Source organism: Psychrobacter sp. LFX-11D (assembly GCF_904846475.1).
GTDB lineage: Bacteria > Pseudomonadota > Gammaproteobacteria > Pseudomonadales > Moraxellaceae > Psychrobacter > Psychrobacter cryohalolentis.
Genome location: NZ_CAJHAV010000018.1, coordinates 1 through 57,671 on the forward strand (window position 1 = coordinate 1; position 57,671 = coordinate 57,671).

At 42.7% G+C, this 57,671-nt stretch carries 46 protein-coding genes, 2 pseudogenes and 2 riboswitches (1 of these 50 running past the window's edge); of the genes and pseudogenes, 26 read left to right on the forward strand and 22 right to left on the reverse strand.

Annotation, left to right across the window (positions count from 1 at the left end):
- Positions 1 to 161: 161 nt before the first annotated feature.
- From JMX75_RS11535 to JMX75_RS11545, 3 genes are all read right to left on the reverse strand, one after another.
- A complete protein-coding gene (locus tag JMX75_RS11535; RefSeq protein WP_201532420.1) occupies positions 162 to 1,604 on the reverse strand; it encodes an APC family permease in 1,443 nt (480 codons plus the stop codon).
- Positions 1,605 to 1,888: 284 nt separating this feature from the next.
- On the reverse strand, positions 1,889 to 3,148 hold the full coding sequence (gabT, locus tag JMX75_RS11540; protein WP_201532421.1) for a 4-aminobutyrate--2-oxoglutarate transaminase: 1,260 nt from the start codon (positions 3,146 to 3,148) through the stop codon (positions 1,889 to 1,891).
- A gap of 155 nt (positions 3,149 to 3,303) precedes the next feature.
- A complete protein-coding gene (locus JMX75_RS11545; protein WP_201532422.1) occupies positions 3,304 to 4,770 on the reverse strand; it encodes an NAD-dependent succinate-semialdehyde dehydrogenase in 1,467 nt (488 codons plus the stop codon).
- A gap of 285 nt (positions 4,771 to 5,055) precedes the next feature.
- Here JMX75_RS11545 and JMX75_RS11550 point away from each other — a divergent pair, with 285 nt between their 5' ends.
- Complete coding sequence (locus tag JMX75_RS11550; RefSeq protein WP_201532423.1) at positions 5,056 to 5,814, forward strand: IclR family transcriptional regulator; 759 nt, start codon at positions 5,056 to 5,058, stop codon at positions 5,812 to 5,814.
- A gap of 184 nt (positions 5,815 to 5,998) precedes the next feature.
- Here JMX75_RS11550 and JMX75_RS11555 read toward each other — a convergent pair whose 3' ends face one another.
- Positions 5,999 to 7,270 carry a CaiB/BaiF CoA transferase family protein gene (locus JMX75_RS11555; protein WP_201532424.1) on the reverse strand — a complete coding sequence of 424 codons (1,272 nt, stop codon included), beginning with the start codon at positions 7,268 to 7,270 and terminating at the stop codon, positions 5,999 to 6,001.
- Positions 7,271 to 7,493: 223 nt separating this feature from the next.
- Positions 7,494 to 8,678 carry an acyl-CoA dehydrogenase gene (locus JMX75_RS11560; protein WP_020443096.1) on the reverse strand — a complete coding sequence of 395 codons (1,185 nt, stop codon included), beginning with the start codon at positions 8,676 to 8,678 and terminating at the stop codon, positions 7,494 to 7,496.
- 175 nt (positions 8,679 to 8,853) lie between these two features.
- Here JMX75_RS11560 and JMX75_RS11565 point away from each other — a divergent pair, with 175 nt between their 5' ends.
- From JMX75_RS11565 to JMX75_RS12950, 5 genes and pseudogenes are all read left to right on the forward strand, one after another.
- Positions 8,854 to 9,681 (forward strand): IclR family transcriptional regulator, encoded by an 828-nt coding sequence (locus JMX75_RS11565; protein WP_201532425.1) that lies wholly within the window; start codon positions 8,854 to 8,856, stop codon positions 9,679 to 9,681.
- An 844-nt stretch (positions 9,682 to 10,525) separates the two neighbouring features.
- The gene (locus JMX75_RS11570) at positions 10,526 to 12,328 is read left to right on the forward strand and encodes an FMN-binding glutamate synthase family protein (protein WP_133105324.1); all 1,803 of its coding nucleotides are present in this window, start codon (positions 10,526 to 10,528) and stop codon (positions 12,326 to 12,328) included.
- 64 nt (positions 12,329 to 12,392) lie between these two features.
- On the forward strand, positions 12,393 to 13,223 hold the full coding sequence (locus JMX75_RS11575) for a phosphodiester glycosidase family protein (RefSeq protein WP_201532426.1): 831 nt from the start codon (positions 12,393 to 12,395) through the stop codon (positions 13,221 to 13,223).
- 590 nt (positions 13,224 to 13,813) lie between these two features.
- A pseudogene (locus JMX75_RS13130) lies at positions 13,814 to 14,293 on the forward strand (hypothetical protein); the annotation flags it as partial.
- Between the two features lie 81 nt (positions 14,294 to 14,374).
- Positions 14,375 to 14,554: pseudogene (locus JMX75_RS12950) on the forward strand (glycine zipper domain-containing protein); the annotation flags it as partial.
- A 789-nt stretch (positions 14,555 to 15,343) separates the two neighbouring features.
- Here the strand turns inward: JMX75_RS12950 and JMX75_RS11585 are convergent.
- The 4 genes from JMX75_RS11585 to JMX75_RS11600 all read right to left on the reverse strand — a co-directional run bounded on the left by JMX75_RS11585 (position 15,344) and on the right by JMX75_RS11600 (position 19,008).
- On the reverse strand, positions 15,344 to 16,567 hold the full coding sequence (locus JMX75_RS11585) for a vWA domain-containing protein (protein WP_201532428.1): 1,224 nt from the start codon (positions 16,565 to 16,567) through the stop codon (positions 15,344 to 15,346).
- 138 nt (positions 16,568 to 16,705) lie between these two features.
- Complete coding sequence (locus tag JMX75_RS11590) at positions 16,706 to 17,560, reverse strand: AAA family ATPase (protein ID WP_201532429.1); 855 nt, start codon at positions 17,558 to 17,560, stop codon at positions 16,706 to 16,708.
- 314 nt (positions 17,561 to 17,874) lie between these two features.
- A complete protein-coding gene (locus tag JMX75_RS11595) occupies positions 17,875 to 18,462 on the reverse strand; it encodes a hypothetical protein (protein WP_201532430.1) in 588 nt (195 codons plus the stop codon).
- 222 nt (positions 18,463 to 18,684) lie between these two features.
- Complete coding sequence (locus JMX75_RS11600) at positions 18,685 to 19,008, reverse strand: YcgL domain-containing protein (protein WP_020443088.1); 324 nt, start codon at positions 19,006 to 19,008, stop codon at positions 18,685 to 18,687.
- A gap of 383 nt (positions 19,009 to 19,391) precedes the next feature.
- Positions 19,392 to 19,529, forward strand: a riboswitch (glycine riboswitch).
- Between the two features lie 55 nt (positions 19,530 to 19,584).
- A riboswitch (glycine riboswitch) is annotated at positions 19,585 to 19,723 on the forward strand.
- Between the two features lie 169 nt (positions 19,724 to 19,892).
- Between JMX75_RS11600 and gcvT the strand changes: the two genes are divergently transcribed.
- The 5 genes from gcvT to JMX75_RS11625 all read left to right on the forward strand — a co-directional run bounded on the left by gcvT (position 19,893) and on the right by JMX75_RS11625 (position 26,434).
- Entirely contained in the window at positions 19,893 to 21,065 is a 1,173-nt protein-coding gene (gcvT, locus tag JMX75_RS11605) for a glycine cleavage system aminomethyltransferase GcvT (protein WP_201532431.1), read from the forward strand.
- Positions 21,066 to 21,131: 66 nt separating this feature from the next.
- A complete protein-coding gene (gene gcvH / locus JMX75_RS11610; RefSeq protein WP_011280078.1) occupies positions 21,132 to 21,512 on the forward strand; it encodes a glycine cleavage system protein GcvH in 381 nt (126 codons plus the stop codon).
- 348 nt (positions 21,513 to 21,860) lie between these two features.
- Positions 21,861 to 22,619 (forward strand): nitroreductase family protein, encoded by a 759-nt coding sequence (locus tag JMX75_RS11615; RefSeq protein ID WP_020443086.1) that lies wholly within the window; start codon positions 21,861 to 21,863, stop codon positions 22,617 to 22,619.
- A gap of 63 nt (positions 22,620 to 22,682) precedes the next feature.
- The gene (gcvP, locus tag JMX75_RS11620; protein WP_201532433.1) at positions 22,683 to 25,580 is read left to right on the forward strand and encodes an aminomethyl-transferring glycine dehydrogenase; all 2,898 of its coding nucleotides are present in this window, start codon (positions 22,683 to 22,685) and stop codon (positions 25,578 to 25,580) included.
- Positions 25,581 to 25,741: 161 nt separating this feature from the next.
- The gene (locus JMX75_RS11625; protein ID WP_201532434.1) at positions 25,742 to 26,434 is read left to right on the forward strand and encodes an esterase/lipase family protein; all 693 of its coding nucleotides are present in this window, start codon (positions 25,742 to 25,744) and stop codon (positions 26,432 to 26,434) included.
- Positions 26,435 to 26,451: 17 nt separating this feature from the next.
- Here the strand turns inward: JMX75_RS11625 and JMX75_RS11630 are convergent, their stop codons facing one another.
- The 4 genes from JMX75_RS11630 to JMX75_RS11645 all read right to left on the reverse strand — a co-directional run bounded on the left by JMX75_RS11630 (position 26,452) and on the right by JMX75_RS11645 (position 30,288).
- Positions 26,452 to 27,753 carry a ribonuclease D gene (locus tag JMX75_RS11630; protein WP_201532435.1) on the reverse strand — a complete coding sequence of 434 codons (1,302 nt, stop codon included), beginning with the start codon at positions 27,751 to 27,753 and terminating at the stop codon, positions 26,452 to 26,454.
- A 148-nt stretch (positions 27,754 to 27,901) separates the two neighbouring features.
- The gene (recR, locus tag JMX75_RS11635) at positions 27,902 to 28,495 is read right to left on the reverse strand and encodes a recombination mediator RecR (RefSeq protein WP_020443082.1); all 594 of its coding nucleotides are present in this window, start codon (positions 28,493 to 28,495) and stop codon (positions 27,902 to 27,904) included.
- 110 nt (positions 28,496 to 28,605) lie between these two features.
- On the reverse strand, positions 28,606 to 28,935 hold the full coding sequence (locus tag JMX75_RS11640; RefSeq protein ID WP_011513146.1) for a YbaB/EbfC family nucleoid-associated protein: 330 nt from the start codon (positions 28,933 to 28,935) through the stop codon (positions 28,606 to 28,608).
- Positions 28,936 to 29,019: 84 nt separating this feature from the next.
- Positions 29,020 to 30,288 carry an O-succinylhomoserine sulfhydrylase gene (locus JMX75_RS11645; RefSeq protein ID WP_133105314.1) on the reverse strand — a complete coding sequence of 423 codons (1,269 nt, stop codon included), beginning with the start codon at positions 30,286 to 30,288 and terminating at the stop codon, positions 29,020 to 29,022.
- 424 nt (positions 30,289 to 30,712) lie between these two features.
- On the opposite strand from JMX75_RS11645, the gene JMX75_RS11650 reads away from it, so the two are divergent.
- The 3 genes from JMX75_RS11650 to dusA all read left to right on the forward strand — a co-directional run bounded on the left by JMX75_RS11650 (position 30,713) and on the right by dusA (position 35,030).
- Entirely contained in the window at positions 30,713 to 32,413 is a 1,701-nt protein-coding gene (locus JMX75_RS11650; protein WP_201532436.1) for a phospholipase D family protein, read from the forward strand.
- A 193-nt stretch (positions 32,414 to 32,606) separates the two neighbouring features.
- On the forward strand, positions 32,607 to 33,908 hold the full coding sequence (locus JMX75_RS11655) for an MFS transporter (RefSeq protein ID WP_133105312.1): 1,302 nt from the start codon (positions 32,607 to 32,609) through the stop codon (positions 33,906 to 33,908).
- Between the two features lie 150 nt (positions 33,909 to 34,058).
- Positions 34,059 to 35,030, forward strand: a complete 972-nt coding sequence (gene dusA, locus JMX75_RS11660; protein WP_201532437.1) for a tRNA dihydrouridine(20/20a) synthase DusA — start codon at positions 34,059 to 34,061, stop codon at positions 35,028 to 35,030.
- Positions 35,031 to 35,126: 96 nt separating this feature from the next.
- Here dusA and JMX75_RS11665 read toward each other — a convergent pair whose 3' ends face one another.
- From JMX75_RS11665 to JMX75_RS11680, 4 genes are all read right to left on the reverse strand, one after another.
- On the reverse strand, positions 35,127 to 35,912 hold the full coding sequence (locus tag JMX75_RS11665; protein WP_265089567.1) for a CPBP family intramembrane glutamic endopeptidase: 786 nt from the start codon (positions 35,910 to 35,912) through the stop codon (positions 35,127 to 35,129).
- 111 nt (positions 35,913 to 36,023) lie between these two features.
- Positions 36,024 to 36,914 (reverse strand): alpha/beta fold hydrolase, encoded by an 891-nt coding sequence (locus tag JMX75_RS11670; protein WP_201532439.1) that lies wholly within the window; start codon positions 36,912 to 36,914, stop codon positions 36,024 to 36,026.
- 142 nt (positions 36,915 to 37,056) lie between these two features.
- The gene (gene sppA, locus JMX75_RS11675; RefSeq protein ID WP_133105308.1) at positions 37,057 to 38,112 is read right to left on the reverse strand and encodes a signal peptide peptidase SppA; all 1,056 of its coding nucleotides are present in this window, start codon (positions 38,110 to 38,112) and stop codon (positions 37,057 to 37,059) included.
- Positions 38,113 to 38,368: 256 nt separating this feature from the next.
- Positions 38,369 to 41,356, reverse strand: a complete 2,988-nt coding sequence (locus JMX75_RS11680; RefSeq protein ID WP_227673181.1) for a ComEC/Rec2 family competence protein — start codon at positions 41,354 to 41,356, stop codon at positions 38,369 to 38,371.
- Positions 41,357 to 41,618: 262 nt separating this feature from the next.
- Between JMX75_RS11680 and JMX75_RS11685 the strand changes: the two genes are divergently transcribed.
- Positions 41,619 to 42,212, forward strand: coding sequence for a DUF2062 domain-containing protein (locus tag JMX75_RS11685; RefSeq protein WP_011513137.1), 594 nt, complete (start codon positions 41,619 to 41,621; stop codon positions 42,210 to 42,212).
- A 9-nt stretch (positions 42,213 to 42,221) separates the two neighbouring features.
- Here the strand turns inward: JMX75_RS11685 and JMX75_RS11690 are convergent, their stop codons facing one another.
- The 3 genes from JMX75_RS11690 to JMX75_RS11700 are packed head-to-tail and all read right to left on the reverse strand — an operon-like array spanning position 42,222 to position 44,549.
- Positions 42,222 to 42,530: a hypothetical protein gene (locus tag JMX75_RS11690; protein ID WP_181210347.1), complete on the reverse strand. Its 309-nt coding sequence runs from the start codon at positions 42,528 to 42,530 to the stop codon at positions 42,222 to 42,224.
- A 58-nt stretch (positions 42,531 to 42,588) separates the two neighbouring features.
- Positions 42,589 to 43,269, reverse strand: coding sequence for a lipoprotein-releasing ABC transporter ATP-binding protein LolD (gene lolD, locus JMX75_RS11695; protein ID WP_011513135.1), 681 nt, complete (start codon positions 43,267 to 43,269; stop codon positions 42,589 to 42,591).
- Between the two features lie 44 nt (positions 43,270 to 43,313).
- Positions 43,314 to 44,549 carry a lipoprotein-releasing ABC transporter permease subunit gene (locus JMX75_RS11700; RefSeq protein WP_201532441.1) on the reverse strand — a complete coding sequence of 412 codons (1,236 nt, stop codon included), beginning with the start codon at positions 44,547 to 44,549 and terminating at the stop codon, positions 43,314 to 43,316.
- Between the two features lie 449 nt (positions 44,550 to 44,998).
- Between JMX75_RS11700 and JMX75_RS11705 the strand changes: the two genes are divergently transcribed.
- Complete coding sequence (locus tag JMX75_RS11705) at positions 44,999 to 45,967, forward strand: hypothetical protein (protein WP_201532442.1); 969 nt, start codon at positions 44,999 to 45,001, stop codon at positions 45,965 to 45,967.
- Positions 45,968 to 46,058: 91 nt separating this feature from the next.
- Here the strand turns inward: JMX75_RS11705 and JMX75_RS11710 are convergent, their stop codons facing one another.
- A complete protein-coding gene (locus JMX75_RS11710) occupies positions 46,059 to 46,448 on the reverse strand; it encodes a hypothetical protein (RefSeq protein WP_011513132.1) in 390 nt (129 codons plus the stop codon).
- Positions 46,449 to 47,320: 872 nt separating this feature from the next.
- Between JMX75_RS11710 and ccoN the strand changes: the two genes are divergently transcribed.
- The 6 genes from ccoN (at position 47,321) to JMX75_RS11740 (ending at position 53,354) form a co-directional block, all read left to right on the forward strand.
- Positions 47,321 to 48,802 carry a cytochrome-c oxidase, cbb3-type subunit I gene (gene ccoN, locus JMX75_RS11715; RefSeq protein WP_201532443.1) on the forward strand — a complete coding sequence of 494 codons (1,482 nt, stop codon included), beginning with the start codon at positions 47,321 to 47,323 and terminating at the stop codon, positions 48,800 to 48,802.
- 9 nt (positions 48,803 to 48,811) lie between these two features.
- Positions 48,812 to 49,450, forward strand: coding sequence for a cytochrome-c oxidase, cbb3-type subunit II (gene ccoO / locus JMX75_RS11720; RefSeq protein ID WP_011513130.1), 639 nt, complete (start codon positions 48,812 to 48,814; stop codon positions 49,448 to 49,450).
- Positions 49,450 to 49,629: a CcoQ/FixQ family Cbb3-type cytochrome c oxidase assembly chaperone gene (locus tag JMX75_RS11725; protein ID WP_011513129.1), complete on the forward strand. Its 180-nt coding sequence runs from the start codon at positions 49,450 to 49,452 to the stop codon at positions 49,627 to 49,629. Before ccoO ends, JMX75_RS11725 begins: the two co-directional genes overlap by 1 nt.
- Positions 49,629 to 50,777 carry a cytochrome-c oxidase, cbb3-type subunit III gene (ccoP, locus tag JMX75_RS11730; protein ID WP_201532444.1) on the forward strand — a complete coding sequence of 383 codons (1,149 nt, stop codon included), beginning with the start codon at positions 49,629 to 49,631 and terminating at the stop codon, positions 50,775 to 50,777. The genes JMX75_RS11725 and ccoP overlap by 1 nt, the downstream gene beginning before the upstream one ends.
- Positions 50,778 to 51,216: 439 nt before the next feature.
- Complete coding sequence (gene ccoG, locus JMX75_RS11735) at positions 51,217 to 52,626, forward strand: cytochrome c oxidase accessory protein CcoG (RefSeq protein ID WP_201532445.1); 1,410 nt, start codon at positions 51,217 to 51,219, stop codon at positions 52,624 to 52,626.
- A 146-nt stretch (positions 52,627 to 52,772) separates the two neighbouring features.
- Positions 52,773 to 53,354 carry a FixH family protein gene (locus tag JMX75_RS11740; protein WP_011513126.1) on the forward strand — a complete coding sequence of 194 codons (582 nt, stop codon included), beginning with the start codon at positions 52,773 to 52,775 and terminating at the stop codon, positions 53,352 to 53,354.
- 108 nt (positions 53,355 to 53,462) lie between these two features.
- Here JMX75_RS11740 and ttcA read toward each other — a convergent pair whose 3' ends face one another.
- On the reverse strand, positions 53,463 to 54,608 hold the full coding sequence (gene ttcA / locus JMX75_RS11745; protein WP_201532446.1) for a tRNA 2-thiocytidine(32) synthetase TtcA: 1,146 nt from the start codon (positions 54,606 to 54,608) through the stop codon (positions 53,463 to 53,465).
- A gap of 354 nt (positions 54,609 to 54,962) precedes the next feature.
- Here ttcA and queC point away from each other — a divergent pair, with 354 nt between their 5' ends.
- From queC to JMX75_RS11765, 4 genes are all read left to right on the forward strand, one after another.
- Positions 54,963 to 55,739 carry a 7-cyano-7-deazaguanine synthase QueC gene (queC, locus tag JMX75_RS11750; protein WP_227673182.1) on the forward strand — a complete coding sequence of 259 codons (777 nt, stop codon included), beginning with the start codon at positions 54,963 to 54,965 and terminating at the stop codon, positions 55,737 to 55,739.
- Between the two features lie 274 nt (positions 55,740 to 56,013).
- Complete coding sequence (locus JMX75_RS11755) at positions 56,014 to 56,343, forward strand: hypothetical protein (RefSeq protein WP_201532447.1); 330 nt, start codon at positions 56,014 to 56,016, stop codon at positions 56,341 to 56,343.
- Positions 56,344 to 56,504: 161 nt separating this feature from the next.
- Positions 56,505 to 57,002 carry a peroxiredoxin gene (locus JMX75_RS11760; protein ID WP_201532448.1) on the forward strand — a complete coding sequence of 166 codons (498 nt, stop codon included), beginning with the start codon at positions 56,505 to 56,507 and terminating at the stop codon, positions 57,000 to 57,002.
- 53 nt (positions 57,003 to 57,055) lie between these two features.
- Positions 57,056 to 57,671 carry the beginning of a dihydrolipoyl dehydrogenase gene (locus tag JMX75_RS11765; RefSeq protein ID WP_201532449.1) on the forward strand. Its footprint extends 920 nt past the window's final position, so 616 of the gene's 1,536 nt are visible here — the first part of the coding sequence; the start codon lies at positions 57,056 to 57,058; its stop codon lies beyond the right edge, outside the window.

Below are 57,671 nucleotides of genomic sequence, written 5' to 3' on the forward strand. Positions count from 1 at the left end.
TAAGTTTAAATATGAGAACACCTGCTGAGGTACATGACGGTTATTCATGTCCTGCTTAATACAAAAAAGCCAGATACTCAGGGTATCTGGCTTAGCAAAAACTATCAATCTATTTTAGGACGAGACAGACAATTTTATTAAAAAATAACCCATCGAAAAAACTATTGCTTAGGTGGATTATCTTTTAACCATAATTGATTGACGATTTTTAATTCACGTAGCTCTTCTGCCATAATCGATTCACTAATACCTGGATATTTAATCCTTGCATAGCTATATAACACAATACCTAAGACGGTCCAGCCAAAGAAAATCCACCACTCAACAGCAGTCAGTGCTGATGGCATACCTGGCATATATAGCATCAATAAACCAAAGCTAAGCGCAATCGTTATCATACCGACAAGCTTACCTGCTGGTATCTTAAAGGGACGTACCATATCAGGCTCGCGGTAGCGTAGTACCAAGAATGAAATAGCAACACAGGTATAGGCAATGACGATACCAAAACCACCAGCATCAACGATCCAAACCAACATCTTGCGACCAAATAAAGGTGCTAGCGTTGCTAAACCACCAATGAGGAGAATCGCATTCGAAGGTGTATTGTATTTTGGATGTAACTTACCTAAAAAAGCTGGCAACATGCGCGCTTTTGACATCGCATAAAGTAGACGACTACCACCAATTAAGAACGCATTCCAGCTTGATAAAATACCCAGTACACCGCCGATAACCAGTAAAATACCTGCCCATTTGCCTTGCCAAGCATTGGTCATGGCATCAGCTGTGGCTAAGGTTGAGCTTTCTGCTTGTACCAGTGGCAACGTCGTACCCACGCTCCAAGCGATACCCACATACCACATCACCGCAACGACGATAGAGAGAATCAAAAACTTACCGATATTAGGACGAGTTAAATCAATCTCTTCTGCCGCTTGTGGAATAACGTCAAAACCCACAAACATAAAGGGCACCATGACAATGACGGCCATCATGCCACCGACACCACCAATGAAGGCTGGCGATTGTATTGCTGTAGAGGTTTCAGGATTATAAAGCACTGCACCAATAAATAGTAAGGTTCCGACGAATAAAATACCTAGTACTGCAGTTTTTTGGAACCATGCACTGACTTCCATACCGCGTATATTTAGCCACGTTACAATGACGGAGCCCAGCATCCCAACCCCTACCCATGTGGCATAAACATCCCAGCCAGCAATGGTCCAGAGATAACCTTGATTATAATTAGGAATAAAATATTCTACAACTGTAGGCAAAGCGACCGCCTCAAACGCGACCACAGAGAAATAACCAAATAGGATACTCCATGAACAGATAAAGGAGACATTTACTCCCAGCGCGCGATGGGTATAAGTATGCTCACCACCAGTGATGGGCATCGATGCCGCAAGCTCAGCATAAGTCACACCAATCAGTATCACTGCCAGCCCACCTATAAAGAATGCCAACATAGCACCCCAAGTACCAGCAGATAAAATCCAACCGCCCGCCAAGACGACCCAGCCCCAACCGACCATTGCACCAAATGCTAAGGCGATAACATCTAGCGTCCCTAACGATTTTTTTAATTCAGACATAACTTGCTCCTTGTCCGTGCTTCATCCGTGTGAATCTTTTTTCATTACACTTAGAGTGACACTGTATTTTATATAACAGGGTTTTATTTAACAGGGCATTGCCCCTCATGTTTATCTTTCCATACTTCTCAGCCGAGAAGCTCGATAGTATTTTTAATATCTCGATAGCGGAGACAACAACGGCGTCTTGACTTGCAAGGCGCCGTTGTACCAACACTGCTTAGGATTTGACTATAAACACAGCCCAACCTTTAGCACTTGTTATCCTTTAAGCTATCAAATACTTAGGCAGTCAAAATACCTTTGATGATATCAAGACCTTCTTGTAGCACTTCATCTTCAACCGTCAATGGCACCATCACACGAATGGCATTGCCATGCATACCGCAAGATGCTAGTAATAAACCTTGCTCAAATGATTTCGCTTTTAGGTTAGTCGTCGCTTCAACGTCAGGCTTACCATCACTATCGATTAATTCAAACGCGAGCATGGCGCCTTTATGGCGAATATGTCCGATACTACTTAAGTTTAAGCCCTTTAAAAATGACTCAATTTTTTCGCCAATCTCAATACTACGCTCAAGTAGGTTTTCCTCTTCGATGACTTCGATGACTGCTAAAGCGGCTACACAAGCAAGTGGGTTACCAGCATAAGTACCACCCAAGCCACCTACTTGCGGGGCATCCATAATATCAGCACGACCAATAACGGCAGAAATAGGATAACCACCTGCCAAGCTCTTAGCACTAGTCATAAGATCTGGCTCAACGCCCAATTGTTCACAGGCAAACAACGTACCCGTACGCGCAAAACCACACTGTACTTCATCAAAGATTAGGACAATGCCGTGCTCATCACAGATATCGCGTAAAGACTTAGCAAATGATGGCGTGACTTGATGGAAGCCACCCTCACCTTGTACTGGCTCGATAATCATCGCCGCCACTTCACTAGGATCGATATCCGCTTGGAAAATCATCTCAAGGCTATGCAATGCTTGTTCTTCAGTAACATTCAGCTCATCGCATGGGAATAGTGCATGGAATACAGGCCCTGGCATCGGACCAAAGTTCTTTTTGTATGGCAATACTTTACCAGTCAAGCTCATGCACATAAGCGTGCGACCATGCCAACCGCCAACGAAAGAAATCACACCTGGACGACGGGTTTTTGCACGAGCAATTTTGATACAGTTTTCAACCGCTTCTGCACCAGTGGTCAAGAAGAATGCCTTTGTGTCGCCACTGATAGGCGCTTTTTCGCAAAGTTTTTCGGCAAGATCGACATAGCATTCATAGTTAATCATTTGCGCAGCAGTATGGGTGAATTTGTCTAGCTGCTCGTGCACACGCTGCGTGATTTTTGGATGACTATGACCGGTATTTAGTACTGAGATGCCGCCAACGAAATCGATATAACGATTGCCTTCAATATCCCAAACTTCTGAGTTTTTTGCTTTTTCGGCAAAGATAGGAAAAGCCACACCCAGTCCGGTTGGCAATACCGCTTTACGGCGTGCAAGTAATGATTGATTGGTAGTCATAAGAATGTCCTTTTCTTTCTTTTTACGTAGATGCCAGTGAAGTGATGGCGGTTTATAGAGTATATTACAGTTGGGATTCGTGGCACTGAACCCCGTTTCGTGCTATGTGACAATTAAATATGTGACCATTAAAATAGAATATAAAACTGAAAAGCTTAGCTGACGTCAGAACACCAGTATTTGGTCACGACATATTCTTCGATGCCGTATTTTGAACCTTCACGACCAAAACCAGATTGTTTGACACCGCCAAATGGTGCTACTTCTGTTGAGAGCATGCCCGTATTATGTCCAACCATGCCATATTCAAGACCTTCGGTCACACGCCAAGCACGCGCATAGTCGCTGCTATAAAAATAAGCTGCTAGACCGTAGATAGTGTCGTTGGCTGCGCGAATAACCTCTTCTTCAGATGAGAAAGTAAAGACTGGCGCGATAGGACCAAATATCTCTTCGCTGGCAATATCCATATCAGCGCTGATATCGGTGATAACAGTGGGGTTGTAAGCAAGGGCTGACGCATTATTCGTACTGCCACCAGCAATCAGGGTTGCACCTTTGTCTAGCGCATCTTTTAGTAGCGCTTGTACCTTTTGTAAGGCTTTTTCATTAATCAAAGGACCAACGTTGACCCCTTCTTCCATGCCATTACCGACTTTTAGCTCAGCGACTTTTTTGATAAAGATATCTAAGAATTCATCTTTAATGCTGTCTTGAACATAAACGCGGTTGGCACAGACACAGGTTTGACCGGCGTTACGGTATTTAGAAGCGATTAGACCTTCAGCAGCTTTTTCAAGATCGGCATCATCAAAAACGATAAACGGTGCATTGCCGCCAAGCTCTAATGACAGCTTTTTAATCGTTGGAGCACACTGTGCCATTAAGGTGCGACCGACTTCGGTAGAACCCGTGAATGATAGTTTGTGAATGCGAGCATCGCCGGTAAGAATATCGCCGATAACAGATGATTTACCGGTCACAACTTGGATAACGCCTGCAGGAATACCTGCTTGCTCAGCCAATGCACCGAGTGCTAAGGCAGAAAATGGCGTTTCAGTCGCAGGTTTGATAATGATAGTACAGCCTGCTGCTAGTGCAGGAGCTGCTTTACGCGTGATCATCGCCGCTGGAAAGTTCCAAGGCGTGATGGCAGCACAAACGCCAACCGGCTGTTTTAATACCACATAGCGTAATTGCGAGTTGGTTGCAGGAATGACATCACCATAAACACGCTTGCCTTCTTCTGCAAACCAGCGGATAAAGCTATTGGCATAACCAATCTCGCCGCGTGATTCAGCCAAAGGCTTGCCCTGCTCGGCGGTCATGATAATGGCCAAATCTTCTTTGTTGGCATCGATAAGATCTGCCCATTTTTGCAGCAGCTGCGCGCGTTCATGTGGGGTTTTGGCGGCCCAAGTGATTTGAGCTTCGTGAGAATAAGTAACAGCATCATTGACATCAGCGGTCGTCAAGCTTGGCACCGTACCGATAACATCGCCGTTGAATGGATTGCTCACTTCAATAGTGGCATCATCATTGGCAGCGTGCCATCCGTCTTTGATAAGACACTGCTGTTTGATCAAATCTGGGTTTGAGAGATTTAGGGTAGTCTTTAGCATCGTAACACTCCATGTTTGTCGCTATTACTTATTTATTATCTATAAAGCTATCTAACGTTGGCATAAGCTTGTCTTTTTAAACAGCTATTAAACCAATGAAAAATTGACGTAAGCAGTCAGTAATAATGATTGATAATATATGCACTGTTCAATATACTGAACAGATATTCCATATATGAGACATCATTATAAGAACGATGCGATACTCTTTGCAACCGTTATTTTGATAGTTCTCGAACATATTTTTTATTTTTACTTTTTAACTGACATTTTAATAGGCAACTTATGAGTACCAGCGCCGTTCCTGCTCTAGACAAAACGTTTCAAATTCTGGATTTAATCACGGCAAGCCAGCAGCCCTTAACGGCAGCTTATATTGCAAAAGAGTTAAAGCTACCACGTAGCTCAACGCATAATATTTTGCAAAGCTTACTTACCAAGCATGTCATCTATAAGGATAGCGAAGGACGCTTTCACTTAGGTTCTTACTTGCTATATTGGGCGGGTAAATACGAGCAACAGCAAGGGGTGGTGCAGTTATTTAAAGACCTTATCATGCAATATCCTATCCTGTTACAGCACACCGTCACCTTGTCCAAAATGGATTTGGGCGAAGTGGTTTTTTTAGCATGTCATGAAGCACCAGCTCCGCTTGGTTTTACTTTCCGTGCTGGTGTGCGCGTACCAGCAGTATTTTCTGCCACGGGCAAAGCTATGCTTTCAACCTTGCCCATGCATAATATCAAATCACTTTATGAAGGTATCTTTCCAGAGCCAATGACACCTAACGGAGTTAGCAACTTTGAAACTTTAGCGGATGAAATTTTTGTCATACAGCAGAGCCGTATTTCACTGGATGATGGGCAATTACGTGATGGTATGTATTGCTTAGGGACTTACATACGCAATGCGTCGGGCAATGCGGTTGCGGGTATGGCAGTCAGCTTTTTACAAGCAGAATATGAGTCCAAGCGTGCTGAGGTCAGTGCTGTACTGATTGAATTGGCGAAGCAAATTGAACAGCGTTTAGGTTTCATTGATTAGCAATAAAAACTAAACGCTGCTATTTCCTTGTTTAAAGAAAGAAAAATTTATACCAGTAGCACTTTATAATATTTGTACTTATTTTATTTAGGGCTGACGATAAGCCCTGATAAAAACGCCTGCAAATTGTCATTGAGCTTTTGCAGGTAATAACTGCCTTCGACCAAGACAATCAGGGGTTTGATCAAACAATCCCGTCAGCTTTCAATTTGGCGATCATATCGCTGTCATAGCCCAAATTACTAAGCGTGCTGTCAGTATGCTCGCTCAAACGCGGTGGCGGTGTACGATAAGTGACAGGCGAGCCTGAGAGTTTAATGGGGCTACCAAGTGCTCTTACCGGACTGCCTTGCGCGGCAAAATTAACAATCATCCCTCGTGCCAGCGCTTGCGGCATAGCCAAAGCTTCTGCAACATTATGAATAGGACCGCAAGGAATACCCGCCTCATGCAAGCGCGTAAGCCAATATGCACGTGGATGCTCGGCAAATGCGTTTATGAGCCACTCACAAATCAGCTCACGATGGGCAACGCGTTGAGGGTTGGTCGCAAAACGACTGTCAGTATGCCACTCTACGGATAACATCTGGCATAGTCTGGCAAATTGACTGTCATTACCGCAGGCTAAAATGAAATGCTCCTCCCCTGCACCGGCAAACACTTGATAAGGAACGATGTTAGGGTGACCATTGCCCAGTCTCGGCGGTATCTCACCAGATGCCAAATGATTCATACCAACATTGGCGAGCATTGCCAGCGCACTGTCTAGTAACGCGACATCGACATGTTGACCCATTCCAGTATGCTGGCGCGCTATTAACGCCGCTTGAATACCAATCGTCAGCTGCAAACCTGCAAACAAATCTACCACTGCCACGCCAACTTTATGCGGTTCGCCATCAGTAGGTCCAGTGATGCTCATTAGCCCTGACAAACCTTGAATAATATAGTCATAGCCCGGCAGCTCAGCATCGGGACCTGTTTGCCCAAAGCCCGTTAATGAGGCATAAATCAGACGTGGATTGCTTTGCTTTAAACTCTCATAGTCCAAACCGTATTTTTTCAGACCGCCAACTTTAAAGTTTTCTACCACGATATCGCTTGTTTCAGCGAGCTGCTTAATGATGTTTTGTCCAGCAGGCGTGGTGATATCGACCGTGAGGGATTTTTTATTGCGATTAATGGTGGCGTAATAAGCGGATGTATCATCGCTGAATTTTGGCGGCGCCCAATGACGGGTTTCATCACCAATATGTGGACGCTCAACCTTGATCACATCGGCACCAAGGTCGGCGAGCACTTGAGTGCAAGAAGGACCTGCCAATACCCGCGACAAATCAAGCACCTTGATACCATATAATGCGCCTTTTGATACCGCATCAGTCGCAATATCAGCGGTAGCATTATTAGTAAATTTGGCTTGTTCAGGCTGTTGTGTCGTTGTAGTGACAGTCATAATAATCCCTTATTGATAACGTATTTTTTATAATGATAAAAATGATAAGACAGTACCTAGTCCTCATTTATCTAATTCTTTAAAACTACTGCTAAACCAGATATAAATGAGGACTAATAACTAAAAAACGCACGCTACTGCTTATCAAGTGCTTCGTAAGAAGTACAACAGTAACGTACGTTAATGGTCGGGAAATTAGCCAATACTTATTAGCTAACAACGCTTAATAAAATGCCTGAATCCCAGTCTGCGCGCGACCTAAGATGAGCGCATGAATATCATGGGTACCTTCATAAGTATTGACCGCTTCTAAATTCATCACATGACGAATAATATGAAACTCATCAGAGATACCATTGCCGCCATGCATATCACGGGCAATACGGGCAATCTCTAGCGCTTTGCCGCAATTATTACGCTTAATCAGTGAAATCATTTCAGGAGCAGCATTGTCCTCATCCATCAAACGACCAACACGCAATGCTGCTTGCAGACCTAGTGTGATTTCCGTTTGCATATTGGCAAGTTTTAGCTGTACCAACTGTGTCGCTGCTAGCGGACGACCAAATTGTTTACGGTCAAGGGTATACTGGCGAGCCGCTTTCCAGCAGAATTCAGCAGCGCCCATTGAACCCCAAGCGATACCGTAACGGGCTTTATTTAGGCAACCAAACGGACCTTTTAGACCACGAATATCTGGGAAAGCATTGGCTTCAGGGACAAACACTTTGTCCATAACAATCTCACCCGTGACAGACGCACGCAATGAGAACTTGCCTTCGATTTTCGGTGCGGACAGCCCTTTCATACCTTTATCTAAGATAAAACCACGAATGTCACCAGCATCATCTTTTGCCCAAACGACAAATACATCAGAAATCGGGCTATTGGTAATCCACATTTTATTACCAGTCAGCTCATAACCGCCTGCCACTGCGCGCGCGCGCGTTGACATTGATGAAGGATCTGAACCCGAATCCGGCTCTGTCAGACCAAAGCAGCCGACATATTCCCCAGTTGCCAGTTTTGGCAGATATTTTTCTTTCTGCTCTTCTGTACCATAGGCATGTATCGGATGCATGACCAAGCTTGACTGCACGCTCATCGCTGAACGATAGCCCGAATCCACCGCTTCCACTTCTTTCGCAATCAAACCATAAGCCACGCTTGACATGCCAGCACAACCATAACCGTCGATCGTCACACCAAGAAGACCCATCTCGCCCATCTGACGCATGATATCGCGGTCAAAATGTTCATTACGATTGGCCTGAATGATACCCGGCATCAGCTCTTTTTGAAAAAACTGACGCGCACTGTCCGTTACCATGCGCTCTTCATCTGTAAGCTGGTCACGTAATAAAAATGGATCTTCCCAATCAAAACGTGGGCTGCTAGAAGTTGCCATGTGGTGCTCCTTGTTGTCAGTCATCCTGACCGACGATTAATGGTGAATATGATGCTTTGGCTAAATTTACTATTGACTTCAAAATTCCGCTGTGCGAAACTTAGTTTCATAATATAAACTATTTAAGCAAAATTTTAGCGTCCTGTAAACCCTTATTCATTCAGATGGTTATAAAATGAGAAAAAATATGCTGGTAGCTGCACCATTACTGGATCGATTAAATAGCTCCCTTACCCAAGGTAAAGAAGACAACGATAGGCAATTTGTCACTGCCCTTGGACGTGGCTTAATGATATTGGCAGCTTTTGAGCATGAAGAGACGCTTAGCCATCAGCAATTATGCCAGATGACAAAATTGCCAAAAGCGACGATTACTCGTCTGATTCATACCTTGATGACGCTTGGATTTTTGCGCGTGACGCTACATGGACAGTATAAATTGGGTAGTAGTGCGGTGCGATTAAGTGCAACAGCGTGGAGTCGTCATGATTTAGTGGCAGCAGCTGAACCGTTATTGCGGCAGTTTGCCAGTCAAAACGAGGTGTCGGTGAATTTGGCAACCGAAGTCGAAGGGGAGATGCGCTATCACGCTTGCTGTCGTAGCCCTGCCCGCCTATCGGTCAATTTGCAAGTTGGCTCAGCCGTTCCCGTCGCCCGAACCGCTATTGGACGTGCTTTTTATGCGGCTAGTTCGCAAATACGACAGGCTGTTATTCGTAGTAATTTACAAGAGCAGCTATCAGCAGAAGATTATAACCATGCGCAGGCTGCTTTATCTGACGCCGCAGACCATTATAAAATGCATGGTTATACCGTATCGGATGGTGAGTTCTCTACGGACATATTAGCAGTGGCCGTTGGTGTCTTTGATGTTGCGACTGGGCAATATGCGTATTCACTCAATGCCAGTGTCCCAAGTGCCAATTGGGAAAGCGAAGACTATGCGGCGATGATAGTACCTAAGTTGCAAGCGTTGGCTGAAAGGATTGGCAGCGGGGTTTAAACTAATTGAGTTGCCAGGTAAGTTTTAACTTAGTTTACCAATGATACTAAAGCCTTTCGATGCAATCAAAAAGTGATTTGGTCTAAGTGCTATACACTTTGTAGCAAGTAGTTTGTGCTGAAGCGTAAGAGACGTTAAAATTTTATGTAAATACCAATAATAAAAGTAATGTGCCATAAGCCATTGATTGAAGCGATTGATATAACTGGCAAATTGACCTTGTTGAATAATTGCTTTTAAACTATTAATGTCCGAATTTTCTATATGCTTTATATAAACGTATAGACTCCCCCTTTGCAACCGATTGGGCGAGTTTCAGGCCCTGCACTCTCGCAGCAGCGGGTTGAAAACATACTGCAGCGGCTACTGTGCATTGCGGATAAACGCTTTTTTAACCTTTATGCATCGTCCTCGTCACAGCCTACAAGATGCTTTTTAGACATTACCACCAGACACTGACAGTCGGTTTCAATTTTATTTTTAATATTTTCTGCCATTGATTATAGGTAACTTAATCATAGCTACGCGACAAACCGTCATTAAAACATGAGCTTAAGGTTTTTTTTGGAATTATTAAAGCCTGAGAGTAGTAATTGCAAGGTCTTTATTGGTCTGCCGTTACTTAATTGATATGGAGCCGTGATATTATAGGCGTATGATACACACCACAAATTTGAGCCCCTAAGGGCGTTTGGCCTGCTTTTAACATGTTGGCTTTTAGCGCTTTCGCTCATTTTAAAACTCTTATTTAATCTTTCTATATTGAATCATGAATAGCGGCAAAGTTACCAAATAACTTACTGCCGCATTTTTTAATTCCTATTTTTTATAGTTGAGCCTTGTTATGCCCGATTCCAGAACCAATTTGAACCCTGAGCCTGAACACAACTCCCCTTACCTAACCGGTGTTTTGCTACGCTACAGCACCTTTGGCGCCGCAATCTTGCTGTTTTTAGCAGGATTACTCCTCGTCAACTGGGTACTCATTATCATCGGTGGACTCGCCGTTGGGCTAGGTATTTATGACTTATTGCAATCTAAGCACTCTATCTTAAGCAACTATCCTATCGCCGGTCACATCCGCTATGTGTTAGAGGATTTCCGTCCTGAGATTCGCCAGTATTTGCTCGAAGACGACAAAGAGCAAGTGCCGTTCTCACGTCAGCAGCGGGCCTTGGTCTATCAGCGCGCCAAAAACGTCAGCGATACCAATGCTTTTGGCACTTTGGACAATTTATATGCTCATGGTAAAGAATGGTTTTTGCAATCTGCTGTCAGTGAGCCGATTAAGAATAAAGACTTCCGCATCATTGTGGGCGGTGAGCGGTGTAAGCAGCCGCATGATATGTCAGTGTTTAATATCTCAGCGATGAGCTTTGGCAGTTTGTCTGCTAATGCCATTATGGCGCTCAATCAAGGCGCAAAAATGGGCGGCTTCACTCATGATAGTGGTGAAGGTGCTATCAGTCCTTATCATCGTAAATTCGGTGGTGATTTGATTTGGGAGCTGGGTACAGGTTACTTCGGTTGCCGCGATGACAATGGCAACTTTGACCCACTGTCATTTGCCGAAAAAGCTGTTGATCCGCAAGTCAAAATGATTGAAATCAAACTGTCACAAGGTGCTAAGCCCGGTCAGGGCGGCGTGTTGCCAGCAGAAAAAATCACCCCAGAAATCGCTGAAACCCGTCAAGTGCCGATGGGTCAAGACTGCGTATCACCTGCGTCGCATTCTGCTTTTAGTACGCCTCGTGAATTGGTTGTGTTTTTACAGCAGCTACGGGATTTATCAGAAGGCAAGCCAGTTGGCTTTAAGCTATGTATTGGGCAGCCTTGGCAGTTTATGGCGATTGTCAAAGCCATGATAGAAGCCGATAACTACCCTGATTTTATCGTTATTGATGGTGCTGAAGGCGGCACGGGTGCTGCACCTGTTGAGTTTATGGATAGCGTCGGTATGCCATTGATCGATGGTTTTTTATTCGTCCATAATACCTTGGTTGGGGCAGGCATTCGCAACCAAATCAAACTTGGCGTGAGTGGCAAAATCGTCTCAGGTTTTGATATCGCTCGCTTACTTGCATTGGGCGCTGATTGGTGTAACTCTGCACGTGGCTTTATGTTTGCTGTCGGCTGTATCCAATCACGCTCTTGCCATACCAATACCTGCCCGACAGGTGTGGCAACCCAAGACCCTTATCGTCAAAAAGCACTTGATGTACCAAGTAAGGCTGAACGCGTTGCCAGTTATCATAAAAATACCCTAAAATCGCTTGCCAGTATCGTTGGCGCAGTCGGCTTACAGCACCCAAGTCAATTGCAGCCTTATCACATTGCACGCCGTTTGGATGATGGACAAATTAAGCTATTGTCGAAGTTCTTTTATTTCACCGATAAAGGCGCCTTACTTGATCATAATGCGCGATCAGAGGTCTTTAATCAGATGTGGGTAATGGCAGATTCGTCGAGCTTTTTAGCCAATAATGATGCGCTGATTGCTTATAATAAAGACTCGCGCGATATCGGTAAAGAAACCGGTGCGCCAACAGAAAAAACGGTTGGAGAGGTAGACGTCAATATTGATGGTGGTAAAATGATTGGCAATGTCAATAATACCGTCCGCGATTTTATACCGCCAACTGTTTAACCATTTAACAGTGTTTGGCTGTGACAATCACGCAATTTATTTCCTTATAAAAGATAGATGATTGATGCCAAACACTGTTTTCAAAAAACTTCTTCATGTACTGCCAATGATGCTTATGGCGCTTATGACTGTTGGTATAAGTGCTTGCCAACCAACTGATAGCAATCAGACGGACACTGCTTCTACTGATTGGTCATGTCAATCACACAACACACCGTTTGCTTATAGCACCTGTCATATTCAGTCTGATTTATTGACAGATAAGCGCTATTCATTAGCATTATTTTGGCAACAATCTGACAGTCGTCAACCGCTACTGACTTTCGATAATCTCTTGAGCAGCCTGCCCCCATCGCAATCTTTGAAGTTTGCCATGAATGCGGGCATGTACAATGAAAATTATGCACCTATTGGCTATACCGTCATCAAATCTGAAGAGATACGTGCATTAAACCTGAAAGAAGGCGGCGGCAATTTTCACCTCTTACCCAATGGCGTACTGTGGTGGGATAAGTCTGGCAAGGTACAAATTACTGAAAGTAATGCCTTAGCCGAGCAGCTAAAAAACGGCACTGCGCAGCCATTGTATGCTACCCAATCTGGTCCTATGCTGGTCATTAATGATGCTATCCATCCGCAGTTTGACCCTGATGGCACCTCAGCTAAAATTCGCAACGGTATAGGCGTGTGTAGCGATGGCAGTCTACAATTTGTCAATAGCGAAGCACCCGTGACCTTTTATCAGTTTGCCGCACTATTTAAAAACGAATTGAAGTGTCCAAATGCTTTATTTTTAGATGGCGGTATTGCATCCGCTTTATACGCACCCACGATAGATAAGCATGACAAAAAAGAGATGGGTGTGATGATTGGACTGGTTGAGTCAGCACAATAGACCATAGTATGGTTACTTACACTCCATCAATTCATCATAAGTAACACCATACCTAATGAGACTGCATCTTTTTAGACTCACTGAGCCACATTAAGTATTTATTAATAAAAATGAAGGCACTATTATTCTTAATAATAGTGCCTTTTTTGTGCTTACTTAATCCTTTTCATAACATCAGTAACTGGGAAATAGCGATTCCAATAAGCTCGACTTACATCTTATTTACTTTTGTGCACTTTGATAATCATTGGTTAACAATAATGCTCATTATAGAAGTATCGTTTACATAGATGCTATACAGGTAGCAGCTATGTGCTACAGACTACTCCAGCACCCTTAGGCTATATTACTTAGCAAGCAAGGCTTACTAGATTTCTTAAAGATAATGCCAATGCTAAGGATTAAAATAAGTATTAGAAATTTGAACAGCTATATAGTGATTGCTAGCAAGTCTCAATAGCAATCACTGATTTAGAGGACAAGCTAAGATTGGATGTCAAAAATGACCTTTATTTTAATGTCATTTAGATTGCAGGCTACTTATATCATTCTTCATAACTTAACAATAATAGTAAAAAGGATAATAGCTCATGGATAATATCAATCGTACAGTAGTAGTCAATGACAACGCTGACCCCATTACAGGTGAGCCAGGCTCACATCCAATAGGTACAGCTCTTGGTGGTACAGGCGGTGCAGCAGCAGGCGCAGCTATTGGTGCTATTGGTGGTCCATTAGGCATGCTGATTGGTGGTGCTATTGGTGCTATCGTCGGCGGTGTCGCAGGTAGCTCGGTCGGTGAGATGCTAGACCCAACAGTAGAATACGAATACTGGCAAGAAACTCATACCACGCGCCCTTATTATCATGAAGATTATGATTATGATACCGATTATCATCCAGCCTATGCAGTAGGTTATGCCACCCGTGCGCATTATCCAAATGCGACGCGTTTCGAAGAAGTTGAAGCTGAGCTTGAACAGCGCTGGTATGAGGTAAAAGGCGACTCACGCATGACCTGGCTACAAGCAAAAGACATGGTACGTGATGGTTGGGATAAGACCCATGCCCGTATGAATGGTGAAAACTATGAGCCAAAAGAGTACGTCCATTATGCAGGTCATAGAGAGCCTATTGAGCCCATTCATCATGGTGAAGATAAGCCGCATCCAGTAGCGACTGGTACTGGCGCGCTTAGTGGCGCAGCAGCAGGTGCAGCCGTAGGCACAGCAGTTGGAGGTCCAGTTGGCACCTTAGTAGGCGGTGCTGTTGGAGCAATCGCAGGTAGCAAAGTTGGACATGAAGCAGGCGAGATGGTCAATCCTACCGATAGCTTAGAAGCTCATGAGAAGCCGCATCCTATTGCTAGTGGTACTGGTGCACTGGGCGGTGCAGCAGCAGGCGCTGCTGTAGGTACAGCAGTTGGTGGTCCAGTCGGTACGGTAATCGGCGGCTTAGCAGGCGCAGTTGCTGGTGGTGCTGGTGGCCAAGAAGTTGGTGAAGCCGTTAATCCTACTGATCAAAATGAAGTACAACGAGAAGCCAATCCTGTTAGTAGTGGTACAGGTATGGTCGGCGGTGCAGCAGCAGGCGCAGCTATCGGTGCAGTAGGTGGTCCAGTAGGTTCAGTCGTAGGCGGTGCCGTTGGTGCAGTCGTCGGTGCAACAGCTGGTAACGCCGTTGCCAATGCCTTTGAAGGCAATATGGAAGAAGACACTTACTGGCGTACTCAGCATGCGACGACTGACTACTATAACCCGCAATATGACTACGATACTGATTATCGTAATGCCTATGGTTATGGTTATGCGCAGCGCAAGCAGTATGGTAACGATCAAACGTTTGAGCTGGTAGAGCAAGACTTGCAGAGAGATTGGTTGAATTCACGTGGCAACTCACGCTTAGAATGGTCAGATGCTAGATTTGCCGTACGTGATGCGTGGAATCGTCCTATTATTTAATTATTAATGATGAGGCAATAATTGCTTATCGTAAACAATTAAAATGTTATAAAAAAACAGCTTCTATTAAATAATAGAAGCTGTTTCTTTATTCTGATTTATATCATCTAAAAACTGACTGCAAAGCTAACATTCAATTACTCTAAAGCTGATATAATATTACCGCGCCATATAATTGGTCATATCTTCCACGCCATGTAACGTCATCGGATACATCTTATTATCAAACAGTTTTTTAATCTCAACGATGGTTTGGGTATATTGCCAATAGGTTGGATTCTCAGGGTTTAGCCAAGCGACTTTATCAAAGTGCGCGAGCACCCTCTTTAACCAGACGATGCCTGCTTCATTATTCATATATTCAACGCTACCGCCTACCGTCATGAGCTCATAGGGTGACATCGACGCATCACCAACGAAGATGACCCGATACTCTCGGCCATACTTATTAAGCAATTCAAACGTTGGCATCGGTGCGCTATGACGACGGTTATTATCCTTCCAGACATAATCATATAGGCAGTTATGAAAGTAAAAAAACTCTAAGGTTTTAAATTCATTTTTCGCCGCAGAAAACAGTTTTTCGAGCGCTTCGACATGGATATCCATACTGCCGCCCACATCAAACAACATTAGCACTTTGACACGGTTACGGCGCTCTGCTTGCATATGTATATCGAGTACACCCTTTTTTGCCGTGCGCTTAATTGTCTCATGAATATCGAGCTCATCAGCACTACCGGTCCGTGCAAACTGGCGCAGATTGCGTAGCGCCATCTGAATTTGACGAGTACCGAGCTGACTGTCATCATCAAGATTGCGATATTTGCGCTGCTCCCAAACTTTGGCAGCGCTACGTTTGCGTGACTCACCGCCGACACGCACGCCCTCAGGATGGTCACCATAAGCGCCAAACGGTGAGGTGCCACCCGTCCCTACCCATTTACTACCACCTTGATGACGCTCTTTTTGCTCTTTTAACCGCTCCTCTAACGCCTTCATCAGCTCTTCAAGTGAACCGTACTTTTTTAGCAGACGTCTCTGCTCATCGGTCAGGTTCTTTGGATCAAGCTTTAAATCGAGCCATTCTTTGGGCACGTCCGTTAGCTTGGCCAACAGCTCATCCATGTCTAGACTATCGACGCCTTCGAAATAATCCGCCATGGCACGATCAAACTTATCAAAATGGCGCTCGTCTTTGACCATGCACAATCGAATCAGACGATACATGTCTTCACGACTGGCAAAAGTAGTCAATGCTGGATCTTCAGGGTGCGGCTGCATCATCAGCCCTTGCTCTAACGCAGCATTTAAATCGAGCAGCTCGCGCGTACTGACTGGCACGCCATAAGTACGCAAGGTGTAAAATAGTTTGATAAACATAAGAGTCGTATCACTTATTGGCTGATATTATTATCTGGTGATATTGCTGATATCATTAATTGATACAGTCATAGGCTAAGCGCTGGCATTGACTTTGACTTTGATATCTGATGTTAAAATCAATGCAAGCTACAAATATTAACGACGCATCATATTAGCAAAACGCTGCAACAAATTCACATCGGCTTCGTTTTTCAGTAACGCACCATATAGTGGCGGAATAGACTTTTCACCGCGCAAGTTTTCTTCTAACTCTGCTTGTGCCATATCATCCGCCAATAATAGCGTCAACCAATCGACCAACTCAGACGTTGATGGCGGCTTTTTGAGTCCTTGAACGTTACGTAATTTATAAAAGATATCAAGCGCATCATTGACCAGTTTTTCTTGAATATTAGGAAAATGCACCTCAACAATTTGGCGCATGGTTTCTTCTTCAGGGAAATCAATATAGTGGAAGAAGCAACGACGCAAAAACGCATCTGGTAACTCTTTTTCATTGTTTGAGGTGATAATAACCACGGGACGCTGCGCTGCTGTGATGGTTTCGCCCGTCTCATAAACATAAAAAGACATCTTATCAAGCTCATGCAACAAGTCATTTGGGAACTCAATATCTGCTTTATCAATTTCATCAATCAATAATACACTACGCTCTTTGCTGGTAAAGGCATCCCACAATTTACCCGGCTTGATATAATTGCCAATCTCATAGACTTTATCGTCACCCATTTGCGAATCACGCAGACGCGATACCGCATCATACTCGTACAAACCCTGCTCTGCCTTAGTCGTCGACTTGATATGCCACGTAATCAGTGGCATACCTAAACTTTCAGCAACCTCTTCTGCTAGTAAAGTCTTGCCTGTACCCGGCTCACCTTTGATAAGTAGCGGTTTTTGTAGCGTCATTGCCGCATTGACTGCCAATTGCAAATCATCAGTAGCGATATAGCTTTTCGTACCCGTAAATTTGGTTTTTTTATCGGTCATAATACAATCTCATTTATTGTTATCGTTAAAAGGTTTTAAGAGCGTTAATAAATTGTCATTTAGATTAGCACAGCCTTATTGATTGCCAAAATACTCATGCGTTCGCAGATATTTATCATATAAAAAAAGACACGCATGGTGTCTTTTATAATCATTAGAAAAAATGCATGAATCAGGAATCAGGAATCAGGAATCAGGAATCAGGAATCAGGAATCAGGAATCAGGAATCAGGAATCAGGAATCAGGAATCAACACTGTCAACTAGAAAGGAAATACTTTAAAAGGTTATAGCGTTAAAGCAATCGCATTCAGACTAATCATTATTTTTAGATACAGGCGTATCCTTTTTTAGATTAATTGCTGGATCAATATCTTTAACTGCCACCACTTCATCAGATTCTGTCGCCAAATAATTGCCAGAAGCTAGCTGCATATTTGCTTGCTTGTCCTGTGCGGTACGACTGCGAGCTTTATCTAAGCTTGATTCAAAGGCGCCGCGAATCAGCTGCCAAACAAAACCAACAAATAAACCAACAAATAATACCACCATGATGGGCAGCATATTGGCAATCGCACCAGTCGTGTCTTTCATCATAATCGCATAGACCACGCTGATACTGGCAGGTGCAATCACACTTGGGTCACCCAGTGCTGTACCTGGTGCTAATAATACAGCAAACAGTATCATCCAACTCATGCCGCCTAATGGACGTGGTAATATGCGCGCGACCAGTAGCCAAAGTACTAACACGATAATGACGCCACCAAGATAAGCATACATTGGTAAATCTGCTACCGGTACGTCTTTTACCAGCTGCCCCCACCAAATAGCAATCTCACCAAGAATATCGCTGATCGCTTCTAGTGGTAAGCTGTGTAAGATATTTTTTAACCAGTCCATGCGTGTTTTATTACCTGCGTTCGTAAATATTGCGGGATAGTGATTATATTAATAAACTGCTAGTTTATCATGACTATTCATCAAAATGCATGACACTATATATTTCGATATTTCATCTGTATCTATCCACTCTGTTCAAAAAAGCCAGCTAAAAAATTAGACTTGATAAAACGAGCTGCAAAATATCGACGTAAACCTTGTTAAAATGTACTTTTATAACTATTACGTATTATAAATACTGTCTTGAGATTCGCGGGCACGCAATTCTGCTTGGCGGCGCATGACATCTTGTGGTGGTAATTGTACAAAATACCCTTGCGACGCTAGCTTTTCTAGCACTTCTTCTTTGTCCACTCTAGCAAGTGTAGGCGTTGTAGCCAAATCCAGATGCATGACAAACTTGCTACGACCTAAGCCTGCACGAAAGTCTTTGGGTAACACACCCAGCCAATCTTTGATTTCATCCGTATCATTCGGATAATCAGGACGGGCAATATAGATATACATATCATCATGTTTAAGGAATTTATAAATATCGCAATGCATAAAAACAACCTATCAGAAACTATCGTCATAGATTAGCATATTTCAAGCCATTATCAGTAGTGACTTTACGTTCAGATAAGGTAAAGCATCCCAAATACTATCGCAACTTAGCTTAAGAGAAAGTAAGGAATATCTTCATATGAGCACCCTGCACGCCTTGTACCGTCAAGCATAACGCTCATAGATAAATTTTATACTTTTAAATTTTTATAACAAATGCTTCAGCTTTATTTTTTATTGGCACTATGTAATTTTACAGAAACACATGTACTCTATTTTGCTGTCGTTCGATGTATTGTCCGTATAAAAAAGCATGTTTGCTAAAATTATTCACTATAATTTATATGATGGGTTGTAAAAAAGCTGTGAACCTTTCATAATAAAAGCGTTTTTCAGGAGAGAGTCTTTAGCCTAAAGTTAGTAATGCTCGTATCAATGAGCTTGTACTGACAGCCGCTATACGACCACCGAAGGCGCATCCACCCTGCCAATCGCTCAGGTAAAAGGACTGAAAACACATGTCACAACGGTTTATTTGTATCGCGCTGATTGGCGGATTGCCCTTTAAACCTTAGGCATAACAAATCTGGAGAGCGGTAAGGACGGACGACGCCTTACCCACCGAAGGGGAGAAAACGCGACATCATTGCTCTGTTAAAGACTTACGATGATGGATCGTGTTGAAAATCTCAGGTCACAGGACAGATAGGGCTTCCCTCTAAACTGACGTTAAGCGTTTGTTTGGCGGACAGTTTTATCTTTTTTCTGTACTACCCTTGGTTGCAATGCTTGTACCCTGCAATATTGCTTCTCGCTACTATGATCATGTACATCAGCCCTAATACTTTTACTAAGTATAGCTAATGTCCACATAAGGATTTGTTATGACCGATATTCAAAATACTGACACCCAAGCCCCTAAGCGCACTCCCCTTTATCAGTCTCATGTCGAGAGTGATGGCAAACTGGTAGATTTTTCTGGTTGGGAGCTACCTATTCATTATGGCTCACAAATCGAAGAGCATGAAGCGGTACGCACTGACGCCGGTATGTTTGACGTCTCTCATATGGTTATTGTCGATATCAAAGGCACGGATGCCAAAGCATGGCTACAGAAGCTATTGGCTAACGATGTCGATAAACTAAAAACAGCTGGTAAAGCCCTTTATTCTCCAATGCTGAATGAAGAAGGCGGCATCATCGACGATTTAATCGTTTATCTATCAAATTCTGATGAAACTGAATACCGTATCGTCTCAAATGCTGGAACGCGAGATAAAGATATGGCACAGTTTGAAAAAGTAGCCAAAAACTTTGATGTTGTCTTAACTGAGCGCACAGAACTTGCGATGCTTGCCGTTCAAGGACCTAATGCAGTTGAAAAATTAGCAAAGATTAAACCCAGTTGGGCTGATACATTAGCTGCGCTTAAACCTTTTGTTGGTGCTGATTTAACAGACATCGAAGGCACGGATTGGTTTGTCGCTCGTACAGGCTACACCGGTGAAGATGGCGTCGAAGTAATTATGCATGGCGATGATGCGCCGGCATTCTTTGAGCAGTTGCAAGCCAATGGCATAAAGCCTGCCGGTCTTGGCGCTCGCGATACCTTACGTATGGAAGCTGGCATGAACCTCTATGGTCATGACATGGATGAAAGTATTAGCCCTTATGAATGCAACATGGGCTGGACACTGGCGCTAAAAGACGAGCGTGACTTTATTGGTCGCAATGCTATGGTCAGCAAACGCAAACAGTCAAAAGATGACAATACTGCTATGAAGCAAGTGGGCTTATTAATGACTAGCCGTGGCGTATTACGTGAAGGTATGGAAGTGACCATTAATCAAGGCACTGATAAAGAGCAAAAAGGTATCATTACTAGTGGTACTTTCTCTCCTAGCCTCAAAAATTCTATCGCTATCGCCCGTGTTCCTGCTACCCTAGCAGAAGATGACAATGTGCAAATTGATCTGCGCGGTAAAGGTAAGTTCGTCGATGTACGCGTGCTTAAACTACCGTTTGTCCGTAATGGCAAGCAGCAGTTTGACTCGTAGGCAACAGAAAATTTATTATTAGCTTTCTTTTTTATTAATTAACCTCTATCACCTAGGAGAGAAACCATGAGTAATATCCCAGCAGAACTAAAATACATCGCCAGCCACGAGTGGTTACGCTTAGAAGACGACGGTACTATCACGGTTGGTATCACTGATCATGCTCAAGACCTATTGGGTGACGTAGTATTTGTTGAATTGCCAGACGTGGGTGACATCATCGCTGTTGATGACGAAATCTCTGTTGTTGAATCAGTAAAAGCCGCTTCTGACGTTTATGCGCCTATTTCAGGTGAAGTGGTTGCTATCAATGAAGCCTTAGAAGATGATCCAGAAATCATCAACTCTGACCCATATGGCGAAGGTTGGTTCTTCAGAATGAAGCCTGACAATATCGCTGACTATGAAGCGCTGCTAACGGCTGATGAGTACGAAAACGAGCTGTAATATCAGTCTTACACTCTCTTAAAGGCAGCATTTAACTTTAGTATTGCTGCTTTTAATATTTTTATTGATAAGACAGTCTTGATAAGATTGTCATTTATAAAATGTTTACTGATGAAAAGAAGCAACTCGACAGATACTGGCAAGCGCTGGTATCTGTGTGCTTTACTTTTAAGCCAATAATGGCAAGACCGTGTTTTCAATGCAGTATTTTCAAGACAATCAGCACTCAATTTATGACGCCCAACTGCTATCTGATTTATTCATATTAATCACTCGTCAGACACTATTGAAGATATGCAATCGATAATGCCTGAAGCTGATTACTCATTCCTCAGCATGGATCCTACTATGAATTCTAATACTGGCAATAAAGACAGTCTTGCGACGCCTAGTCACACCCCGCAGCTGCAAGCATTTTGTGAGGTGGTAGAGTCGCGCCGTTCGGTACGCCGATTTACAGATGCGCCGATACCTGACGATGTATTAGCAGACTGCCTGCGTTTGGCAATGCTTGCCCCAAACTCAAGCAATCTTCAGCCATGGGAATTTTATGTTATTGATGATGCTGGTAAGCGCAAGCGCGCAGTCAAAAACTGCATGAATCAAAACGCAGCAAAAACCTCAGCACGTTTAATTGCGGTCGTTGCTCGTACTGATGTTTGGCATGACCATGCAAAGCAAATATTGCGTGAATACCCTGATATGCCGGTGCCAAAAAAAGTCAAAGACTACTACAACAAAGTCGTTGCCTTAGATTTTTTACGTGGACCTGCTAACGTGGTATCAGTAGCCAAATGGAGCGCCATTCAAGTAGTCAGACGTATAAAGGGTCCTATAAAATCGCCTTATTATACCTTTGAAGATACCAAAAATTGGGCAACCAATAACACCGCATTAGCGGCTGGAAATCTAATGCTTGCCTTACGCGCGCATGGATTTGATAGCTGCCCGATGGGCGGTTTCGATGAGCCTGCTATGAAGCGCTTATTAAAGCTGAGTGATAATCATCATATCGTTATGATGATTGGTGCTGGGGAGCGTGCTGATAATGGCGTTTACAATACCCAGTTCCGCTTTGAGCAAGACCAATTTGTACATTACGTATAACCTGCTACTACCCTATTTTTATTATAGCCATCTCCTTTATTCCTATATTTACCAAGGATCACCATGACTATCTCTCAAAACCCAACGCTTGATACGTTTGAAGGCTTGTTCAATGAAGCCGAATTTGTTTATCGTCATCTTGGCTCTAATGATGCCAAACAAGCTGACCTGCTCAGCGCTGTTGGTTATAGCGACATGGCAAGCTTTATCAATGATACCGTGCCTGAACCAGTACGTCTGCATAAAGAATTAGATTTGCCAGTGGCGATGAGTGAGCACGCAGCGCTTGCCAAATTGCGTACCATGGCAGATGACATCACTGTTAATAAGAGCTATATCGGTCAAGGTTACTCGCCTGTGCGTATGCCAGCAGTTATTCAGCGCAACGTCCTTGAAAATCCAGGTTGGTATACCGCTTACACGCCTTATCAGGCGGAAATCGCTCAAGGTCGCCTAGAAGCCTTGCTTAACTTCCAACAAGTTTGTATCGACCTGACTGGTCTTGAGCTTGCTGGCGCCTCACTGCTTGATGAAGCAACGGCTGCTGCTGAAGCGATGGCAATGTCAAAACGTGTCAGCAAAAGTAAGTCTATGCAGTTTTTCGTTGATGACCGCGTGTATCCGCAAACGCTAGATGTGATTAATACTCGTGCCAAATATTTTGGTTGGGAAGTGGTGGTTGGTGATTTTGAACTGGCTAAATCAGGCGACTATTTCGGTGCATTATTCCAATATGTCGGTGTTGAAGGCGATGTTAAAGATTTAACAGACGTCATTGCTGCTGTGAAGAAAAACAAAACTTATGTGAGTGTCGTCAGTGACATCATGAGTTTGGTGTTACTAAAATCACCAGCTGACATGGGCGCAGACGTGGCATTGGGTAGCACGCAGCGTTTTGGTATTCCAATGGGCTTTGGTGGTCCACATGCTGCCTACTTTGCGTTCTCTGATAAAGCCAAGCGCTCAGCACCTGGTCGTATTATCGGAGTTTCAAAAGACTCACAAGGCAATACTGCCCTACGTATGGCGCTACAGACTCGTGAGCAGCATATCCGCCGTGAAAAAGCCAACTCAAACATCTGTACCTCACAAGTACTATTGGCAAACCTAGCTGGTATGTATGCGGTTTATCATGGTCCAGGTGGTGTAAAGCGTATCGCTACTCGTATCCATGCATTTGCGACTGCCTTCGCTGACGTCATCAAAAACGGCAACGATAGTAATTTAAATGTGGTCCATGATCAATTCTTTGATAGCGTTGTGGTTGATTGTGGCTCAGAAAAACTTGCTAGCCAAATCTTTCAAAATGCTGACAATGTTGGTTATAACTTATGGCGTCTTGGTGAGACCAAATTAAGCGTTGCGTTCAGTGAAACCAGCGATCAGAAAGACTTTAATGTCCTAACTCAGCTTTTCGTTACTAAAGCACATGACTTACCAGAAGACGCTCGTGTCTCTCTTGATAGTGCTCATTTGCGTACTGATGCCATCTTATCGCATCCAGTATTCAACTCGCATCATACCGAGCATGAAATGCTGCGTTATTTAAAATCGCTTGAAGATAAAGATTTGGCGATGAACCGCAGTATGATTTCACTTGGTAGCTGTACCATGAAATTGAATGCCACCAGTGAGATGCTACCGATCACTTGGCCTGAATTTGCCAATGTGCATCCTTTTGCACCGCGTGACCAAGTCACAGGCTACGTTGCCATGATTGATAGCTTGCAAGAGCAATTAAAAGCCATTACCGGCTTTGATGATGTCTCTATGCAGCCAAACTCTGGCGCTTCAGGTGAATATGCAGGCTTGCTAGCGATTCGTCGTTATCATGAATCACTTGGTGAGACTGATCGTGATGTTTGCTTGATCCCTATGTCAGCGCATGGCACTAACCCTGCGACTGCTATGATGATGGGCATGAAAGTGGTCGTGGTCAAAACCGATGACAATGGCAACGTTGATATCGACGACCTAACTGCCAAATCTGAAGAACATAGCGCGCGTCTAGGTGCATTGATGATCACTTACCCATCAACGCATGGTGTGTTTGAAGAAGGTATCCGTAAAATCTGTGATCTTATCCATAAACATGGCGGTCAAGTTTATATGGATGGCGCCAATATGAATGCGCAGGTTGGCATGATGCAGCCAGCTGACGTTGGTGCTGATGTACTGCACATGAACTTGCATAAAACCTTCTGTATCCCACATGGCGGCGGCGGTCCAGGTATGGGCCCTATCGGTATGAAGGCGCATCTGGCGCCATTTATGGCCAACCATACATTGAGCCCTGTACATAATGCGCAAAAAGACTGCTCAGCAGTATCAGCAGCTCCTTATGGTTCAGCAAGCATCTTACCTATTTCATGGATGTACATTGCCATGATGGGTCGTGATGGTTTATTAAAAGCGACCGAGCTTGCGCTACTGAATGCTAACTATGTTGCCGCTGAATTAAAAGACCATTATCCTGTGCTATATACGGGTAAAAACGGTCGCGTTGCTCACGAATGTATCATCGATATTCGTCCTTTAAAAGAAGAGACGGGCATCAGTGAAAGCGATATCGCGAAACGCTTGATGGATTATGGTTTCCACTCACCAACCATGAGTTTCCCAGTAGCGGGCACCTTGATGATTGAGCCGACAGAATCAGAGTCAAAAGAAGAGCTTGATCGCTTTATCAGTGCTCTAAAATCTATTAAAGCGGAAGCGCTGAAAGCCAAAGCGGGCGAAGACAACTGGACGTTAGAGAACAATCCATTGGTCAATGCCCCGCATACAGCTGCTATGGTAATTGACGGCGAATGGACCTATCCATACAGCCGTGAGACAGCAGCATTCCCACTGCCTTATATCCGCACCAATAAGTTCTGGCCAAGTGTGGCACGTGTCGATGACGCCTATGGTGACAAAAACCTCATGTGTTCTTGCCCAAGTATCGAAAACTATATGTAATCCCAGTTTTATATAGTCTTAGTTTTGATACTTTATAAAAGATAAAAATAAACCTCCAAGTCAGCAGCTGATTTGGAGGTTTTTATTTTACTACTAACATTTAGCGCTATAATAAAATGGCTATTAATCTATTCATATCATTCACTTGGTTAGAATCACATATGCAGAAAAACAATCTTGTCATTCTTATTCATGGTCTGCACCAAACGGCTTGGATTATGCGACCACTTGCCAAACGCTTACAAATAGCAGGATTTAAAACTCATCAATTTGGCTATCGTAGTATGCGCGATGGTATTCAAACCAATAGTCAGCGACTTAATAAGTGGCTTGAAGAAAATCATCATCCTGATGAGCCGATACATTTGGTCGGTCATAGCTTGGGCGGTTTGATTATTCGTGATTTTGTTACTCAGTATCCTAAGTGGCAAATTGGTCGCTGCGTGACCCTTGGGACACCGCATATGGGCAGTATTTGTGCGGATTATATTTGGCGGCTGAGCCCTGCTATCGTTGGGCAATCCTATATCGATGCATTAGATGGTACCGTTGGGCCATTACCTGAGCATATCACCCTTGGCGTGATTGCTGGGAGTCGTCCATACGGTTTGGGTCAGATATTTCTGCAATATCATAATCGCAAACTGCGTCGGGCAGACAACCTGCCATCAGTAGAACATCTACTACACGATGGCACAGTATATATAGAAGAAACCAAAATAGAGGCAGCCACTGATCATATCGTATTGCCAGTCTCGCATACTGGAATGCTAGTCGATAAAACAGTGGCCGCACAAACCAAGTATTTTTTACAACATGGACAGTTCGACCATAGCGAGCTTAAATACTTATAAACGCTACTCTTTATCGCTTAGCGAACATTGATACCCATACCCTGCTGCAACTCGGTTTTATGCTCCTTAATCACTGGAATAAAGGTGTGCATTACCCAATCATGACGCCAGCCTTTCAACCCTTGCGGCAACTCGCTGATATCTTTATCATAAGCAATCACTTCATATAATTGCCCAAGCCATTTTTTACGCATTAAGACATTGGCAGGTACGCCGGTAGCTTTTGCTTGATCATCTATCGTTTTTTGTACCGCTTTTGAGAGTACTTTATTCTTTGAGCGATACGGCGGCAATAGAGAATCTGGATATTCTGCAGGATGCAGATTTTTTGCTTCCTTTATCACTTTGAGTAATTCTTCACCATACAGTCGCAACATACTGCGATGTATCGTTGTCTTATGCGCAAGCTCACGCATCGTGTTTGGTTTTTCAGTGATAATCTCACGCACCGCTTGTTTTTTTATGACAAAAGTACGTGGCTGATTGGTTGAGCGCGCCAGCTCTTCACGCCATGTAGCTACCGCCTGCAATATGGCCATTTGCTCAGAGGTATAGCGATAATCTGCCATGGTTAGATACATCTGCTCGTCTGCAACATTTTGGGCATCATATAAGTCGTTGGCGTAAAGCTGACAGTCTTCCCAGACATACTCATAGAGACCTTGAGATTTTAGGGCGTATTCAAGACTCAAATATAATGCAGGTAAAAAGCGCACGTCATCAATCGCATATTGCTCTTGCTCATCTGATAATGGTCGCTGTAACCAATCTGACTGGCTTTGTTCCTTATCAATATGCATATCGAGCTGCTCATCAAGCGCCTGCTGATAACCCATCTGTAATTGACCTGTTAAGTAGGACAAGGCAATTTGCGTATCAAAAATATTGGTCAGTGGCGGGCAGCCGGACAATAGATAAAATATACCTAAATCTTCACCACAAGCATGCCAGATAGCCACATCAACTTTCATAAGTGCTTGCCATAGCTCACTCAGTTGTAACTGTGGCGCATCTAATAAATATACATGATTGCCAGTATTCAGCTGTATCAGTGCTAAGCGTGGATAATAGGTATCGCGCTTGATAAACTCGGTATCTAATGCCACACGCCCGCAAGTGGCCAATGCCTCAATCACTTCATCCAATTGGCTTTGCTTACGTACCCAAGTGACGGCAACCTCATCAGCAATATCTAATAATGCGTCAATATCCGGCTCTACTGGCAGGTCTACTAATTTGGCTGGATTGACTGAATGGTGTACTTCGTCAGCCGAAAATGTATTTTGAAGGTTTGATTCGGTTGGAGCAGTGTTAGACACGGGCAGATACCTGCATTGATAAGAGAGAATAAAACGCTAAAGCACGTCTTAATAAAATTAAAAGAGAAAGCGATAAAATAATATAAGCAATTATAACCACATCATTGAATAAAATGCGCAAGATTTTAATCTGATAAAGATAAGAAGGCTATAAAAAGGAGCGATTTTGCATCGCTTGTCCAAGGGTCATGCTGTCAAGATATTCAAGCTCGCCGCCCATAGGTACGCCTTGCGCCAGACGCGTAACTTTATTGACATGACGACTGACTGCCTCACTGATAAAGTGCGCGGTCGTTTGCCCTTCGACCGTCGTACCGGTCGCCAATATCAGCTCTTCAACAGGCTCTTGCTTGACGCGCCAGACCAGTTGCTCAATATTTAAATCATCAGCGCTAATGCCATCAATCGGTGATAAGTGACCACCTAAGACAAAGTAGCGCCCACGATAGCCTGCCGTCTGCTCTATCGCCATCACGTCAGCTGCAGTCTCAACCACGCATAGCAATGCATCATCACGCCTAGGATCTTGGCATAATGGGCAAACAGCCTCATCGCTAAAGCTATGGCAGCGCTGACATTCGACGATATCACGCATCGCTTCATCAAGCGCTTGAGCAAGTGCCATGCCTTGTGGGCGTTTTTTGGTGAGCAGATGCAGCGCCATACGTTGAGCGCTTTTTTGACCAACGCCCGGCAAGATACGCAACTGTTTGACCAGCTGATCAAATTTGGCTGTCAGCAAAGTGATGTCCTTTGTTTATAAATCATAGCTATGAAAATGGGGTCGTATCATGTCGATAACAACCCCATTTTTCTTTAATATGTCGCCTTTAGCGTTTAAGAACCAGCTACTTAGAACATGCCTTGCATACCTGGTGGCAAGCCCATACCTGAAGTCGCACCAGCCATGGTTTCTTCATATAGCGCATCTGCTTGGCGCACCGCGTCATTGATAGCAGCAGCGATAAGATCTTCGATCATATCTGGCTCATCTTCTAATAAGCTTGGATCAATGGTCAAGCGCTTAACCACATGACGACCCGTCATGGTTACTTTTACCAGACCACTGCCCGCTTCTGCATGCACTTCTTTATTGCCAAGCTCTTTTTTAGCATTTTCGACGTTTGCTTCGACTTTCTTTTGCATGGTTTGTGCTTGTTGCATCAATGCTTGGATATTCATAGTTGCCTCTTGGTTTTTTAATAATAAATAATGGGGGTTTTGATAATAAAAAATAAAATACTAATAGCAATTATACCGTTATCTTTACAAACTGTCTAAACCACGCGCCAAATCTTTGATGATATCTTCTACATCTTCTAGACCGACCGACAGACGAATCAGACCGTCTTTTACGCCTGCTTCTGCGCGCTCTTGGGCGCTCAAACGAAAATGGGTCGTTGTTGCAGGATGGGTAATCGTTGTTTTCGCATCACCCAAATTATTGGTGATAGAGACCATTTGAGTTGAATCAATGACATGCCATGCGGCAGATTTTGAATCACGCGTCTCTGATGGCTGCACTTCAAAACCCATAATTGCTCCAAAGCCGTCTTTCATATGATGCTGACGTTTGGTCAACTCATGCGATGGATGGTCGCTCAAGCCTGAAAAGTGTACGGTGCTGACATTGGGATGATTAACCAAAAACTTTGCCACTTGATTGGCATTACTACAATGCGCTTGCATACGTAATTTAAGTGTTTCAAGTCCTTTGGTAAAGACCCAAGCATTAAAAGGGCTCATGCTGATACCGCCTGAACGTATGACGGTAAACGCTTCTTGCATCAGCTTATCGCTACCGACTAACGCGCCACCAAGTACTCGACCCTGACCGTCTAAGTATTTGGTTGCAGAATGAATCACCACATCGGCACCCAAATCAAGCGGACGTTGCAAAGCTGGGGTGGCAAAGCAGTTGTCAACGACCAAGAGTATATCATTGGCTTTACATAGCTGGCTTAAAAAGCCAATATCACAAATCTGTGCCAATGGATTACTGGGGCTTTCGCAATAAATCACCTTGGTATTTGGTTGAACAGCATTTGCCCATGCGTCATTGTCGAAACAATCAACGTAACTGACTTCTACACCAAACTTTGCCATATAGTTATTAAACAGACCAATAGAGGAGCCAAATAGCTGATTAGCAGCAAGTAAATGGTCACCGGCTTTTAAGTACGCCAAACACATGGTCAAAATCGCACCCATGCCAGAGGCTGTTGCGACTGCACGCTCACCATTTTCAAGTGCTGCTAAACGGCGCTCAAAGGTACGTACGCTTGGATTGGTATGACGTGAGTAGACATTGCCCGTTTTAGTGCCATCAAAATGACTGGCAGCATCAGCTGCTGAGCTATATACATAAGAGCTGGTCGTAAAAATAGCTTCTGAATGTTCGCCCTCATCGGTACGATGCTGACCTGCACGTACTGCAATGGTTTGCATACCATAATCGAGTTCTAAATCCAGTGCATCATTGCACCAGTTTGCATCCAAGCCGTTTATATTGTCTTTATTTTGCGGTTGACTCATAAAGTTTCCATTGCCTTGATTGTTATTTATAATAGCGTTTATTTTTGATTATAAACATCACGCATTCGCGTTATCATATCATGATAAATTATTCCAAGCAGCAGCTTCAAAGCAGCAGTTTTCAGCGCTGACTGTCCATTATTTTGCCTAACGTATCACTTATTAGAAATAAGAAGCAAAAATTGTGCTACCTAGATCCAATAAGAACAATATCTAATACAGGCAATATTTTATAAAAGTAACGTATTTATAATAGGCACAGATGCCGACACCTGATAAGCTTAGCGGCGATTTAAACTTTGCCTTAGGCGATATTATCATATGCCTTATAATCAGTGTTATTATCTGCAAAACCACCAAGAAATCCATACATATTTTTTGGCAACTTCTCCATTATATAAAGGCTCACTAAGGTAATTTATTTATGTCGATGTTCAGTATAGAACCCAGCAACTTATCGTTGAGCCTGACACTCGGTCTCACCTTAGGTCTTAGTGGATGCCAAAGCTTACCCAAGCAGCCGCACTTGCCTGAAAGCCAAGCACTATCTGCACGGGTCAATGCTTTATACCAATCGGACATCAGCAAACAAGCTGAAATAGAAAAAGACGCCCAAAAAGAGGGCGATCCTATAAATACTACGACTGTCAGCACAGACCTTGCTACCCCAAACACGGATAGTCTTGATTTGGTTGCTGCCATCAGTCAACAGAGTGAGATTCACCCTGATTTATCAGGCTATCATCCAATTGTGACGGGCGCCAATGCTTTTGCCTCACGCAGTATATTGACAGGTATGGCAACGCGCAATATCGATGCCCAGTACTATATCTGGCACGATGATCAAGCCGGTCAGCTGATGCTCAAAGACTTATGGGATGCGGCGGAACGCGGCGTGATTGTACGTTTACTGCTCGATGATTTTAATAATAATGCTAAGTTTGATCAGCATTTACTGCGTTTTGCCAGTCACCCTAATATTGCTGTGCGTATTATCAATCCACTCATGCATCGTAAATTTCAGACTTTAAATTTTGTCACCGGTTTGCCACGTATCAATAGACGCATGCACAATAAAAGCATGATTTTTGATAAACAAATCACCATCATTGGTGGTCGTAATATCGGTGATGAATACCTAAGCAATGATAAAAGCAGTCAGTTCGCAGATTTGGATGTACTATTGATTGGTAAAGTGGTGGCAGATATTGACAATAGCTTTGCCAGCTACTGGTCAGCACCAATATCATTCGATATTCAAACCTTAGCGACTCTTGATAAAGGAGAGACGACTGACTTCGTACAAGGGCTCGATAAGTTAAAAGCCGATGAGAAAAGTAGTAGCAGTGGCAGTTTATCAGTGTATAAAGCAGCCATTGAAGACTCCTCTATCGATACGGATTTGATTAATAAACGAGTGCCGTTTCGCTGGACGGACATGCAGTTCTTGAGTGATGACGTCGGCAAATTGACCAAAACCGTGCCAGCAGACACCAATCTGGTGCATCAGCTGCGCACTTTGCTTGGTAGTCCATCAAAGAAACTGACTATTATCTCCTCCTACTTTGTACCGACCAAAGACGGTGTTAATACGTTGGTCTCATTAGCAGAATCTGGTATCGAAATCAAAATTCTCACCAATTCATTTGATGCAACCGACGTAACGGCAGTACATTCTGGCTATAGCCAATGGCGTCCTAGTTTACTGCGCGCGGGAGTCAAGATTTATGAGCTAAAATCAACCGCTTCTGAAGAAAAGCGCGAAAACAAACTTTGGAAAGCGCGTAGCCAATCTTCAACCAGTTTACATGCAAAAGCTTTCGCCGTTGATGACTATCAAGTATTCATTGGCTCATATAATGTTGACCCGCGCTCGGCTAATATCAATACTGAGATGGGCGTGATTATCAATGATGAGGAGCTTGCGACTCAGTTGCATGGTGCATTGAGCGATGACTTACTAAACCAAGCGTATGAAGTGAAGTTACTAGAAAACGGTGATTTACAATGGCATACCATGGAAAAAGATAAGAAAGTCATTTATGATTCAGAGCCGCGCGTCGATGTCAGTGACCATGTTTGGCTAACCATCATGTCATGGTTACCTATTGATTGGCTGTTATAGTTGGCTCAATATAAAAAAACAGAAGTTGAATGCTCTTGGCTTAATTCTGTTTCATATAATCATATTTGACATAAACGTCTTTATTTTGACGATAAATCATTAGCAATGATGATTTATCGTTTTTTATTATAGGCAGTTATTTAGATAATGACTGCCTTAACGAATACCTTAATGTCTGGATGCGTGACCTAATATGCCTTCTCGTTCTCAATATGCACTTATGTCTTCTAAAGATAAAAATACGGTACTGTTTACTTGCTATAGCAGTGCAATAGCGTTTTTCGACTTTTTAATATACCTATATCTTGCAGATATGTTGGCAGCGACTTTATTTCCTGTTAGCTCAGATCCCAATCTTATGAAGATACAGGGGCTGTCATTATTTGCAATTGGTTATGTGGCACGCCCAATTGGCGGTGTTATCTTTGGACGTTATGGCGATATAAAAGGTCGTAAACCGTTATTACTAATCAGTATCTTGATTACGGCAGCAAGCTTATTGGCGATGGGATGTTTGCCTACTTATGCACAATGGGGTTTGGCAGCGCCTGCATTGTTTATCGTCTTGCGAATCATACATGGCATGGCCTATGGTCTTTATGTGCCACTCTCTTGGGTGTTCGTTGCAGAGCACGTACCGCGCCAATATCTGTCAGTAGGCTGTAGCTATGTGACTGCCAGTTTTTTTGTGGGTGTTTTATTTTCTAATGGTTTTTTTCTTTGGTTAAGCAGTACGTTGACCACTGAGCAATTGGCAGATTATGGCTGGCGTTTGCCTTTCTTTATAGCGGCTATCCTGACAGTTTTACCGCTCCTTGCCTGGCGATGGATAGAAGAAACTCCGTTTTTCACTCAGATGAAAAAATCAAGACCTAGCGATTATGTTGCTAAGCCTTTTACGACCCTATTTAAGCATTGCAAGCATGCTATCTTTATAGGTCTGGTTCTCACTTTAATTGTCTCAAGCATCACCACAGTAGTGGTTATTTTATTGCCTGATTTGATTGAATTACGCTTTACGCTCGATACTGACTTGTTTGGATTCTCACACAGTCTTGGCATCGTTTTTATGATTTTTGGCTGTATTTTTTATGGCATCATCTCTAACCACCAAAACTTTGGCAAAATTTTGGCGATAGGCTCTATTATCTTAATCGCTCAAATGCTTGCTTTCTTCTATCATTTAGAAGCAAGTGGCGACTATATCCTTATTATGTATGCACTTTTAGGCTTTTGTGCAGGTGTTATCGGCATGATACCTGCCATCTTGATTCAGCTTTTTCCTACCAATGTGCGACTCACCGGAATGGCTTTTTGCTACAATGTCACTTATGGTATCGTTGGGGTACTAGTACCATTTGGACTTGGCTATGCCACTTTATATGTGAGCTTTTCACCCGCACTCTATATCACTTTCATCGGTTTTATTGCCATCATCATGGGCATTTATTTCTATAATTTGCCTGAATTCAAGAAAATAGATCAGGTTATATAGTGTGATTTTATCCAAATAGGCTGATCTTTTATCAGCCTATTGATTATAGACTCACAAGCCATTGCAAATGATACGTAAACTGACACATATACCATCAGCATTTAGCATATACATCTTCAAAAATTTCTAAAAAATTAAGGCTTAACCACTATGGTTGATATGACCAACAAACGCCTATCGGTCGCACCCATGATCGATTGGACAACGACGGATTATCGTTATTTTGCTCGGCTTTTTAATCCACATGTCTATTTGTACACCGAGATGATCAGTACGGGCGCGCTGATACATGGCAATCGTGCACGGCATTTACGCTTTGATACTCTTGAACATCCGCTGGTATTGCAACTTGGCGGCGCAGATATCACTGAGATGACGCAGTGTGCAGAATTTGCTCAGCAGCATGGTTATGATGAGGTTAATATTAATGTGGGCTGCCCCTCTGATCGTGTACAGCACAATAAAATCGGTGCTTGCTTGATGGCAGAACCCAATACCGTTGCAGACTTGGTCAAGCATATGCAAGCGGCAGTCGATATTCCAGTCACGGTCAAGCATCGTATTGGCATTGATGACTTTGACAGTTATGAATTTATGGCGGATTTTGTACAAAAGGTAGCAGCAGGTGGTTGTACACGTTTTATCGTTCATGCGCGTACGGCATGGCTACAAGGCTTGAGCCCAAAGCAAAATCGTGAGATACCGCCACTGCGGTATGACGATGTGTATCGTTTAAAACAGGACTTTCCTACCCTTGATATTGAGATTAATGGTGGGATTGAGACCGTCGCTGATATTGAGGCACACCTTGAGCATATCGATGGCGTTATGATTGGGCGCGCCTTTTATCATAACCCGTATTTGTTAGCCGAAGCCAATAGCTTGTGGGACACCCCTGTCCCGAAGCGTTCAGTTATACTAGCTCAGCTGTATCCTTATTTAGAAGAGCAAATAGCTAAAGGTGAAGCACTTCCAACGATGACTCGGCACTATTTAGGGTTATTCCAAGGATTGGTGGGTGCTCGAAAATGGCGTCAAGCATTGAGCGGTAAGCCTCACTTGACCATTGATGATATCAAGCACGCGGCGACTGAGGTATTAGCCCTTAACACTGATGCCTGATGCCTGATGCCTGATGCCTGATGCCTGATAAAACCTACTATTAAATAACAATGCATACGGCGTAAGTATTAATTATCAAATATTCACTGTTATTCTTTATGCTACTTGCGCCAAATACTGCCACATAGCCGCGCCGTTATTTATAATATGTAATAACATGGGCAATATCAGCGAGCCTGATTTGATACGCGCATAGCAAAATAGTAATGCTAACACCACGATGGTACTGATCTCGTAAATTCCATATTGCAAATGAATGACCGCAAATATCAAACTGGTCACCAGACTTGCTACGATTGCTCCGCGATATTCTGTATCAGGTGGCGAAGTAAACTGCTCTGCAATCGCCGACCACAATATGCCACGAAATATGAGCTCTTCATAAATGGGCGCGACGATAACCATCGCAAAAATAAGTAGCCATACTGAGCTGACAGACTGATATAAAGGATCTACAAACGCCAACGGTGATTTATCAAGCATATACGTCAATGCCTGACTGCCAATCATAAATATCAACAGCAGCCCTATCATGCCCATACCGACCGCCAATGAGAACGGTCTTAATGCCAAATACTGCTTTAAATTGCCGCCTCTCACGCGTATAACCAACGCACTGATTACCACTAATAACACGCAGCCTATCATGATAGAAATACTGACAACCGTTCCATCATTGCTGCCAAAAAAGAAAACATCGCCGACCGTTGCGCTTTTGGCAGTTGGTAATACCAGTTTGCCAGCGATATAAATCCCGATTAATTGACTGATAAAGAAAAAAACCACCATGCCTATGATAAGCAGTAAAGTGCCTAAGCGTGTGAATAAAGGCTGAGGATGTATGACAACTTTATTGGTTTCAGCGGCGCTCTTATTTGGCATTCGCATTGACATAATAGGTTTACTCGAAAAGATACTGAAGCATTGCTTAAAAATTGCTCACAAAGACAATCGGTTTAGCGTAAGGAAATTGATTAAAAATAAGGCCTGTTGTTATTTGGCAGATAACTGTTTTTCAATCAATGTTAATACCTGCTCTGACACAGACTCTGGATGCTCAAGTGGAAACATATGACCGCCCGCATGAGTAATATAAGGAATACGTAAGCGCAACTTTATTTGTTGTGGGAATCGACGTTTTAAAAAGATACTGTCCTCACCAATAATCAAGGTAACTGGCACTTTGGGAGCTCGATTTGGGGTCAACCAATACCAAGAAGGATTGGTGCGAAAGACGGCGACTTCACTGGCTTTTGGAATCGCCAAGGTAACTTTACCATCGGCACGCTCATGCAGACCATGCTCAATATAACCTTGAAAACTGCGCTCAGTAAAATCTTTAAAAAATCCTTTATGGCGCAGTTTGTCATACGCATCTTCTCGGCTATCCCATACGTCACGGCGATGCTTAGACACACCAGCGGGCGATAGCTTATCCATCAAACGATTATTCATCCATGGCAATCGATCTGCTGTCTTGGCAAGATGCCATAGCAAGCTAACTTTGCCATAAATCCATGGTGGATCCATCAGAACGGCTTGCGAAAAGTACTCAGGTGCACGGTACAACGCTTGCAAGGTACACATGGCACCAAGCGAATGCCCGACGGCTACGACTTGCTTAACGCCATGTTTTTTACAGGTATCTTTGACGCTATCGACAATCTGCTGCGTGAGACTTCGCCATTGGTTATCGACCGGATAATCAGGCGTATCGCCTAACATGGAGATATATTCAATAGTAAAAAATTCAGCCAATTTCTCAAAAAACGGCTCATAGACAGGACTTGGCATTCCATTGGCATGAGCAAAATGGATGACTGGTTTTTGGGTTATTTTCGATATCGGTAAGGACGCAAAAGACTGCAAATTGACTTCACTCATGACACATTCTCATTAGTTGTTATAATGGTTTGTATTGTATTTATGGTTTTAAATGCTAGATAGCGACACATAAATAAGGCTGAGCATAATCATACGCTCAGCCTTAACAATCATACACGGTAACGCTAAAAATTAAAGTCTATTAACGCATCTGGGCGTTGCCTTCTTCTTGTGGCAAGAGATCAAGATTGATGCTTGAACCCACACCTGCGCCCAATTTGACGGCGAATCGATCCATAAATAATTGGAACGGATCACTTGGCGTATAATTAACCACATTATTTAATTTAAGCTGCTTCTCTAAACTTGAGATACTGCCTTTTTTGTCCGCCAAGCCAAGCTCGATAGATTGCTCACCTGTCCAAAACAGTCCCGAAAACAGCTTATTTTGTTCAGGATTTTTTAGACGATCGCCACGACCCTCTTTTACAGCATTAATAAAGTGCTTATGAGTATTGTCTAGCACTTTTTCAACATGCTTTTCTTCATAATCCGTTAGGGGACGTGACAAACTCAAGATATCTTTATATTCACCTGCTGTAATGGTGCGATCTTCTACGCCGACCTTGTCCATCAAGCCTTTTACATTATAGCTTGGCATGATGACGCCGATCGAACCGACTAGGCTTGATGGGTTGACATAAATCTCATCAGCCGCTGATGCGATATAATACGCGCCAGAAGCACCCATATCACCAATCACTGCATAAAGCTTTTTATCTGGATATTCTTTACGCAAATCCATCATAGTCTGCCAGATTTCATCTGACTGCACAGGCGAACCACCCGGTGAGTTGATATCGAGCGCCACTGCCTTTGAGTTACTGTTTTTAAAGGCGCGTGTGAGCGCATCATTGACATCATAAGCGTTAGCGACATCACCACTGCTAATAGTTCCTTGAAGCTCAACCACTGCCAAATGCGGCTTACTGGTATCAATACCATCAAGACCAGTGGGTGCTTCAGTACTACAGCTACGACCAATCGTCAAAAATATCAATAAAATATAGCCAAAGGTCAGTAGCTTAAAGAAAATACTCCAACGACGGGCACGGCGTTGCTCGACCACGCTTGCTAATAAAGTATTTTCAATCAGTCGCCATTCTTGCCCGCTCGGCTGGTTTGACTGCTGCATCGGTGCTGGCTGATTTGCCGAATTATCAGGACGTTTGTTAGGGTCTGGCGGCCAGTTGGGCATATAACTTCCTAAGTAGAAACAATGTAAAACGATAAAAGACAGATTATATAAACTTGCGACAGAAAATTCGAGATTCTTACTGTTTAAGTTTTCTGTATGAATAGGTGGTTAAGTATGGTGCCATTTTACTCGTGGTTCAATAGCATCTCTGTGAAATACGTGTATTTTATAACTGTGATATCACAAATAAAACACTATCGCTAGATATTAGGAGTTCCCAATAACATCTGCAACATTATTGATATTGGAACAATTCCTAATCACCCTCTTTGAATAGCGCATCAGAAGATAAAGCCACTTCTAACGGTTTATTATCATAGGTGATTATCTCATCTATTTGTTGCTGGGTAATTACCTCATTCGGGATATGTGAGGTACTGTGACCTAACCATGTCGTATGATTCATGGCTATATTGCTATTGGTTAAATCAGCCGAGCATAGCAACGACCACATTTGCCAAGTTCGCTCATGCGTATCTGCATTCAAAATTAGCCACGATTGCGACATATTTGCTTGGTTAGATAGTGGTTGGCTTTTTGACATGAGTGTTTGCGAGTTAGCAGGTAATGACTTGAGAGGATCATTTGCTTGATACTTGAGTACTCGTATGGGCGTGCTGCTATCAATAGCCACGGTACAATCCCAAACACTGGCATCCTCTAGCTTGCTCCAGCCTGTGATTGCTTGCAAGGTTAAGTTACCATTTGGCAGCTGCCATATTTTACCGGATTCGCAACGTTGGGCGCTGATAGTTGCCGTCTTTTGAGAGTCCGTAGTAACTTTATAAGCTTGATGCAGCGCAGACCAACGCTCACTACGTCCTGCTTGCCAGTATTGGCTCACAGGCAATCTCTGACTGAGCTGAGCGACTATCATAGGTAAGAGTTCTGAATCATTAGGACTCACTGCGCTGCTTTTTTTATCGTAAACGCGTGAATCAGTCACGCCACTACTACTGCTTTGTACGACGATACCCTCTAGCTTGTTGACAGATAAGCTGCCCAATTGCTGCGCTAACATGGCAGAGAATTTATCTGCCGTCAGATTGCTGGGCATGGTCTTAGTTTTAGTGTTACTGGGTCTATGATCTGCCAAAAACAGCCAGCTGGTATTTTTGGCATCTTTATCATTGACGACCGGATATTGTAATAAAGCGGCACTTATATAATGATCACCCGTTGGCAATATATATAGAGTGGGTGTCGTAGTCAGTGACTGCTGATTGGCATATACCGTCATTACCAAAAGACTGAGCGGTGGCAATACTAGCCAACGACTGATCAGACCGCGAGGTAGCAACCAAGGTAACAGGGTTAATAATGCCATAAGCAAAATAGCGGCATTGACGGGCGTATAAAGCCACGCATCTGATAGCACAGGCATTGATGTTAGCCATGCTATCAGTTCGTGTAGGTTACTGACAATCGCAGTGACTAACATCCAAATAATATCAGCTACAGACGGCAATATAAGATAGCAAAGCCCAGCCAATAAATTCAGCGGTACGATAATCCAACCAAATAAGCCAATAGCAAAAAGATTTACGATTAATCCCCATAATGACGCTTTGCCAAAGAGCAACAAAGTTACAGGTAAAAGAGCTAGAAATAGCCAACACTGTAACTTAAACAAGCGCTTAAAACTTAGCCATAAACGTCTGAGTAATTTGTCATAAGAAGTAGAGGGTTGGTTTGATGTTAATGGCTGATTTTGTGAGGTATCTTCATATTTAAGCAATAACGCTACGGCAATAAAGGACAGCCAATAACCTGCTTGCCATAATACATAAGGGTCATGCCATGCCATCAGTACTGCCAGAGCAAGTAATACGCGCATGGTACTGACGGGCAATAAAGTTAGTCTTGTCAGACCAATTGCCAGTAGCATCCATGCGGTACGTGCAGCGGGCACATCAAACCCTGTAAACAATGCATAAATAAATGCGGCGCTAATCATCACCCACCAACGTACGTGCCAGCGCGGAATATAGCGATATAGAGCGGGATACAGACGATTAATCAATAGGATAACTATACCAGCCAGCACAATCGCTAAAAACAAAACATGTGTACCCGATATTGCTAATAAATGTGAAATGCCAGCCAACTGATATAGATCTTTGGTCTCACGATTAATTAAACTGCGATCACCGGTCAGCAAGCTTAATGTGACCGCTTTTGCTTGTTGCTCTGCAGCAGTATTTGTAGCCCAATCTTTATAAAAGTGCTGACGTAATTGCCAACGCCCTTGGTCAATAGCAGTACGCAACCGTGTTAAATAAGAATCAGAAGAGAGTAAATGCGAATTTGAATGTGACTGTATCTGTGGGTGACTGAATGGCAAAATCGAGCTACTACTAGTAGCCAGTATATTGGCAACGCCGTCAATATGCCGACTACGTAGCCAGCGATAACTATCAAACCCTGATGGGTTATTTGATACTTGCTCAGAAGTAGCAAGCGGTGCAAGCGTCAAGGTCATAAATAACCTATCACCCGGCTGCAAATGATTTAAGCCAGCAATCTGACTTTGTTTTTCTGTTTTCTTAGATTTTTTCTGAGAGTTAGTCTTAGATGACTGTTTGACTGGCTTTTTTGGGTAAGCATTGAGTAGGACGCGGTATACCTTATCTTGAACAGCGTTTTCAGCGAGTGTGTTTTGATGTGAAGATATGGCATTTGAAGATTCATACTTGATATCATCGCCGCTTAAGCTATTATTTAGCCCTGCTCCATATTCTGCTGTCACTTTATCTAAGTCTTGCGCTGTCAGCTCAGAAACCAATGGCAATATTTGACTGATGATCGCCACTTGCCGATAGCCAGTATCGGTACCAGCATCATACACACTATCGCTTATTCCCTCTATATGAACCAAAGCCTGCACACGCATAGGCTCAGTAATTTTTTGATCGTCTGCTTGTTGGTGACTTACTAGTGCCTTCAAACCACTACCAATAACCAAAGTGCTTGCTAGTATAGCGATTGATATAAAATAGAGAATACGAGAAGCAAACCTAGAGTGATGAGACGTATTTTTTACAGAATTGATAGGATTAACTGACGGGATAGTAAACTGGCTTATCAAAATTAAAATAAAGGTAAGAAGTACGAATGAAATAGTCAGAACAGGAGTGCTGGCGCTATCCATAAATAGCGGCATTATTGGTATAGGCGTGCTATCAGCAACCGCCAAAACACCCATCATAGCAAGGATGATAAAGCTACCTATTAACCAATACACCAGTGCTCCTTGCGTGATATTTAAAATAATATATAGCATCCACTAAAAAACTGTAATGCGCTTGCTATATTAACTTGGCGCTAAATACCACTACATCAAGCCATGGTATTTATCTGGATATTATCCTATACTAATTGCACACACTAGGATGGTGATTGTCTAACGTTCTTTTTACGTTTTTCTGATAGAATTCTTATCTATACTTTTATCAATAACATGACTGCCTATCTGCCTATTATTATGATTGAGCGGGCTGCAGACAATGAGTAAAGGCAAATCTGTGCCAAAAAAACGTTTAAAAGACTTATTACCTACCCCTGAGAAAGTGTTAGAAAGTCGCACATTAAAACTGTTTGCGCCGCAACTTTCTGACCCACGATTGTGGCATTTTAATCGCCATAGCTTAAATAAAGCCGTCTATATCGGCGTGCTGAGTGCCTTTTTTCCATTGCCAGGACAGATGTTATTGGCATTGATTGGTGCGCTTATTTTCCGTGCCAATGTCCCTATGGCACTGGGCTTAACATGGATTACCAATCCACTCACCACCTTACCGGTATTTTACGCTGGATACTATATCGGTGCCGAAATACTCGATCTGCCAATGATTAGTTTGCGCACGATTGGCAGGATGATCTCTGACTTAAGTTTATGGATCATCTCTGACGGCGCCAACCCCTTTATTACTTATAAAGGAACTGTGTCCCTAACTGCATTTTGCCTAGGTCTGACTATCTTAGCCATTATTACAAGCATCGTCTGCGGCTTAGCGTTTAAAGCCATTTGGCGCTATAAGACTGTCACGAGTTGGCAAAAAAGGCAGCTTAGCTCTTTAGATAAGCCGCCCGAACTTTAATAAATTCTATCAATCCTCATCTCTATTTTCTTCAATAGCATTAAGGATGTTGTCAGTGAGCTTATTATCCATCACAAAAACTTCAACCACTTCTTCGTTTTTGAGCAATACATAACGCTTACCTGTCGCACTGTCTTGAACCTTTAAATCAAAATCAACACCTGCCAAAGTAATACGATCAAAAACGGGTGTCAGTAAATCTATTTGACCTTGTTTATCGAGCGTATCAAATAACGCGGTATCCATATAAAGCTTTAGTGGTTCATCGCCTTCTTCAATACTGCCAAAAGCAGCAATCGGGTCGTCATCTTTATCCATTATATTTATCCTTACTCAATCAATAGACTGCTATCTTGCAGTCCTTTCCTATTATATTTTAATAATTTTCCCAATGACCATTACGTAAAAGCAGCTGACGATCAGCAAGCGCCGCTAGATTTCGATCATGAGTGACCATCAATAGTGCCGTTTGCATCGTACTTTGAAGCTCTGATAATAATCCAAAAACGCTTTGTGCGTTATCATAATCTAGGTTACCTGTTGGCTCATCTGCCAATATAAGCGACGGTTTGGTGACTAAAGCACGCGCAATCGCCACGCGCTGACGCTCACCGCCTGACAATTCACCCGGTCTATGAGCCAAACGATGCTCAAGACCAACACTGTTTAGAATATCGATGGCTTGCTGACGCGCTTCAGCCGTCGATACTTCTGGGCGCATCAATAGTGGCATGGCAACGTTTTCAATGGCAGTAAATTCAGCCAATAGATGATGAAACTGATAAATAAATCCCAAATGCTTATTACGCATCGCACCGCGTTCGGTCTCATTCATACTGTTTAACAACTGACCATGCAACCAAACTTCACCGCTGGTTGGCGTATCAAGTCCGCCAAGCAGATGGAGCAAAGTACTCTTTCCTGAGCCACTGGTACCAACGATAGCGATACGCTCACCGGCGGTGACAGTCAAATCCAAACCGGTCAAGACTTGGGTGCTCACAGCGCCTTCATCGTATATCTTATTAATATTGGTCGCTTTTAAGATAGCAGACATAATGCTTCCTTTATTTTATTTATAACGGCATTAACGCCTGTAAATTACTCGTAACGCAGCGTTTGTGCAGGCTGAATTTTAGCCGCTCGGCGTGCTGGATAAATGGTCGCCAAAAAGCTCAATATAAATGACGCACTGGTAATCAATACCACATCTGCCAAACGCAGCTGCGATGGTAGATAGTTCACAAAATAGGCATCAAATAAATTTAGACCAAAGCTATTATTGATAAAGCCCAAAATATCACTGACCGTTAATGCAAATATCACGCCCAATATCGTACCTGCAATGGTACCAATAAAACCAATCACCACACCTTGTACCATAAAAACTTGGGTAATCAGACGCGGAGAGGCGCCAAAAGTTTTTAAGATAGCGATGTCTGCTTTTTTATCTGTGACTAGCATCACTAAACTTGAAACAATATTAAAAGCTGCCACGAGGATAATTAAGAACAGTAGCAAGCCAACCATGGCTTTTTCCATTTGGATAGCACCAAATAGATTGCCATGCGTCTGGGTCCAATCACTAGGATACAATTGCTCTGGCGCAATCGCAGCCGCTTTTTGTGCTGCCATTGGCGCTGTAAAGATATCATGAAGCTTCATACGGATACCTTGGGCGCCCTCTGGTAAACGCAGTAATTTTGCTGCATCGCCCATTGGAATAAATGCCATGAGACTGTCCACTTCTGGACTGATAGAAAATATACCGGTCAAGGTAAAGCGCTTAAAGCGTGGTATAACGCCAGCAGGTGATGGCGATGCTTCTGGTAGTACGAGAGTGACTTTGTCACCCAATTGTAGCCCTAGTGATTGCACCATACCTTCACCAAGCACAATACCGAACTCGCCATTCTTTAGCGTATCGATATTGCCTTCTACCATATGCTCATTGATGATAGAAACGTTTTTCTCATACTCAGGATCAACACCTGTCACCATGATGCCAGCTACTTGACCATTCGAGGTCAACATACCTTGCAACTGGATAAAAGGCGCGGCCGCAACCACTTCCGGATCTTCTTTAATCTTGTCCGCGACTTGTTTCCAATCACCGATAATCTCGGTTGATGTGACAGTCGCTTGCGGTACCATACCCAAAATACGCGTTTTTAGCTCACGATCAAAGCCATTCATGACCGACAGTACGGTAATCAATACTGCCACGCCAAGCGTCAGACCAATCATTGAGATCAGTGATATAAAAGAGATAAAACCATTACTACGTTCTGCTCGGGTGTACCGTAAGCCGATAAATAACGCTAAAGGACGAAACATATTCAAACTCTTTATCTTATCTACGTGCGACTTTATGTAGGTTACAAAACAAATAGCGGCAATTGCATCATACTTTTGCAGCTGCCACAAAAACATATCAATCGAACACAAAAACAGGGTGTAAGACAAGCCAAATGTGGCTGTCAAAAGGGAGCTAGTTTGACACAATTTGGCTAACAGGTGCCAGTCATTACCGAAAACTGTCCAGATTTTATAATAAAAAATGCGGTTTTATGATTATTTTTTATAACAGACTTGCTATTCTCTGTGTCTATACCTATATATTGTATGCTAAGGACAATTGTCATTAACCCCTCATTGTTGTTTGTTGCCTCTTTACTGACGGCATTGCTGACCATCATAAACCCCTCTTTTAAAGTGGCACATGGTACTCAGCGATCACAGTTTCAGACCCAAACCTCATGGCTGACTTAAGTTTGAGTATTTTCATGACCATTAATTATCAATATAAAAACATCCAATCTCCTACCAAAATCACCTTAACTGATGAGCAATCAGCTGGTCACGGTGACCATTGGCGTATTCTGACTGATGACATGAGTCATGATGTACCTGAATGGTTACAACAGATGATTGAAAAAGCAGCGATGCCTAAAGGCCTTAATACCGATGTCAGTGCCAAAGACAGCTGTTTATTGCTATCTGAGAACCAGCCTTGTCATATCAATCAAGTACTGGCTATGAAGGATGGCAAGCCTGAATGCTTTATCAATGCCTACCCTTGTGTCGATAGCCCATATGGATTGAGCTGTAAAATCGAGCGTATGATTGTCAATGACAACTCACACGATGCCGTATTACGCTTACGTACCACCGATGGCAGCATCATCTACGCTTTTGATCAGCTATATACTGCTAATCGTCATTTATACCAACGTGATACCACGTATTTTGTGAACTTTAGCGCCTGGGCACATGAGATCAAAATCAGTGAACAAAATGAAGTCATCAAGGTAGAAGACCAAGAAGCGATACGCTATCACCGTGCTTTTAATGATATCGTTGCGGCAAACGATGGAAAGATGCCGGATGACCTACAAGAACAAATCAAAGCATGGCAACCAGAAACCAAAGAACAAATGGCGCCGGTCGAGATCAATCTGGGTCATATGTGTGCTTATTTGTTTGGCGATACGTTAGGTCAAGAAGATGAAGCGTGGTGTCAAGGTCAAGTACTTGGCAAGCAAGAAACCCTATTTAATGGTAAAACGATTATTCTGTTTGATGTGGTGGTACTGCGCGAACAAGATGCTGATCCGTTTGTAATGCGTATTGGTGCGCTAAAAACACCTGATACTGCCTCTATTAACGTTCATGATTACGTACAAGCAAACGTATGGCTACAAGCGGCTATTTATAAAGAAAATCAGCAAGTAGCACAATCGAAAGCCAGCTAGTCAGATTTAGATTATTTTAGACAAATAAAAAGCCCCTAATTGATTTTAGGGGCTTTTTATTTGTCTAAATACGATTAAATTAATAATGACTCTAAGCCATTGTAGTCATTGACTTAATATTGCTATAAAGCGCTTTTTGCTCAGCACTTGGACGAGCCGTCTGTACTGCCATCAACTGTGACATATCGCCTTCGACACGAATTTTGCCACCCATAAAGGCGCCCATGATTTCATTGGTATCGAAATCAGTGATGATAGATTGTAGGATACTACGATCAAGCAATAACGTGGTGGTCGCTCCATCGTTTAAGCCGCGATGTAATAGACCATTTGCAAAGTTGGCTTCGATGTCTTGATCGCTATCAGATACTTTTAGATTGACGATCATATTCGCAAGTGCGGGCGGCAAATTAAGCTCACCTGCTTCTTGACCCATTTGCTCAACTTGCTCAAACCATTCATCTGTCAAAAAAACTGCCATATTATTATCCTTAATACCTATTGTTGTTAATCGGTGCTAGGTCAGCACCTTTCGTGCTCCAACCAAACAGCCAGTTAAATGCCAAAAAACTTACTACTACAAGGTGACTATTTTATATAATAGACACTTTATTATGGATGCTGCTCAGTGGCATTATAAGATGCGACTTTACAATAAGTAAAACTTATTTGTAGAACAAATAATAAAATTGTTACAAAACCTTGTTCATAGTTGGTCCATACAAACTTGTGAATACAATCTTTTTTCATCTATAGAATAGTCATGAAATTGGGTATAAAATAAGTGGATAGCGTAGCAGTGATAAGTTGCTTGCTAAGATTTTACTAAAGAGTTTGTATTTTGGCGCATAGTTCTGATGATATTTGATTAGGTTTGCGTTACAATACCCTTAAACAGAGTCGGGAGTTTTAACTAAACATTACGTAAATATGTTTTTTTGTCAGCTATCGCTAGCATACATTGACGGTCGATACCTTCTTATCACCGGTTGAACATCAGTATCTATCTTGGTTTGTACGGCTTTTGGCGGTGACAATTAAGATAAATACTCAGCCTCAATAGATGTTTGATGCTCGAGAACGGCACATTCTCTTATTAAACCTGACAATATATTAACAATCCTACTATCAATCAGCTTCGCGGGCAGTCCGCTTTAGTACTGCTCTCTACCCATCAGCAATCACTGATATCTAGGCCATGCTTAGCTTGATAGTTAATACCGTCAGCCTGATAAGACGAGTGAAAACAGCCTTTACCAAAGCCATTGTTTGGTTATGATCTTTATCATGATCTAGATGACATGGCATGTTAGTTAATTCTGTTGATAATTCGGGCTGTAAAGGAATCATCCAATGAGTTTACAAAACACAGCACTCGCCCCCATTGACCGTGAATATGAAATTACTATCGTAAGATTCTTTACGGTTATGGCCGTGGTATGGGGCATCGTCGGCATGAGTATTGGTGTGTTCATTGCTTCTCAGTTAGCATGGCCAGCACTCAATTTTGACATTCCATGGCTGACTTTTAGTCGTTTAAGACCACTGCACACCAATGCGGTTATTTTTGCGTTCGGTGGCTCAGCCTTGTTCGCAACGTCTTATTACATCGTTCAGCGTACTTGTAAGACAAGATTATTTGCGCCTTACTTAGCTTGGTTTACCTTTTGGGGTTGGCAGACGGTTATCGTATCGGCTGTTATCACCTTACCATTAGGTTTAACCTCGGCTAAAGAATACGCTGAGCTTGAATGGCCGATTGACATCCTTATCGCATTGGTATGGATATCTTATGCTATTGTCTTCTTCGGTACACTGATTAAGCGTAAAACGTCACATATCTATGTGGCTAACTGGTTCTTTGCTGCCTTTATTATTACGATTGCGCTACTGCATATTGTAAACAGCATGGCGATTCCTGTTAGTGCGTTTAAGTCTTACTCGCTGTTTGGCGGTGCAACCGATGCCATGGTGCAGTGGTGGTATGGGCATAATGCGGTAGGCTTCTATCTGACGGCTGCTTTCTTAGGCATGATGTATTATTTCGTACCAGTACAGATTGGTCGCCCTATCTATTCTTACCGTTTGTCTATCGTTCACTTTTGGGCATTGATTGCTTCATATATGTGGGCTGGTGGTCACCATTTGCATTATTCAGCGCTTCCAGATTGGACGCAGTCTCTAGCAATGGTATTCTCAATCATTCTATTTGCTCCATCTTGGGGTGGTATGATTAACGGTGTACTAACGCTCTCAGGTAGTTGGGATAAGCTGCGTACCGATCCGATCATTCGCTTTATGATTGTCGCTTTGTCATTCTATGCCATGTCGACGTTTGAAGGTCCAATGATGTCGATTAAGACAGTCAATGCGCTATCGCATAATACGGATTGGACGATCGGTCACGTACACTCAGGTGCGCTTGGCTGGGTTGGTATGATTACCATTGGTTCGCTATATGTACTGTTACCACGTATTTATAACAAGCCTAAAATGTATTCTATCAGCTTGATCACAACGCATTTCTGGCTAGCAACAGCAGGTACCATCTTCTATATCGTATCTATGTGGATTTCAGGTATTGGCCAAGGCATGATGTGGCTTGCGACCAACCCTGATGGTACTTTGGTATACAGCTTTGTTGATACCGTTGAGTTCTCGCATTTCCCATATATTGGTCGTGCGTTTGGTGGTCTTCTGTATGTATCTGGTATGTTTGTGATGGCATATAATGTTTATAGAACAATCAAGATGCCAGAAGGTAAGCCAGTAGACATTGCTGATCCGACTGATCATGAACCTAGTGTCGATCAAATCTCGACAGCTAAAATATAAGGAGCGATCATGGCTGGTACACCGCATGAAATTATTGAAAAAAATACAGGCTTGTTGGTCATCGGTATCGTTATCGCTATTAGCTTTGCAACGCTCGTTGAGATTGTACCGCTGATATACGATTATAGAGGTGCTGAAGAAGGTGGTGTAAACACTCCTCTCCCTTCTATGGAGCCTTGGACTGCGCTTGAATTTGAAGGTCGTGACATCTACATTCGTGAAGGTTGTCATGTCTGCCATACCCAAATGGTACGTCCATTACGTGCTGAAGTTGAGCGTTATGGACCATACTCACGTGCTGCCGAATCAACGTGGGATCACCCTTTTCTTTGGGGCTCAAAACGTACTGGTCCTGATTTAGCACGTGTGGGCGGACGTTATTCTGAAGATTGGCAAAGACAACATCTGATTGATCCACGTTCATTAGTGCCTGAATCAGTCATGCCTGGTTTCCCATGGCTTGCGACCAATGAAGTGAATGGTTCTAATGTTCAAGCCAAAATGCGTCTCTTCCGTGATCGCTTCGGTGTGCCTTATACTGAAGAAGATATTGAAGGCGCTCCAGATGCTGTGCTTGGTGCTACTGAGCTTGATGCTTTGGTTGCCTACCTTCAGCAGTTAGGTACCGCAATGGAAGGACAGCGCTAATGGGTATTGGTGAATTACAAACAATTGCGACCGTTTCTGCCTTTATTGCCTTCGTAGGTGTTGCATGGTGGGCGTATTCGCCAAAAAACAAAAAACGCTTCGAAGAAGATGCACAACTTGCGCTTGATGACGAGGATATCAAATCTCTGTCTGACGAGCAGCGCGATAAGGATAAATGATGACATTCTTTTGGAGTTCTTGGATAACTATACTAAGTATCATGTGCTGGGCATTTATCCTCGGTATTTTACTAATGGTCTTAAAATTCAAACCAGAAGTAGAAGACGATGGTACCACAGGGCATGAATACGACGGTATTCGAGAATATGATAAAGCGCTGCCTAAATGGTGGCTAGTGATATTTTTTGGATCAATCATTTGGGGTGTTGCTTACTGGGTATTCTTTCCAGGTATTTTCCCCTCAAAATGGGAAGGCATCACAACCGTAGAAGTTGATGGCAAAACTTTGCCGTGGACCTCTAAAAACGAGCTTTACAGTGAGCTTGAAAGTAACAACAAAGTATTTACGGATAACTTTGAGAAAAACATTTTGGCAAAAGCAGATGCCAGCGGTGCTACTAAGACCCTAGCCAGCTTGTCTGAGATGCAAGCGACTATGCGTCGCAGTGAAAAGCCGCCTGCAGATCTGCAAGCTCAAATTGATGAGAAAATTGCCGAACTGTCACCTTATGTAGAAAAGCTATCTGAAAACCCGAATGCGTTAAAAGTCGGTAGTCGCTTGTTCTTACAGAACTGTGCGGTCTGTCATGGCTCAAACGCCAAAGGTGCTACAGGTTATCCAAATCTAACCGACAATGATTGGTTATATGGCGGCGAAGCGTCAAACATTTTAACGACGTTACATAATGGGCGCGTCGGCGGTATGGCTGCATGGCGTGATCAACTTGGTGAAGATGGTATTCGTGCTGTTTCTGAATATGTGTTGTCACTATCTGGTAACCAACCCGGTTACGAGCTTGATAAAGCCCAAGTTGCTCAAGGTGAAGCTATCTTTAAAGAACCTACCAACTGTGTGCTTTGTCATGGTCCAGAGGGTAAAGGTATGATTTCAGCGGGTGCGCCAAACTTAACAGATAATATCTGGTTATATGGTGGCGATCGCGAGACTATTCGAGAAACATTACGTTATGGTCGTGCAGGTGTGATGCCTGAGTGGGAAACCAAGCTAGGTAATGAACGTATTATGTTGCTTGCTGCCTACGTATATTCATTATCAGATAGAACTGTTCAACCTGCTGCTAAGGCAACTTCTGTTGCTGCTGCAATGCCAAAACAAGTGGCAAGTACAGAGAAGATGGTTAACTAATACGGTTAATTTTAACTATAGTTACTTGGTTAGCAGCTATCTCATTGACGAGTAGATTTAGATAAAGGGAGGTCTGTCATTACAGTCCTCTCTTTTTTATTAAAATATTTAAGCTTTGTCATCAATTATGGCTTTTAGCAGTACTACTATTTGTAGCCTAATAGCCCTCATATAGATATTGCTTTTTAACACTCTCACCCCATTTATAGTAGGGAGAATGTTAAAATAGTTAGACCATAAGACATTGGTGACAGAGCCATTTCAGCTTTTTTGCCAATTATTGATCATCCCTCATTTGGTAGACGAATTAAAGGCATTTTAATTTTTATCTCTCTACTTACTGACATTGATAACACCGCACATCCACCTATCTTATTTTTATAATAGATGTTTGTTACCCATGCCAGCAGACTGATTCTTTTTTTAAAGAGGCACGTTTATGTCAGCACCACAATCTAATAAAATCCCTGTACAGCAAGTAGATCTTGATGCTACCAAGCATCGTGTCCATCCACGATTTGTGACTGGTTTCTATCAAAACATTCGTGTTATTACGATGTATGCACTTTTAGCGGCGTTTTTGCTGTTGCCGTGGTTACGCTATAACGGACGACAAGCTATTTGGTTTGATGTGCCATCGCAGCATTATTATATTTTTGGCATGACATTTTTGACGCAGGATTTTTATTTTATTGCCGCCTTTGCTATCATTGCAGCCTTCGCCTTATTTATGGTAACAGTCTATGCAGGGCGAGTTTGGTGTGGCTATGCTTGTCCCCAGACCATTTGGACGCATTTATTTCAATATGTAGAAAAATGGGTGATTGGCGATCGTAATAAACGCATTAAGTTTGATAAAGAACCAATGAGCGCAACCAAGGCGTTTAAACGCTTCTTGATATATTTCATCTGGTTTGTGTTTTCCACGATTACCGCCACGACCTTTGTAAGTTATGTATCCGGTACAGATGCGCTATACAATAGCTGGCAGATGATTGGTTTTATCCCCTTCCCTGATTGGGCGACGTGGATTTGGGTATCAGTATTTATCTTTGCGTTTTCGACCTACGTTAATGCAGGTTATATGCGCGAGCAGATGTGTATCCAAATCTGTCCTTATGGTCGTTTTCAAAGTGTGATGTTTGATAAAGATACCTTGGTGGTTTCTTATGATTATGAGCGCGGCGAGCCTCGCGGTGCTCGCAAAAAAGGCACCAACCCTGAGAATTTAGGCGACTGTATCGAGTGTCAGATGTGTGTACAAGTCTGCCCTACTGGGATTGATATTCGTGATGGATTACAAGTAGCTTGTATTCAGTGCGCCGCCTGTGTCGATGCTTGTAATGAGATAATGGATAAAGTGGGCTATCCACGCGGACTTATCCGCTATACCACAGAGCGTCAATTGGCTGAAAAAGAGAAGAGCCGTGTCTTTCGCCCTCGTTTCTTCGCTTACTTAACACTTCTCACGATACTTTGTGGCGGTGTTTTATACGCTTTGAATGACCGTGTGCCATTAGAGATTGATATACGGCGTGACCGCAATCAGTTGTCTTCATTGAATCAGCAAGGCATGATTGAAAACAGTTATATCGTTAAGTTGACCAATAAAACCCAAGATGCCCATACTTATAAAATAACGCTCGCACCGCAAGAGGGTTTGAGCTTGGAGATTCGCTTTAACGATGTGCCGTTAGATGCCGGTGAAAGCTTTGATATGCCAGTTAGTATCTATGGCGACCCTGATGTGATTGAATTTGGTCAAACACCGGTGACTTTGAATGTCAGTAGTGAAGACGGCAAATATCATGTTAGTAAGCAGAATGTTTTTACCACTCAAGGTCAGTAAGTATTAACATTCATTGTTAAATGATACCTACCAGTGAGTTAGCGCTTGATAGCTCACTGGTGATTGAGTTACCTTACCTTGGCAGCTTTTGGCTGTCAGCTTTATCCGTTGATACGGTTACTAGATATCTGATTAATAGGTATGTTATGTCCAGTCCAGCCCCAAATTTTAAGCATCAAGACAGCCAGCCATGGTATAAAAACTATATGGTGGTTATCTTTGTCATTGGTATGCCAGCTTTTGTCGTCATTGCTTGCATCTGGTTTGTTTATTACTCTTATCAGATTCGTGATAGCGTGGTACGCGACGACTGGTATATGGATGGTAAAACCCTTTATCATGATGTGTCGCGTGACAAGTTGACCTATGATTTAGACTTGCATGGACAAATGCAATTTGCAGACAATGGCGATGTTGTGTTTTATCTGAATTATCCTGAGCAAAGTTTGCAGTCGGGTAAACTGATTAATGGCAGTCCACTTAGCTATCCTGAAACACTGGATCTGTCTATATCTCATGCCACTGACATTAAAAAAGACCGTGATGCGGTGTTAAAGCATCTAGAAGGCAATAAATATAGCGCCCAAGTAGATATCGATCCTCTTAAAGCAAAATATTATTTACAAGTAAGTCATAAAGGTAAAGACGATTGGCGCATGCAAGATGTTGCCAAGTTACCACGATCAGAGGTTAGCTTTGATCCTCTACCAGTATTTGGCGAAAGCTAAACTGTTCAAAGTATGATTAAAATAAAAAACCAGCCATGAACCTATCATGAGCTGGTTTTTATTATTTGAAGAGCGTAAACAGTATTAGATCATTAAATTATTAAATCATCAAATCACTGGATTGATCGTTGGGATTTTTTGCGTAGTACGGCTGCCCTTTTCTGCATCAGCAAAGTCTGGATTGAATATCTGCGTTTCTGGTGATACTGGCAAACCAATCTCAGCCAGACTCTCTATTTGCCCCGCTTGGATATTGTCACCTTCAAACAAACGCTCGTTGTCATCACGCTCAAGGCTCAAGGTTTCAAAATCAAACAGCTTTCTATCTGCCAATTGCGAGGGCGCAACATTTTGCATCGCTTTAAAAATAGATGCTAGGCGCTGGGGATGGGCATCGTCCCATTCTCGTAGCATGTCATTAATAATGGCACGTTGCAGATTGGTCTGGCTGCCACAGAGATTACACGGAATAATCGGGAATTCTTTTAGGCTTGCATATTCAATGATGTCTTTTTCTTCCACATAAGCCAGTGGACGAATGAGCATATTTTGCTTGTCATCACTGAGCAATTTGGGCGGCATCGATTTCAACGCGCCACCATGGAATAAGTTCAAAAAGAAAGTCGCCAACATATCGTCACGATGGTGCCCAAGCGCAATCTTGGTCGCACCGATTTGTTTGGCGAAACCATACAGTGAGCCACGACGCAGACGTGAACACGCCGAGCAATAAGTTTTCCCTTCTGGCACCACGCTTTTGACAATACTATAAGTATCTTTTTCCAGAATATAGTGAGCGATGCCCTGCTCGTTTAAGTAGGCGGGCAACACCTCTTCTGGATAGCCGGGCTGCTTTTGGTCAAGATTGACGGCAACGATATCAAAATGAATCGGGGCGATACGTTTTAATAGCAGCAAGATATCGAGCAACGTATAGCTGTCTTTACCGCCTGATACACAGACCATTACCACATCGCCATCTTCAATCATATTAAAGTCACGAATCGCCCATGATACTTGACGACGAAGCTTCTTTTGCAATTTCCGAAAGTGAGCCGACTCGGTCAGTGATTGCGTATCAGCCAATATATTATCTGCTTGCTCATCCATAAAATCATCATTTCTGTCATCGCCATCATCATATAACATCTGTTCGATATCAGTTGCTTTATCATGATGATTCACATCAGTATCGATAGAAGCCTTGTCAAACTGAGGCGTGATTGATGGTGTAAATAAGGTTGCTGCAGTCATAAGTTACTCAATATCTTGACAAGAATGGCGGTACTTCAAAAGAGATAATCAATCGATTTATTCAAAAGGCTGCAATAAAAGCTATCTGCGTAGGGCTAACAATGATGCTTCATAAGGCAACGCTTCAAACATGATTTAAAACAGCAGCGATTATAACAAAATTTGCTAACAGATTGAAAAGATGACATTAAATTATCGTCTTAAATGCGACTGCTTATCTAAAGCTAATAATTATCGATTTCCTAAACTTTATCCTATTACTTGCATGATGTTTTAACGCTGTTTTCAAGGTTTAGTAATGACCGTATTTTTGCTAAAATAGGCGTTTTTCGTCAATCAATAATAGATGCCACTATGACAAATACTGCTCTACCAACCTCTTCTGCTGATCAAGATAACGATATCCAATTAAACAAGCTGCATAAAAGCCAAAATGCGGTCGTACTGCTATCAGGTGGGCTTGATTCAGTGACTTGTCTATATTGGGCAAAGGCCCGTTATGCGTCAGTAACCGCAGTCAGCTTTGATTATGGTCAACGTCATAATAGTGAGCTGGTCGCTGCCAAAGCAATCGCTGAAACTGCAGCCGTTAATCACAGAATTATTGATATCGATATCGCCCAACTGGGTGGCTCATCACTAACGGATCACAGTATGATTGTGCCTGATGGTGATACCGATAAATTCCCAGACAAAAAGCGTGATGAGATTGATAATGACGCGATCCCAAACACTTATGTGCCAGCGCGCAATACCATCTTCTTATCTTATGCCCTAGCAGTTGCTGAAGTAACTGATTCAAACCATATCATCATTGGTGTCAGTTCAGTCGATTATTCAGGATATCCTGATTGCCGTCCTGAGTATATTGCCGCTTTCCAACATATGGCAAATCTTGCTACCAAAGCGGGCGTTACCGGTCATCATTTATCGATTCAAACCCCGCTACAACAATTATCGAAAGCCAAAACCATCGAGCTGGGTCTGTCGCTAGGGGTTGATTACGGACAAACAATTTCTTGTTATCAAGCAGATGCCAATGGTCTTGCCTGCGGCGTTTGTGATAGCTGCGCGCTGCGTCGTCAAGGGTTCGCTCAGGCAGGCGTTGCCGACCCTACCCATTATCAGTAATGATTTTAGAAGTTTCGCCTTAGAACATGAATAAACGGCCTTAAAATAAAGGCAATTAAACATTGGCGAAACATTCGCTTGCATTAACACAGCACGCTGCCGTTGTATTTTAAATACAATCATTGCTATGGTATGAGCCACTTTATCTACCACAAGATATAAATGCTCATCAAAGTAGCAACATTTTATTAGAAGTAATATTTTATCATTTGTACAAAATCTAATTCATTTATAAAAAATTCAAGTTATCGCAGTCACATGTAAAAGGATATTTATGAAATTTTTGCCAGTACTACCCCTAGCTCTTGCTGCAATATTTGCCATGCCACAAGCGAACGCTGTTGATATTAAGCAGAATAATATTAATACTTGCGTCAACGGCGCGGTCAAATATAAAGTCGCTGACAAGAGCACTGCAACCAAGCTTTGTGATTGCACGATCGGTGTCCGTAGCAATATGACCATTGGTCAGATGTGGGAGATTGAGAGCTATGCGCAAAGTAAAAAAGACCCATCAAGCCTCTCGTATGTGAAAAAAATGCAAAAAGATTTGCAACAGTGTACCGTTGGTTTGGACTTAAAACAGCCACAAAAACCTGCTTAATCCTCAAATTTTTAGATATATAAAAGACTGGTCATTGCCAGTCTTTTTTGTTGCTCATCCATAAGTGATGTGTAAAATCGAGGATTTATTTCTATGAATCTGCCTATAATGGGATGACCAATAATAATATAACCGCAATCAAAATAAATAAGGATTTTATGATGGCAAAGCCAACCACAGAAACCATTACTCTACCTGATTTTCCAGTCACTATCGTGCGTGAGCTAGATGGTCATTTTATTCATGATGATATTAGCCTAAAAGAGCTGGTCGCCAACACCAGTAAAGGACTTATCCTTTATTTTTATCCAAAAGACAATACACCTGGCTGTACCACACAAGCAACTGAGTTTACCGCCCATCTTAACGAATTTGATGATTTAGGTTACGACATTATTGGTGTCTCACGTGATAGCGTTGAATCACACGAAAATTTTATTAGCAAATATAATCTACATATTCCACTTATCAGTGATGCCGATGAAAAACTCTGCCACTATTTTGATGTGATTAAAGAAAAGAATATGTATGGCAATATTACTCTAGGTCTTGTACGTTCGGCGTTTGTCTTTGATAAAAATGGTACGCTCACTCATACACAGCGTAACCTTAAGGCAAAGGATTATACTGAGCGTTTATTAACTACGCTTGCGCCTTAGTCTTTTAATCTAGCTTACGATAAACCTTAAAACTATTTTTATTTGAGAATACTATGAATAAACAGCCTGATACCGCCTTTGATTCTTCTGCTCCCTTTGATCATAGCACTCATCAAAACGTGACTCGCAAAGTATCTGTTGCGGTCATTGGTGCTGGGACTGCCGGACAAAACGCTTTTCGCCAAGCAAAAAAGTTCTTAGAAGATGTCATTATTATCAATGATGGCTTTTGGACGACTACCTGTATTGCGGTAGGTTGCATGCCAAGCAAGCTACTCATTGCAGCTGCTGACCGCGCTCATGATGCCAATAATTCTGCTGAGTTTGGCGTACATGCCACTGCTCACATAGATGGCAAACAGGTGATGGAACGGGTGCGCGCTGAGCGTGATCATTTTGCCAGCTACATCGAAAAACAAGTCGATAGCTGGCCTGAGGATAGTAAGATAGCGGGACGGGCTTATATTAATAAGCAAGGCTTGATTGAGGTCAATGATGAATGGATCAAAGCAGATAAAATCATTGTCGCCACTGGCAGCTCGACCTTTATTCCAGATGGCTGGGAAGATAAGCTTGGTGATACTATGCTGACCTCAGATGCTGTCTTTGAGTTAACCGACTTGCCAAAATCTATGGCTGTGATTGGCGCAGGTGCGATAGGTTTAGAAC

Bases quoted from the DNA above. Each gene is read 5' to 3' on its own strand.
- ccoO (WP_011513130.1), top strand. From the start codon at position 48,812: ATGGCTGGTACACCGCATGAAATTATTGAAAAAAATACAGGCTTGTTG.
- ccoN (WP_201532443.1), top strand. From the start codon at position 47,321: ATGAGTTTACAAAACACAGCACTCGCCCCCATTGACCGTGAATATGAA.
- gabT (WP_201532421.1), bottom strand. From the start codon at position 3,148: ATGACTACCAATCAATCATTACTTGCACGCCGTAAAGCGGTATTGCCA.
- JMX75_RS11665 (WP_265089567.1), bottom strand. From the start codon at position 35,912: ATGCCAAATAAGAGCGCCGCTGAAACCAATAAAGTTGTCATACATCCT.
- JMX75_RS11555 (WP_201532424.1), bottom strand. From the start codon at position 7,270: ATGACTGTCACTACAACGACACAACAGCCTGAACAAGCCAAATTTACT.
- JMX75_RS11585 (WP_201532428.1), bottom strand. From the start codon at position 16,567: ATGTTTATCAAACTATTTTACACCTTGCGTACTTATGGCGTGCCAGTC.
- JMX75_RS11655 (WP_133105312.1), top strand. From the start codon at position 32,607: ATGCCTTCTCGTTCTCAATATGCACTTATGTCTTCTAAAGATAAAAAT.
- JMX75_RS11590 (WP_201532429.1), bottom strand. From the start codon at position 17,560: ATGACCGATAAAAAAACCAAATTTACGGGTACGAAAAGCTATATCGCT.
- sppA (WP_133105308.1), bottom strand. From the start codon at position 38,112: ATGCCCAACTGGCCGCCAGACCCTAACAAACGTCCTGATAATTCGGCA.
- gcvH (WP_011280078.1), top strand. From the start codon at position 21,132: ATGAGTAATATCCCAGCAGAACTAAAATACATCGCCAGCCACGAGTGG.
- JMX75_RS11570 (WP_133105324.1), top strand. From the start codon at position 10,526: ATGCCCGATTCCAGAACCAATTTGAACCCTGAGCCTGAACACAACTCC.
- JMX75_RS11755 (WP_201532447.1), top strand. From the start codon at position 56,014: ATGAAATTTTTGCCAGTACTACCCCTAGCTCTTGCTGCAATATTTGCC.
- JMX75_RS11560 (WP_020443096.1), bottom strand. From the start codon at position 8,678: ATGGCAACTTCTAGCAGCCCACGTTTTGATTGGGAAGATCCATTTTTA.
- JMX75_RS11710 (WP_011513132.1), bottom strand. From the start codon at position 46,448: ATGGCAGTTTTTTTGACAGATGAATGGTTTGAGCAAGTTGAGCAAATG.
- JMX75_RS11615 (WP_020443086.1), top strand. From the start codon at position 21,861: ATGAATTCTAATACTGGCAATAAAGACAGTCTTGCGACGCCTAGTCAC.
- JMX75_RS11645 (WP_133105314.1), bottom strand. From the start codon at position 30,288: ATGAGTCAACCGCAAAATAAAGACAATATAAACGGCTTGGATGCAAAC.
- JMX75_RS11705 (WP_201532442.1), top strand. From the start codon at position 44,999: ATGACCATTAATTATCAATATAAAAACATCCAATCTCCTACCAAAATC.
- JMX75_RS11685 (WP_011513137.1), top strand. From the start codon at position 41,619: ATGAGTAAAGGCAAATCTGTGCCAAAAAAACGTTTAAAAGACTTATTA.
- JMX75_RS11760 (WP_201532448.1), top strand. From the start codon at position 56,505: ATGGCAAAGCCAACCACAGAAACCATTACTCTACCTGATTTTCCAGTC.
- JMX75_RS11690 (WP_181210347.1), bottom strand. From the start codon at position 42,530: ATGGATAAAGATGACGACCCGATTGCTGCTTTTGGCAGTATTGAAGAA.
- JMX75_RS11740 (WP_011513126.1), top strand. From the start codon at position 52,773: ATGTCCAGTCCAGCCCCAAATTTTAAGCATCAAGACAGCCAGCCATGG.
- JMX75_RS11650 (WP_201532436.1), top strand. From the start codon at position 30,713: ATGTCGATGTTCAGTATAGAACCCAGCAACTTATCGTTGAGCCTGACA.
- lolD (WP_011513135.1), bottom strand. From the start codon at position 43,269: ATGTCTGCTATCTTAAAAGCGACCAATATTAATAAGATATACGATGAA.
- JMX75_RS11575 (WP_201532426.1), top strand. From the start codon at position 12,393: ATGCCAAACACTGTTTTCAAAAAACTTCTTCATGTACTGCCAATGATG.
- queC (WP_227673182.1), top strand. From the start codon at position 54,963: ATGACAAATACTGCTCTACCAACCTCTTCTGCTGATCAAGATAACGAT.
- JMX75_RS11550 (WP_201532423.1), top strand. From the start codon at position 5,056: ATGAGTACCAGCGCCGTTCCTGCTCTAGACAAAACGTTTCAAATTCTG.
- JMX75_RS11670 (WP_201532439.1), bottom strand. From the start codon at position 36,914: ATGAGTGAAGTCAATTTGCAGTCTTTTGCGTCCTTACCGATATCGAAA.
- gcvP (WP_201532433.1), top strand. From the start codon at position 22,683: ATGACTATCTCTCAAAACCCAACGCTTGATACGTTTGAAGGCTTGTTC.
- JMX75_RS11725 (WP_011513129.1), top strand. From the start codon at position 49,450: ATGGGTATTGGTGAATTACAAACAATTGCGACCGTTTCTGCCTTTATT.
- JMX75_RS11545 (WP_201532422.1), bottom strand. From the start codon at position 4,770: ATGCTAAAGACTACCCTAAATCTCTCAAACCCAGATTTGATCAAACAG.
- JMX75_RS11535 (WP_201532420.1), bottom strand. From the start codon at position 1,604: ATGTCTGAATTAAAAAAATCGTTAGGGACGCTAGATGTTATCGCCTTA.
- ttcA (WP_201532446.1), bottom strand. From the start codon at position 54,608: ATGACTGCAGCAACCTTATTTACACCATCAATCACGCCTCAGTTTGAC.
- ccoP (WP_201532444.1), top strand. From the start codon at position 49,629: ATGACATTCTTTTGGAGTTCTTGGATAACTATACTAAGTATCATGTGC.
- JMX75_RS11640 (WP_011513146.1), bottom strand. From the start codon at position 28,935: ATGAATATCCAAGCATTGATGCAACAAGCACAAACCATGCAAAAGAAA.
- JMX75_RS11595 (WP_201532430.1), bottom strand. From the start codon at position 18,462: ATGGACTGGTTAAAAAATATCTTACACAGCTTACCACTAGAAGCGATC.
- gcvT (WP_201532431.1), top strand. From the start codon at position 19,893: ATGACCGATATTCAAAATACTGACACCCAAGCCCCTAAGCGCACTCCC.
- JMX75_RS11600 (WP_020443088.1), bottom strand. From the start codon at position 19,008: ATGCATTGCGATATTTATAAATTCCTTAAACATGATGATATGTATATC.
- JMX75_RS11700 (WP_201532441.1), bottom strand. From the start codon at position 44,549: ATGTTTCGTCCTTTAGCGTTATTTATCGGCTTACGGTACACCCGAGCA.
- JMX75_RS11625 (WP_201532434.1), top strand. From the start codon at position 25,742: ATGCAGAAAAACAATCTTGTCATTCTTATTCATGGTCTGCACCAAACG.
- ccoG (WP_201532445.1), top strand. From the start codon at position 51,217: ATGTCAGCACCACAATCTAATAAAATCCCTGTACAGCAAGTAGATCTT.
- JMX75_RS11565 (WP_201532425.1), top strand. From the start codon at position 8,854: ATGAGAAAAAATATGCTGGTAGCTGCACCATTACTGGATCGATTAAAT.
- dusA (WP_201532437.1), top strand. From the start codon at position 34,059: ATGGTTGATATGACCAACAAACGCCTATCGGTCGCACCCATGATCGAT.